Source organism: Rathayibacter sp. AY1F9 (assembly GCF_002932155.1).
GTDB lineage: Bacteria > Actinomycetota > Actinomycetes > Actinomycetales > Microbacteriaceae > Rathayibacter.
In genome coordinates this window covers 1-52260 of sequence record NZ_PSVA01000026.1, presented here as the reverse complement: position 1 = coordinate 52260, position 52260 = coordinate 1, and the positions used below count along the sequence as shown (strand labels likewise).

Here is a 52260-nt window from a genome sequence, read left to right as displayed (position 1 = left end):
AGCCTCGAGAACGTTCTCCGCGCGTCATCGCCCCCGACGACGACAGACGCTGCGAGCGTCCTGCGCCGCGACTTGACCAGAAGCCATAGAAGGGTCCCCGGCATCCCCGTTCCGGGGGGCGCGAGCTGCACTCGCGCAGCGGTGACGGAGCACCGCCGAGGGGAAGCCGCTACGCGGCCTGTTTTTCTGTTTTCTTCACCTCTCCGCGGTTTCAACCTATCTCGCTCCGACGCCTCCGTGCCGACCTTTCCGGACGCGGGCGCAAGCGCCCTTATTTCGCCCGGAAAGCCCGTCACTACGGCGTCTCCACTCAATTGGTTTCATCCCGCCGGAGAGGCAACGAAAAACGATCAGGAAGACGACAAAAGCCCCGTAGTTTCACTAGAACCACGGGACCCGTCGCCTCAATGATCGCACATTGATCAAGGAGAAACCATCGTGAACACCACTGCAACCGGGACCATCGAGCACATCGACCCGACCGCCCTCGTGATCGAGCAGAACGTCCGCACCAGCGCACCGCTGACGAAGGAGTTCATCGACTCCATCCGTCAGAGCGGCATCCTGTCGCCGGTGCTCGGACGCCGCGACGAGCACGGAAACGTGATCGTCCGCGCGGGGCAGCGCCGGACCCTCGCGAGCCGTGAAATCGGCCTCGCGACGATCCCGGTCTACGTCGTGGAGGGCGACGACAAGACCGCCGAGCGGATCGTGCAGCAGATCATCGAAAACGACCAGCGCGTCGAACTCACCACCGCCGACCGCACAGCCGCATGGGCGCAGCTGTCGTTCGAGGGTCTGTCGGCCGCGAGCATCGCCAAGCGCACCGGCACCAAGGCCGCGACCGTGAAAGCGGGCCTGGCGGTCGAGGAGTCCGCGGTCGCGCGGACCGCGCTGCACGAGCACGAGCTGACTCTGGACCAGGCTGCGGTCATCCTCGACTTCGAGGACGACGAGGAGGTGCGCGCCGACCTCATCGCCGTCGCCACCACCAACCCGAGCCAGTTCGCCCACACCGCGGAGCGCTACCGCAAGGCGCGCGCCCGCCGCGTCGCCGTCCTCGTGGAGGAATCCAACCAGGAGGCCGTGGGATTCGTCATCCTCACCCGCGAGCAGGTCGACGGCGAGGGCAGCCCGTGGGTCAGCATCGACCCGCTGCGCACCGAAGACGGCAAGCGCGTCACCGCCGAGCACATCGCGACCATCGAGCCGCGCGGCGTCCTCGTGAGCACCATCTACGACGGCAACACCCACGTCTCCTACGCGATCCAGGACCCCACGGCCCACGGATTCAGCTACGCCTACAACGCGCCCGCCGAGCCCGAGACGGACGAGGAGAAGGCGGCGAAGTCCGCCGAGCGCCGCATCCTCCTCGCGAACAACCGCGCCTGGATCGCCGCGGAGACGGTGCGCCGCGAGTGGATCGCGACGCTCCTGTCCCGCAAGACCCTCCCGAAGGACGCGGAGCGCGTCATCGCCCTGGGGCTGACTGCGCACCGCTCCTCGGTGTCTGGCGGGATGAGCAACGGCAACGCTCTCGCGCACACCCTCCTCGGTGTCACCCAGCCCTCCGGCTACCACGCCGACGCGCTGGCCCCGCTGATCGAGGCGAACCCCGCGAAGGCCCGACTGGTCGCGCTGGCCATCGTCCTCGCAGGGCAGGAGGCGAACACGAGCAAGGAGTCGTGGCGCCGCGGCGACGCCCGCGCCGCCGCTCACTTCCGCCAGCTCGCCGCCTGGGGATACGCGCTCTCCCCGGTCGAGCAGGTCGTCACCGGCGACACCACCGCCGCCGACGCCGCGGCTCTGAGCTAGCCCGCTCCGCGGGGACCGGCATCCGCCGGTCCCCGCCCCTCCTCCCTCGACTCTGCAGAAAGGCCCACCATGACCACCACCACGACCCCCGCCCCCGACGTCGACGTGTGGGGACACACCGCCGAGCTGCGCGCCGCGCAAGACGCCGTGAACGCTGCCGCCCAGACGGGCGAGATCCGCGCCCTGCACGCCGCGGTGCGCGTGCTCTTCACCGCTGCCGCCCGGCACGCCTGGCCGACCGCCAAGGCTCTCGTGTTCAAGCGCGAGAGCGTCGGCACGTTCTCCGGATACTGGGCGCTCTACCGCGTCACCGACGCGGGGCACCGGGTCCTCCGCGAGTGGGAGGACGAGCCCGACGAGATGAGCGACGAGAGCGACGAGGAGCGCGTCGCGCTCGACCTCATCACGAACAGCCACGAGACGCAGGACTACGCCGACACCTTCGGCCCGCTCCGCGAGGGCGTGGCGGTCGGATACCACCTCTACATGCTCTGAGCGCGCGTGCGGGCCGACCCGAAACGGGCCGGCCCGCACGAGGGGGAGAGCCCCCTCGACCCCCCCCGGTCACGCGGATGGAACGGCCACCCGCGCTCGAGCGGCGATCAGCGGCGAGGGCGCGGCCGGTGCCGCTTGCCCGCTCGGATGTTGCGGTTCTCGATCACACCAACGACGGCCAAGCCGATCGCTACGGCGACGAGGAGGAACCAGCCCAGGACGTTGAACCACTCGCCCGAGAACGCGGCGAACGTCTGCTCGCCGGCGATGCTCGCGAACATCAGCGACAGCCCGAACCAGACCATCCCGTTACTGATCAGCGCAGCTCGAGCCAGGGGAGTGCGAGGAGTGGTCATGGCGTCACTGTCGCATTCGCGACTGGGACTGCCCCCAGCTCTCAGAGCGGCCTACTCTGACGAGGCAGCGTCGAGCGGGGTCTTCATCCCCTAGCTCCGCTGTCGCGGACCCCGCCATTCGCCCCGATTGGCCGAGGGACCGCGCGCGGCCTTCGGTGCGCGGGCGGCTCACAGCCCCGCCGGCGGCCGCACCTGCCGGCGATGCGCCCGCTGCAACGCAGGAAGTTGACGCATCGCCATGTGCACGAGGATCCCGCGCGTCACAGTGTCCGTGCCCAGCCGCTCGAACGCCGCCCGGGTGATCGGCTGGTTCCGGCAGAAGGTGTCGTGGAACCAGGCCCGGGGGAGGTAGCCCTCCGTGTAGAGGTCATGGAAGTAGACGCCGACTGCTTCTTTCAGCAGCAGATCCGACCACCGCTGCGCGGTGGCCGGAGGCAGCCGGAAGAACCTCACCGCCGACACCAGCCGCGTCGTCCACGCCCACACGACCGTCACCGCGGCCGCGAGGAACAGCAACGCCAAGAGCCACTGCCACCCATCGGCGGCAGTCACCACGGCCGCCGCCGCGAGCACGCCGGTCAGTCCGATGCTCACCAGCGCGATGGGGATCGCGGCCAGCAGTGACCGGCGCTCCGCTGCGCGCAGCGCCGTCGCCACATCGCCGCCCCTGCCGAGCTCGCCCGCCAACGTCGGGCATCGCGTCGTCTCCGTGAATGAATCCGGCACCGCAGTTCCCCGCAGATACCGCTCATCGAGAGCGCGATGCAACGCGGCATCACGCACCTCGTTGTCATCCGCGCCGGTCAGAAACCCCGCCGGGATCGCGTACTGATGCGCCACGAACGCCAACAGCTCCGGCGACGGCTCCACATACTCGTCACCGTCGCCAAGGACGTCGGCGGCGGGGGAGTAGCGCACCATCTTCCCGGCCTTCGCGAACACCGGCCGCGCGACTGCCGAGCGCACCCGCTCCCGGTCGCCGCCATCGTCGTGTGCGGTGATCAGAGCGGCCATCCGCGCCCAGGGGCTGCGCAGCAGAGCCGCCGTCGACAACGATGCAACCACCGGCACCCCTCCCGATGCGCTCGTCAGACCATCAACGGTAGTCCCGATCTAGTGGGCGTCGTCGTACGCCTTCTGCACGTCCGCGGGGATACGGCCGCGCGAGGAGACCTCGTGCCCGTTCTCCGCCGCCCACTCCCGAACCGCCTTCAACCGCTCCGGGGCGGCCTTCGCTCGAGCGGGCGACGCCGAACCGGCGTTGCCGTCCCGGCGCACCCGCCGGCCCGCGTCGACGTACTTCTCGAACACGGCGCGCAGCGCGTCGGCGTTCTCTGCCGACAGATCGATCTCATAGTTCGCACCGTCGATCGAGAAGTTGACGGTTCCACCGTCGCCCTCGATCGGAGTGCCGTCGAGATCATCGATGAGAGTCAGCTTCTGTGCCATCAGGGGGCTCCTACTGCTTAGTAAAGATGAATATGTCTAATGTGCTCTTACGGCTCGGTCATGTTCTGCCGCATCATAATGGACGTTTCAGTAGCTGCTATTCCAGCAAGCCGTCGACGTGCCAACGAATAGTGTAGGCGACGTATGGCTCGAGAATGTGAATTGTATTTCCGACATCCTCGGGCATATATTCAAAGACGGGCTGCGGTGTCCCGCTCGCAGGGTCATTGCCTGGTAGATCTTGGAAGATTTCGCCGACTTCGGCGTCCTCATTGTCCGCCTCTTTCAGCGCGGCCTCTAGGGGTTTTGTCGCCAGCGCGCTCATTTGTGCCAGTTTGCCGCCGACCTTTACGTCTCCTGACTTCTGGTCCCTGAGCATGCTGTCGATTTGTAGATTCAGCTCGGTGGGAGAAAGGTCGAGAGGGGGACCGAGCTCCTTGAGGGCAGCGATTATGACCTGGTAGCCATCATATTCACGCCCATCCACAAGAGTGTGAGTTTTTCTCTTCTGCCCGCGCACAAGTGGTCCGCCAATGAATCTCTGAACCCACTTTATTGCGCCTTCATCTCGGACTTCGCGGTAGAAGTCCTCCCAGTCGGCTGGCTCGTTCACAAGGGTGGGTTCGTCGCACTCCTCGATTACATCGTTGACGGTCTCGACCAGCTCAAGACACAGTTGCTGCATGATCTGAGGACTGCCGTAGCTATTGGCGGCCAACTTCTCCCCGAGACCAAGGTGGTCTTCGAGCCGGAGCTTAGGAAAGCCAATGCTGGCGATTTCTGCCAAGTCCGTAGATGCCCACGGCGTGACCTCGACCACTGCCGTTCTGCCTCCCATATCCGAGACAAGGTCGGTGCTTTCTGCGCGACGGTGGGGCAGTGTGATGAAGATGATGCAGGCGCCGGCGAAAGCAACCGGCTTAAGCGCTTGCACGAGTGACTTCCGAACCCCCCGGGGGATGAAGTGGAAGTCGTCAACCACCACGGTGACGCGACCACCCTTTGCGTAGATGGTTTTAACCGCCTCAAGAGCGGCTTGCTCGGGGTTGATTGTTGTGTTGGACGAAGAGCCAATATCGGTGGTGTGCTCACCCCCAACGTCCGCTCCAGCTTCGCCAACTCCGAAAAGACTTAGTTTGCTGAAGAATCCCCATTTGCTTTTATCTCCTGTCACCTTTGACTGCGAAGTTTCGCTAGGGATCCCAAAATATGTGGCGAAGCGGGTCCAAAAGTCTTCGACCTTCTGGATAGCATGCCCTTGAATTACAAATGCATTCGGAGCTTCTTTTTGAGCAAGTACAGTCTTGCCCATTTTGGTAGGACCGACAACCGACACAAGCATTCCGCCGCGCCGGATATGTTTGCGGAGCCTGGCGGCAGCGCCATCGTCCGCGCGGTCGACGTAGGTCAGAGTGGTGTTCTTCCCGGGGGTGAACACGTCGCTAGATCGAATCTTCGTCACGAGGCCACCTTAGTGTCTACGGCCGTGGCTTGGTCAACTATCTGATCGACTTGGCTTCGGTCACGGCGTCGTCTTCGGCAAGATCCGGATACGATCACCCACTTCAAGCCTCGCGCTAAACCTCACCTCCGTCAGTATTGATTCAACTGCAATGTCTCCCCGTGCCCATAATGTGAGGATCTGCATCGCCTTCGCCACGGCGTCGCTCTTGCCGGCGCTCGGCGCGGCCTGCGTCAAGGTGAACATCGCTTGCAGCACGTCGAGGATCGGTTGATCTTCCTTTGAAAGACGAAGTGTAAGTTCATTGATTGCCGCACCATACTTTGCCACCTCGGCGCCGTCACGAGCGGCTACGACCACGTGATCGTGCCGCTGCGCCCGACGATGAAGCCGCGCTACCCGCTGACCCCGATCGACGTCTACGCCGCATGGACCCGGAAGGACGGGCTGCCGCTGGACCCGTGGCTGCGCACGCACATGCGGATGGGCGCGACGGTCCTCGGCGTCGCCCCTCGGTCGCAGGTGATGACCGGCACCGTCGCCCAGTGGGAGGAGTGGACCGGGATGGCCCTGCCGACATCGGGGGAGTACGTCATCCCCGGCGACCTCTCGACGCTGCGCGTCGACCGCGACGCGGACGAAGGGATCTACGTGGAGCCGAACATCTGGGTGCAGCACCGCTGAGCCGGCGGGTGCTGCTCTCGGCCGCGCCATGCGCGCAGCCGAGAGCAGGGCGGCACCGGAGCCCCTTGCCCGGTATGGCCGCTCGCGGTGTCAACGAAGTCCCCACTTCTCGACCGCACCGCACCATTAGACACGACGTGCCAACGGTGGCGATGCCCAGCGCACCCGGTCGAGCAGTTTCTACTTGCGGTCACGTCGCGCCTCGCGGCGCATGAGGACTACGAACCCCACGATCACGAACAAGACGACGAAGCCGACCGCCACGAACGGCAGGTAGTTCAGGAAGAGCAGCAGCAGCCCCGCCCACAGGTCGAAAGTCATCCCGGTCAGGTCGGGACCGCGGCCGGCGGGAGCGGGTCGAGCAGGTGGGGTCCGTTGTTGCGGACGCTGTTCACATCGCGGGACACCTCGTAGTGCTCGAGGTCGTGCGCGACCGCGAGCGACTCCCACTCGAGCAGCTGCATCAGAGCGTCGACGTCGAGGTGCCCGCCGAGCCAGTCGTCGTACCCGTCCGGCGTGATGCACGCCGGCATCCGGTCGTGGACCTCACCCGGCGCCACATGCGAGTCGCGAGTGATGATCGCCGTCGACAGCCGCCACTTCTCCGGATCGTCCTCCGCCTTCGACGGGTCCGGCCACGCCGACACGATGCCCGCCATAGCGAGGGCCGCGTCGGGCTCGTAGATGAAGTGCGGCTGCTTCCCCGTCTCCGTGACCGTCCACTCGTAGTAGCCGGCGGCTGGGATCAGCACCCGCGACGTCGCGAACGCCTTCCGGAACATGGGCGAGCTCGCGACCGTCTCGATCCGCGCGTTGATCGGCTGCGGCCGCTGCTTCTTGAAGTCCTTCGCCCACACCGGCACGAACCCCCAATGCACGGTCGGCGCCGACCGCTCCCCGTCGCGCTCACGCACGACCGTCACCGGCGACGTCGGCGCCACGTTGTAGTTCGGCCGCAGGCCGGCGAAGTCGCCGGTGAAGAGGTCCGGGAGCAGGCCCTCGGTGTTGTCCTTGACGACGAATCGACCGCACATGCGCTCAGCCTACGGACGGGACCGACCGCGCCCACCGATCCATTGAAGGATGCCGATCGTGACGACCGAGACCACGGCCACGAGGAGGAGGAAGGGAAGGGCGCCCAGCAGCAGGAACAGCACGAAGCTGTCTCCACCCTCGAACCCATCCACGAGTGCAGCCGGGGCTCAGGAGGAGTTAGGAAGCCGGCGTGAGCGGCCCGGTCGTGAAGTCACTGCGACCGTCCCCGCCGCAGACCTGGAAATCGGAGGGCGTGTCGATTCCCGGGCCGGCGCCGTCCGAGGTGACGAGCACCCGGACAGTCGTCGCGGTAGTCGGCGTGCAGTCGTATGCGCCGACCGCCGAGAGCTGGCCCTCCGCCTTCGCCGACTCACCCGGGGCGAGAGCCCCCGGGAACGCTTCCGCACCCGACGTGCCGGCGCTGGTGAGCTGTGTGCCATCGGCGCCGAGCATCAGAACGCCCGGCCACCCGAAGTACGAGCACGCCTGATCCGAGGCGTTCGTGAGCACGATCGCAAACCCTTCCTGGCCCGCCCCGGAGAGCTCGGGCCGGTCCTCCACCGTGGCCGTGAGCTGCGTGTCCTGGCATGGGTCCTCTGGCCACACCGGACCGGCCGCTTCCCCCTGCGCAGTCGCGGTCGGCGTGGGAGTAGTCGAGGCGGTCGACGTCGGAGTGGCGGTCGCGCTCGACGCCGGTGCGGCATCCGATGTCGACGCCGGAGCCCCCGTCGTCGAACCGGCGCAACCGACGAGCGCAAACACGGGAAGGGAGAGCAGCAAAGCGAGGGTGGAGCGGCCGGTCCGAGTCGCCATCATCCGGCGAATCTACCCTCGACAGCTCGATCCGAGTGAGCCGATCTATGAGCCGTCGACGGCGTTTTCCTCTCCCGCCCGGCTCGGGTGTCCGGTCGGGGATCGTTTACCGGTTCTCGCGGTGCCCCGTTTCGTGGTGCTGCTCTCGGCCGCGACCGAGCCGCGGCCGAGAGCAGTGCGACACCGGCGCCCCCGCGCCGATCTGTCGCTCGGCCGAACGAAGTCCCCACTTCTTGGCCGCGTCGCCACAGTCGAACCACGAACGCCGACGGTTGCGGCTTCCGGACTGCCCCTGCGGCAGGTCTGTAGCGGCGAGCAGGGACCCGGCGACGCAGCGTTCCTGCTTCGCTCACTTGTTGGCGACCTGCCAGGTGCCGTCCACTCCGGCTCCCTGACTTTCCTCGAGACCGACCTAGGAGCGGGCAGGGGTGGAGCCTTAGCAGCCGCCGACAAAGCCGCTTGCGATCAGCGGAACGACGACGGTGGCGGTGACGCTGGCCGCGACGAGGACGGCGACTCGTGGCAGCGTCCTGGTGATGCGTCCAGCGATCGTCGCGGCGATGAGCATGATGCTCAGTTCTGCGATGGGAAGAAACCCCAGGTTCGAAAGGGTCAGTGCGGGCTCGGGTCCTCTCCGGGTGTCCCACGGGTCCCAGAGGAGAGAGGAGAGCCAGGTCCCGGCCCAGCCGGGTATCACTGCGATGAGTGCCATGGGGCCGGCGGTTCGATGGTGACCGTCCAGCGTCTCGTCACGGCCCGCGCAAAGGACGAACAGAGCGAGAAGTATCGAGGCGACGCCGGCGACTGCCAGCAGAGCGCGAACGTCTGACGCCCCAAGGTACCCGGGACAGTCGTTCCCGCCGACCACGGCTGCCACCGAGAGCGGAGACGCAAGCCCCGCCACAAGGATCGCGATGAACCGTGCGACGCTTCCCAATCCGAGACGGCGCCAGGTTCGCGCGCCAGACCGCTTCGTCCTCGATCGCACGTGCTCCTCCTGATGCTGCACAGGCCGGAGCTCACTCATGCAGCGAAGTCTCGCAGGAGAGGATCACAGTTGCTCCTAGTCCATGGGCTGTCTCACATGGGGATCGATCTGCGGGACGCTTTCAGCGGACCGCTCGGAGGGGCTTGGCGTCGTCGTCGCTTGCTGGTGATGCCGCCAGGGTCGACCGCAGGTCTTCTCGTGCTCGTTGGTAGCGGGTGCGTGCGGTGGACGCGGGGACGCCGAGGAGGTGTCCCGCTTCGGTGATGGAGAAGCCGTCCCAGTGGATGAGGCGGACGAGTTCGGCCTGTTCTGGCGCGAGCCTGGCGATCGCGTCGCGCACGTCGACTCCTTCGTCGGCGGGGCGTCCTTCGGTGGAAGCGGTCGTGAGGACGCCGCGGAGCCGGCTGGAGAGGTCGGCTCGCCTGTTCTCAGTGCGGGTGCTGTTCGAGAGGACGTTCCGGGCGATGCCGAACAGCCACATCCTCGACTCCTCCGCGGTGCGGGGGAGGGCACCGACGCGGCGCCATGCGGTGAGCATGACGTCCGCGAGCGCGTCGGCGGCGTCCTCGAGAGGGAGGCGGCGTTGTAGGTACTTGAGCAGGTCGGGCGAGGCGACGCGCAGGGCCTCGGTGAGTTGCTCCGCCTCATCGATCTTCCTGCGGGTCACCAGGTCGCTCCGGGGCAGTGGGCTTCGCCGGCGATGCTGATGTTCGCGGCGTCGACGTCGACGTTCTGCGCAGTGAGTTCGGCGTCGAGGGCGTTGCTGATGATGCGTCCAACCGCGGTCGAGTACTCCCGGTCGGCGTTGTAGAACTCGGTGCCGTAGCCGGCCGACGTGCGGGATCCGTCAGCGTTGATGAAGGATTGGTCCTCGGTGCGCAGTTGCGCGACGGTCTCCTCGAGCGCACCGTCGCTGAGGAGAGCGTCGATGTCGGTCGTCTGGTAGAAGTTCTCGACTACGGCGACGGCCGCCGGATCGGTCCCTTGAACGTCTCCCATGCGCTCCTCGCATTGGACACCGCTGGGCAGCGAATAGGTGATCGAGGCGTCCGGCGTCTCCGCCCACGGCGACCACGCGCCCGTCGCCGCGGCGGCCGCTGTCGCCATGCCACCGAGTAGTACCAGCGAAGCGACTCCGGCGACCGCAGGACGGGCCCAGCGGTGGCGGCTGACGCGGGCCTCTGCCGCCGCGAGCTGTTGCAGCTCGGCCAGCTCGGCGGCGACGTCGTCCGTCACTGTCGATGTGCGGGGGCTGGACTCATTCAGCAGGACGTCCAGGGGGTCTCGGTCAGGGGCGGCAGTCATGACGGGCTCCTTCGAAAGCGGGTTCATCCTGTACATGTCCACCCGACCCGCAAACGTCTGCCGCAGCACGAAATCGGCTCGCCGCCCTCGTCAGGGCGCCGGCGACCACGCCGGACGTCAGGTCGCGAGGGACGCGGCGAGCTCGGCGGGCGCTCCGGCGGAGCGGGGCTGCCACGACTCGAAGACGCCGTAGGCGATGATCCGCTCCGCGGTCGACAGCAGCGGATTGCAGCTCGTCATCGTGATGAGGCGGTCGGTCGGAGCGACGTCGCTCGTCCAGGGGACCGGATCGATGACCTGCACTTCGGAGGGCTGCACGTATTCGAGGTTCCGGAACCGGTAGGTGTACCAGCCGTCGGCGGTCTCGATGTAGATCGCATCACCCAGTTGCAGCTCATCGATGAGGTGCATTCCTCCGCCGGCGGCGGAGCGGTGCGCGGCGATCGCGAAGTTCCCCACTTCGCCGGGCATCTGCGTTCCCGGGTAGTGGCCGATACTGCCCACGTCGAGCACGTTCTCCGCGTCGACGCCCTCAGCGATCGTGCGCACCCACCCCTCGCCGTACCGGGGGATATAGAGGTTGCCGAACGTGGTGTCTAGAGCTGCGACTGGCGCGATCACTGGGTCGCCGGGGGCGGCCGGCTCAGCACTCGGCTCGGACGGCGCCTCAGCGGACGGGGCGTCATCACCCCAGCTCTGGCGCAGCTCGGCCGCTTGATCTTCCTGCCGGCCCGCGATCACGGCGTCGTTCCACCACAGCTGCCAGGCGAGGAACAGCAGAACGAGGACCCCTGCGGTCATCAGCAGCTCGCCGAGGACGCCGAAGAAGGACAGGCGGCGACGAGCCGAACGGCGTCGGCGCCGCGACACGTCCACGGATGACGAAGCGGTCATGCGCAGGAGTCTAGGTGTGCCGCTCTCACCGGCATCGCTACGGGAGACGTCTCGTGCGGGAATCGTTCGACGGTCCGACGTTTTGGGCCACTGCTCGTTCTCGCGCGCCGTCGCCGTCCCTTCCGCTGCCTGCCCTGACCCACTGGCAAGCGCGTCACCGCAAGCGAATCGCGTCGCAGTGTTCAGCCCGGAGTGCACCGGGCCGAACGATCAGATAGCGACGGACGGTGTAGTAGCTGCTCCATCCGGCGTGTTTGTGCGAATACTCGGGTTCCGGGTGCGTGACGGGTAGACGAGGGCTAGACCGGCAGCTGCAATCCAGCACGCCGTCCAGAGGCCGTGTCCGGGAGTGCCGTCGGCGCTGCCCCATTCGACCCAGAAGAATCCGGGGTCTGCCACAGGGCAGGCGAGAACAACTGCTGCAACCGTCGCTACCCCTGCGGGAACCCAGGGAACGAGGCGTGCGACCACCAGAGCTACAACGACGAGAGCGAGGGCACCCCAGAGATACAGAAGGGGCATGAGGTCGTACGACGACATGGCCTCAGCGCAGGACGGGTTCATTTCATTCCATCTAGCGCCCGTGCATGGCTGCCAGTAGGACGACGTCGCCCAGGTCACCCACAGCGCGACGCCCATGAGCGTAGCTGCGCACGCCAACCGGACTAGAGCCTTAGTGTGCTGGCGTCGCCCCATGCTGAAAATGCTAGTCCGCCGACCGTCCCGGTGGACGATCGTTCATCGGTGCACGCAGACGCGACACCGAGCGCCTGTCGTTCCTCACGGTCGCCTGCACAGCTCGTCGCTGCGTCCCAAACCTCGTGCAGATGACCGTGAACGTTCAGGTCTTCGAGTTCGTCTGCACAACCGACGTGAGCGCGCCGGAATCGTCAGCCGCAGTAGTGATGCTCGAGTACTTCACCCCTCGAAGAAGTAGTGCAGCACTCACCCCGCCGACTACAGCCGCCACGACACCGAGACCGACAGCGATCCCCGCCGTCATCGGATCACCCACGACGGCAGCTACGCCGGCCGCAACAACCCACGGAACGCTCGACCCTACGGCCGGCCCAATAGGGCTGATCAGCGGGGACGACTCGGTGGCTCGTCCCGACCGCAGAGTGATCAGAATCGCCACGAATCCTCCGGCGACGGCAGCCAGGGCACTGACCCCACCGATAATGGCGCCCACCATAATCAAGTAGGCGAAGGCGCCCCACCCGCCCTGTTCGCGGAAGTCGGAGTTACCCGTAAGGACCAATCCCAGACCGAGCAGCGCACCCAGCACCACGCCGACGGGTACAGCACAGAGAGCGGCCCTCCGATGAAGATGGACGATCTGCCGCATGTAGCCACGTTAGCCGGAGAGTCTCCCGGTCAGCGCAATGGCCGTCCCGTAAGAGGATCGTTCACCGATGCGGATCTGACCCGAGTGGTCCAGCGCGCTCCTGCCGTTCACCCGTTGGTCCGATAGTGATGTTGTGCAGACGCTGTCGCTCAAGGCTTCCGCAGCGATCGCGGGCGCAATCACTCTCCTCGCCCTCGTCGCGGGCGTCTTCCTCGACGGATTCTCGTTCGCGTGCAACGAGTCCCTTCCGCCTCAGTGCACGGGGTTTGACGTCGCGTGGCCGGCTCTGTGCTCTGTCGCCCTCGCGACCCTTGTTCTCCTGGTCGTAGCGATGCGCGCCAGCAGGCGCTCTCACGCTCGATGGAGGTGGCTGTTGCTCGCCTTGGGCGTGGTCGGCGCCGTCACCAGCTGGGTTCTCGCTCTGCGTACCGCCATGATCATCGGTTGAGCAGCCCACGGCACGGTCGAACGACCGCTTGTTCCGTATGGAGATCGTTCATCGGGGCGAGGGGGCGGTGGCCTTCGCTTCGACCGTGTGGATCTAGCTCAGGTTCACCTTCGAGTTCTATGTTGAGCCCATGAAGCGACTCGCGACGTCAGGCCAGTTGGTTGGATGGACAATCGCCTTGCTCGGGGCTGCTGGTGCCGCCGCGTTCCTGGTGCACTGGAGCTCGTGCCTCGGTGGCCTGAACGAGGGTTGCTACAGCGCCACACAGTCAGACTTCACGTGGATCGCCACAACGATCGTCTGGGCCGTCGCCTTCCCGCTCGTGATATTCGGCGCCTTCGTACTCTCGCCAGGACGACCCGTCACGCTGATTGGTGTTGGGCTCCTCATGGTCATCAACCCCCTCACCGACCCTGGAGCGTTCTTTCTCCCGTGGGATGTCGCGGACACCTTGCCCTTTACCGGCGTCGCCACGTCGCTAGCTGCTGTGACTGCAGGTGTCCTCCTGGCCGGATCTTCCTACCGAGCCCGTCGGCCCGATCACAGCCGAGTCGGGAAGCCAGCGCCCGCTGACGTCGCCTACTGACCTTCGATCGGACTTGGGTCGTCCCGTTAGGGGATCGTTCACCGGTCGCGTATCCAGCTACGGGCAGCGGTAGGTCTTCGCGAAGTCGGTTGCCGTGAACTGCCTTCCCTCGGTCATAGAGGTCAGTGACGGGCAGATGCCGTTGTTGTGCGCCGCCGCTACGAAGGGGGTTGCTGCTTGTGGGACGCAGCCGTAGTCCTGGTCGGGCTGGTCGAGGATGCGCAGCTGACCTGTCTCCCCGGCGGCGAGGTGAAGATCGGACCAGGAGCAGGACCAGGTGAGTGAGGCTCCGGTGTCGTTGGTGATGCTGACGTAGTGGGAAGGGCCATGCACTCCGAACAGCAGATCACCTACCCACAGAACCGCGGCCGCCACGACGGCTAGAGCTCCCAGCGCGATCGACAGTCTCACCGACCGTCGTTGGCGGGGTGGTGTCTGCCGGTCCGGCGAGAGTCTGCTCGGGTCCCAACTGTCCAGGCGTTCAACCACGGCGTATCCACCCCTCGGCGCGACGTGAAGCGGCCTCGACCGCCGCCGAGCTCGTTCCCTTGAGTTCTCCCACGGGAGAACAGTAGGCGTGACGCGGCTCTCACCACGAGGAGCTACCGACTCGCGACCGAGAGTGTCCTGTAAGGGGATCGATCCGCGGGACGCTTTCAGCGGACTGCTCGGAGGGGCTACTGCTCGTCTTTCCGGGCTGCTCGGCCGACGAAGTGCACGGACCGTCGAGCGTCGACGAGTTCGCGCTTCTCGAAGTGGCGAACGACGAAGGCTCCTGCGACGAACGAGTAGCCGATGCCCTCCGCGATTCGTGTGAGGACCGGGATGGTGCTGATGATCTGTTCGACGGTGGGTGATCCGTTGGCTTGGTAGGGGGCGATCCAGAACGGCACGATCGTGCCGAAGACGATGCCCAGGAGAATCCCGGCGACACCGATCCAGAACATGGAAGTGGACGAAAGTGCTCTGAGCATGGGATCCCCGGAATGTTCGGTGGGCGAGTCGAGAGGCGCCGCTGTCGGACGCGCCGTCCTCGCTCACGGCTGATCGGTCTGGTTACAGGCGCAGGTTGAGCGCGGCGAGGACGGTGACGAGGCCGGCCGCGACGACGACGACCGTCAGTGCAACGCGCCCCGCCGTACGGCGGAGAAGGCCGGTCATCGTGGCGGCGTCCGCCACGCGAGTCGCGATCACGAGGTCAGGAACGCCGGCCGGCGGTTGCGGTGGCGTCGTGGAGTCGTCTTCGCTGGCCGGGACGCTCACGGTCTGCTGAGCCGGCTCGATCCGATCGGGCAGCTTCTTGAAGCGGCCATCATTCGATTCGCCCACAGCGACCTCCCCAGCGGTCGCCGCATCGCGACCCTCCTTCGTGACTGTAGCCGTGCAACTCCATTGCGTCAGCGTGAGCGCGTAGCGGCCTGGAGCTGGAGACTGCTGCGGCGCACGTCTCCTCTCCACTCCTCGAGCGTCCACTGATCGGGTCCCGTAGAGGAACCTGCTGCTTCCCGAGCGCGCTGCTCGCTGCCATAGATTCCAACGACGTCGGTGGCGTCTGCCCAGAGGGCTGTCCTGAGGAGGAGGTAGTGCTCACCGTCACTGCTGTTCTTCACGCCTCGGATCCTCGTCGGTTCCGACGTCGTTCGGTCACCGTGGCGCGAGGTATCACAGTGCTGGCGCGCGTCCCGTATCGGGATCGACCACCGGACGCCCTGCTCCTTCGTCGAGAGACGGAGGATGACCGGTTGATCGTTGACGTTTTGCACCGCGGCTAGTGCGCCACGGCGGTCCAGTTCGTACGCTCAGCACATGACTGTTCCGGGGAACGCGCGGAGTCGACGTCGGCAGCTCCTGATGTGGGTTCTGGCTTCGCTGGTGGTGTTTGCGCTGGTGACTCTTGTTGTCGCCTTCGTGGCAACCCAGCTCAACGCTGCTGCTTTCGCCAGACGCCCGGAGATCGAGAACTGGGCTGACCCGAGCAGGGGAACATACACGCTCGGGCTCGGATGGGGCTTGGTCGCCGCCGCAGTCACCGTCGCGGTCGGCGTCACCGTCGATCGTCTGCGGTTGCGCAACGCAAGGTAGAACGGCGTCCCATATGGGGATCGTCAACCGGTCACCCACGAGTTGCGTGCGCCGCCGCGGCGTAGCGAGGGCGGGCCGTCAAGTTAGACCTGTCCGGTGGTGATTCCGCTGAGGGGGCGTGAAACGGGCAGGGGAGGCCGAGCGCCGGGCTGGCTTGTCTATTCCAGGTTGGGTGGTTGCGGGGCTGTGTCGTTGAGGCGGCGGTAGTAGGCGACGTCGAGCGCGCTCAGGTGGGTGAGGAGGCGTCCGGCGCGGTCGTGCATGGTCATGGAGCCGTCGTGGAGGCTGGCGATGGCGCCGACGCGGTGCAGCATCAGCACTGTGTCGAGGCGTTCGGCGTAGTGCAGTTCCAGGAAGTACACCAGCGGCGGATTGCCGGCCCGTCCTGGTGTGAAAAGGGCGGTGGGTTGTTGTCGGGTGACGCCGGTGTCGCGGTTGAGTTCGCGGAAGATGTACCGGTCGCGCAGCCACGGCCCGCCGAGGATCGCCGCAACGATGACGACCGCGCCGAGGATGACGAACGGGTTGAGGAGGACGGCGAGGTCGTTGCCGGTCATCATCTAGGCACGTCCCGGGTGCGTTCGCGTTGCTCGGCCGCCTCGGTGTCCGCAGCGAGCTGAGCGACCTCCGCCTCGATGTAGGCGGCACGCATTGTGGCGGCATAGTCGAGTTGCAGGACCCGCAGGAGGCGATGCAGCTGAACCGTACCGGCCGAGGTCTTGCCGGCCAGGATGCGCCGCACGGCGCGCGGTCGCAGCCGTGCGAACACGGCAACCTTCTGCGCGCTCCAGCCCTGCGTCTGCATGGCTGCGGTCAGTACCGCACCGAGCGCAGCGTCAAAGTGCTTGGGTGCCAACCCGATGAAGTCCACTCAGCCAGGCTAGCCATGCGATTCGTAGGCGGGACGTGGGTTCAGAGGACGGGTGGTGGTGGCGACCCGTCCGGTGGGGAGCCAGGCGGCGGGTCGTCTAACGAAGCCGTTGGAGCCGCTAGTCAGGTTCGCTCGTTCGTCGTTTCGTCGTCGCCTGTTCGGTCTGGCGAGTTGGGGGTGCGGAGGGGCCAGGCGGGCCACCAGCCGCTGTCGAGTTGGCGCAGGGTCGTGGTGGCGTGTTCGAGGTCGTCGGTGGTGAGGTCTGTGTCGGGGGCGCCGCTGCTACCGGTGTAGCCGCTGCCGTCAACGGCGTGGAGCTGGGTGTGCAGCCAGCGGCGACTTCCGAGGGGGTACGTCTCGCGGAAGCCACCCGCGGCGATGGACAGGACGGCCTCTTCGAGGCGGTCGGCGGCGGTTTCTGCTGATTCGTCGCAGGCATCGCAGGAGCAGTTCGGCAGGGTGGCGCGGAAAAAGACGCCTGCTTCCACTTGGACTGATTCGTCGGTTGCGGTGACGGTGATCGGGGCTCCGGCACGAGGCTGCAACCGGATCTGATGCGTCCCGTCGTGGTCGAGGTGGCGGACGTCAACGGAGTACCAGCGGTGGAGGTAGTCGGCCAGGGCGTCGACGTCACGGCGCAGGGGCGCGAAGCGTTCTGGGTGGGAGACGCGGGAGTACGCATCGTCAGGTGGGTGGTGGTCGGGCCAGCGCTGCCCGTATTCAATGACGTGGCCGTTGTCGTCGCGGAACTCGATGGGAGGGAAGGCGGCGCGCTGGAACGGAACCGGTGGAACCGTGAACGGCGGTGGAGCGACATCGTGAGCGAGCGCAGTGATTTCGCGGTCGTCGAGGTCTTCTTGATCCCAGGTGGACAGCATCTCGAGGAACGGCTCCCGCTGCTCGGGACGCTGCACCATGGTTCGCACGAGGGTCGCGACCGGAATGGAGCGGACGTTCGTCCCGACTTCCGGCTCGTTGGTCACTCGCCAGGTCGCTGCGGGATGCACCACCGCGATCACGTTCCCGACGAACCGGGCTGCGGCGTCGGCAACCTCTGGCGTCGTCAAGACGGTCGGATGCTTGGCCAGGAAGAGCCACACTCCCGACACGTCACCAGCAAGGCTCTCTGGGTCCACGCCATGGCGTTGCAGGAACTGAACGAAGGGATCGAAGCCGGCGACAAACCGCACCGGAGCCGGAAGCTCTGTTGCGGGCCGGAATGTCGCGATCGCGGACGAACCCAATTCCGGCATCGACCCGATCTCGCCGGGGAATACCTGTGTTGTCATCCGCTTCCTCCCGCGCCACGAGCGACTCTGACAGTGCTCACCATGTCAGCGCACCGTCACTCTTCAGGCGCTTGCAGCGCCGATGTCGAGGCGCGGAGGTAGGCGTACACCGTCTCTCGGCTGATGCCATATTTCTTTGCCAGCGTCGTCTTCGGCACGCCGGCACCAGCCCGCTCGCGCAGCTCCGCGACCTGCGCGGGGGTAAGCGAGCGCGCGCGGCCTCGGTAGACGCCGCGCTGCTTGGCGAGGGCGATGCCCTCGCGTTGGCGCTCCCGGATGAGTTCGCGTTCGAATTCCGCGAACGCGCCCATCATGTTCAACAGTAGGTTCGCCATCGCGCTGTCCTCGCCGGTGAAGGTGAGCTGCTCCTTCACGAACTCGACCCGGACCCGCTTGTCTGTCAGGCGCCGCACCAGCCGGCGGAGGTCTTCAAGGTTCCGCGCGAGCCGGTCCATCGAATGCACAAGCACCGTGTCCCCGTCGCGGACGAACCTAATCATCTCTTCGAGCTGCGGACGGTTCACGTCCTTGCCGGACGCCTTGTCCTCGAACACCCGATCCAGCGTCACGCCATCGAGCTGACGCACGGTGCTCTGATCCAGTGTGCTCACCCGCACGTACCCGACTCGCTGACCCGACACGTCGCCCTCCGACCCCTACTTTGTCCAGTTGAAGTCTAAGAGCCGCGAGGGTAAGTGTCAGACAAGCCTCAAAGCGACCCTATTCGGACGCGCCTCAACCATGACGTCTGACGTCCGGTTGGGGTGTACCTCAGGTTGGCGGGCAGGGTGGCGGCGCCGCCGGGACTGGGCATCGCCACCCATGCGGGATACGACTACTAGCTCCGTCGCTGGTTGAAGGTGAGCGGCACGAGCACCAGGCCTCGCGGCAGGACTGCTACGAACGGTCCCAAGTCGCGTCGACGTCGCGGCCACGATCTTGCACGATGTCGTTGATAGCGAACCCCAAAACGAGCCACCCCTGCGAGCTGTCGTCGGTCAGGTCGCCCGAGTACTTCCGCAGGAGGTCAGCGACGTTCGCCCACGAGGAGAGGTAGTCGGCCACGTCCTCCTCAGCAGTGGCGAGCGACGCGATGAGGGACGGATCGGCGCCCACCCTCTCGGCGGTGTCCCGCAGCAGCGAGAAGAGTCGGCGCTCCTCCATCGCACCGAGCACTTCGTCTGGAGTCACTGCCGCGGCAGGGTTGGCTGCTAGTTGCAGGGTGAGAAGGTTGAGGAGCGAGTACTGGCCAAGAGTCGTCATGGGTTGACCGTAGCGAGCCCGAGCAGCGACACGCCGTGATCTGTGAGCTGCCCATCAGCCCCGCGAGGAGCTGGCCGTACGTGCCGCGGAGCTGCGCTCTCGGGGCTGAGCACGCACCGAGTGTTCAGGCGTGACGTCACTGTCCGCCGGTCGGCGGTGTATCGAGTGGCTGCGCGGTCGCGGGAGTCGGGGGATAGGTTGTCGGGTCGTTCGCTGCGGCCGTAATGGCCGCCCATTTCTTCGGCAGTGAAGAGGTTGGGATACCGAAGCCGGGCATGTCCCAGAGTTTGCGTGTGCGGTCGGTGGGGCCGGTGTTGGGCCAGAATCGTAGACGCCATATGTCTCCTGGTGTGGTGGAGCCTGGCCAGCCGTAGTTGACGAAGCCGCGTCCGCTGATTTCGACCCAGTAGCTTCCTTTCGCCAGCTCGAAAGTTGTACCGGTCATCGTGGGACTGTCGAGTCGCACGGTTGGTGCGGTGAGGGTGATCGTTTCGACGGATATCTGTTCCCAGTCGTCGGTGTCGGACTGGGGTCGAGTGGCCCACCGCTCGATGGCGATCGCCGTCTGGAAGTTGTTCTGGTGCGGGGATGTGACGAGCACGGTTTGGCCGTCGCCGGCCGAGGGCGGTGTGGTCAGTGCATCTTCCAGGAGCGCGAGTTCGTCGGAGTCAGGCATGCCACTGGTGATGGTGAATTGTCCGTAGTCCATCGCGAGGGTGACGGTGGATGTTGACAGCGGTTGCGCGGCGCTCATGCGACAGAGACTACTTCCGCATACGGCGGCCGTCATGCGTCGGCATGCCGACCGAGGCCGGCTCCCCGCTGCGCCGTTCGCCGGGGTGCTAGTGGTGCCCCAGGGTGAGGCCTTCCCTCCGATAAGCAGAGCGTCGGCCGGAGGGAGGAGGGTGTCAGGAGTGCCCCTCTGGGGCATCCCCGAAGGGGACGCGGAGCGCTCTTGACGCCCTCGTCACGAAGGCCAGAGTGGAGCGGTCGGAGGGACGGCCGGACGTGACGTGCGTTGTCACGCTGCGGCGCTCGAACCGTCGTGCTCGTCCTCGTCATCGGTGGACGTTTCGTAGCGACTGTCACTGCTGTAGTACCACTTGCGGTAGTCACGGCGTCGCCCGGCGAGGTAGAAGTAGACGGGCGCTGCGATCACGAACACGGCTACTGCAAAGAGCGTCAGGATTCTGACGGCGTATGGGTGTGGCGGAAAGATCGTGAAGGTAGAGAAGACGGTCCACGCGAGGACTGTGAGGATGACGGCGGCGCTGCTGAGGGCGAGGAGTCGAACGGGCGTCCAGGCCAGATCATCGATGCGGTGTTGCTTGCGGTAGGTGGCGTCGATCTGTCGTCGTTGTTCATCTCGGAGAACCGGTCCGAAGTCATCGGTGTAGGCGCGCATGTTACGCACGTCGGCCCACACTCTTTCGCGTCGCTCGGGGTCGTAGGAGGAGGCGACTATTGCGTCGATAAGCCAGGCGGGTCGACGGTCGCCGCGATACCCGGCGCTGCTGTTCGCTGCGCGGTCGGCGGTGTCCGGGTGGAGGTCGAGCTGCGGATCGTGCATGCGGTCGACGAACACCGCGTCTTGACGTCGACGGTTTGCAGTTCCGGTGAAGGGGATGCCCTCGCGGAAGCGAGGTGGGTAGTAGAGGTTCAGCTCCTCTAGGAGGACCAGCGCTTCGGGCGCGATCCTCTCCCGAAAGGATGCGGCGTGGCGGGGCAGGGTCACTCCTGCGGCTCGTGGTGGGAGTCCCCGGAGGATCCCGTGTTCGGCTGCTCTGTCTGGGGAGATTCCTGGCGCGGTGTCGTCGCTCGCGGTCGGGACTTGCGGACGCGAGCGGGGCCGGGTGCGCGGGCTCCTGTGGCGCGGAGGTCTTTGTCGCTCCATCCCGAAGCGAGGGCGGCGTCCCATGCTTTCGAGTGAGCGTCGCGTGCGTCTCGGGCGGCGGCATCAGCGGTATCGACGTCGTTGATCGCGGCGACGAGAGTCCGCACGGCAGCTACACGATCCTCGACGGATCTCTCGAGGAGGGCTCGGGCTGATGTGGCGGCGGATTCGGGATCGATCGTCTTCTCAGGCATACCGTCAGATTAACGGGCGCCGCCGTCGTCTGCCAGTCCTCGATCCTGCTTCGCGGATCGGGACCCGGCCTACCGCTTCGCGGTCCGGTTCGTGAAGTTTCAGAGTCAGCAAGCAATAGACATGGGTGCCCCATGTCGCACGCGTCCCTTCCGCTGCGTGGAGGACCGGGGCATACTGGTCGTATGGTCCCCGCCGGTTGGCGGGTTCGCTGCGCTGGGCCTTGAAGGGATGGTGGTTCTCGTGTCCGAGTCGGAGGAGAAGCGGCCGATCTTCGGGCGTAAGCGCCGTCCGAACGTGCCGGAGGGCCGGCGGGAGAAGCGATACGTGGTGAAGGTCACGGCCGAGGAGGATGCACAGTTGCGTGCCCGGGCGGAGGTCCGAGATGTGACGGTGGCGCGGCTGTTGTTCGAGTCCGCGATGGACGCGAAGGTGGTAACTGCGAAGGAGCGGAAAGAGGCTGTCGCGATGCTGTTCAAGTTGCAGCGCGAGATGGCCAACGCGTCGAACAACGTCAACCAGATTGCCCGGTTCGCGAACGCGGAGGGCCGCTACGTTGCGGAGGCCGTGGAGGTCACGGCGGAGTACCGGCGGGTGGCGGGTCTGGTGTCCGAGGCGCTGTCGGTGGTGAACCGCACGTGATCGCGAAGGTGACCCGTGGCGCGCAGATGAGTGGGCTGATGTCGTACCTCGCGGGACGCGGGTTTGCGAACGAGCACACGGAGCCGCACCTGGTCGCGGGGGATGCGGCGATCATGGCGCTGTACGGGTACGACGAGTTGGACCGCGCGACCGCTCTGGCGATCGCTGAGAGCATCGATGAGCCGCGCAAGCATTTCGAGGTCGACGTGCTGCGCCAGGTGTCCAAGCGTGACCCGGAGACGGGCGAGGTGGTGAAGGTTCGCGAGGAGGCGAACGTGTGGCATTGCTCCCTGTCTCTTGCGGCGGAGGAGGGTCAGCTCACCGACGAGAAGTGGGGGCAGATCGCGCAGGATTTCGTGGACCGGATGGGTTTCACGGAGGCCAGCGGGAAGGCCGCGTGCCGGTGGGTCGCGGTGCGTCACGGCGTGTCCTCGAACGGCAACGATCACATCCACCTGGCGGTGTCTCTGGTGCGTGAGGACGGAACCAAAGCGTCGACGCATAACGACTTCCACCGGGCCATGAAGGTGGTTCGTGAGCTGGAACACGAGCACAAGCTGGCGCCGATGATCGCGGCGCAGCAGCCGGAGTTGTTGCAGCGCGAAGAGCGCCGGCCGGCGCGCGAGGCGGCGCGGCGGCGCGGTGCGGTCGAGGTCGATGCGAAGCGGTTGGAGAGGGCGGTGCGGGCCGCGGCTACAGCGTCGGTGGATGAGGGTGAGTTCGTGCGCCGGATGAAGCGAGAAGGTGTGCTCATCCGTCCCCGCTTCGCCGCCGGGCGAGACGATGTGGTGACCGGTTACTCGGTGGCGCTGCGCCCCGCGAAGGGTGAGCAGCCGGTGTGGCACGGCGGCCTCCGGCTCGCCCGTGACCTGTCGCTCCCCGAGCTTCGGAAGGGCTGGCCGGACCGCCCGGAATCCGCGACCGAAGCGGTCGCAGAGTGGCGCGCGTCGAGCAAGAACCCGTGGCAGTACCGGCCGGTAAATCCGGGCCGGGAAGAGGCCGAGATGAACCCGCAGTTCTTCGACCTGTACGCACGCGATATGACGCGGCTGCACGAGTACATCAAGACGATTCCGCCGGAAGATCACGCGGCGTGGGCGCACGTCGCCCGCGAGACGGCCGGCGCCTACGCGGCATGGTCAAAGCGGTTGGAGACGACGCCCGGGCCGCTCGCGGATGCTGCGCGCACGCTCGCCCGGTCGGCGCAGTTGCGGCCGTCCGAGAGCCGGCCGCGTCCGGTGGCGATGCCGTCGATGAGCAACACCACAGCGCTGATCCTCGCGCAGGTGTCCAAGGGGAGGAACGCGACCGCGGAGGCGCTGCTGTTCCGGCAGCTCGCGACGACGACGAACTCGATTCGCCGTGCCGCGCAGGCCGCCGGCGACGCGCGACGCGCAGCGGAGTTGTCCGCGGCGCTGCGTGAGCGGTTGACGAAGGTTCGTGACGCTTACACGGCGCAGGAGCACACGAACGTGTTGGCCTCGTTGTCGCCGGAGCAGCGTGCGACCGCGGAGCGCGCCGCGCTGGCCGCGGGCCGCTCCGGTGTCGGGTCGCCGGTGCCGACGACGTTGCCGCCGCGCACGAGCGGGCCGGTGGTCGTGCCGACCACGACGACAGGTCCGGGATTGTCGAACACTCCCGCGCAGCAGCGCGACGAGTTGGAGAGGTAGGGGAAGGGGCTCTCATGGCCGAGGAACACGACGAGGTAATGAACGACACCGGGCAGGCGCTCCGGGTGGCGATCGCGGTCGCCGCGCAGATGGCGGACAAGTTCGCCCGCGCCCGCGAGGAAATGGCCCGCGAAGCGCAGCGGCGCAGCGAGCAAGAGCAGCGCGGGTTGCAGCTCCGGTTCGAGGGGGAGCGGGACGTCGCCGCGAACCGGCTCGCACTGGTCGAGCGTCCCGAGTTCTGGGACCGCGCGAACGTCGACCAGATCGCGCGCATGCACGAGACGGCTCAGCAGTGGAAGGACTTCGACCCGCGCGCCGAGGCCGCGTCGGAGACGATCGCTCGAGAAGTGCAGGAGCGGTACGGCGTCGACGTGAACAGTCCCGGAGCCGCCCCGGAAGACGTTCGTGCGGCTCTGGCGCGTGCGGAGCTGAACCGGGAGCAGGCGGCGTCGGAGAACCTGTCCACGAGCGAGCGGGGCTCCGCTGCGGTGGAGTTCGTGGACGCGGTTGACGCAGTGCGCGAAGCAAACCGGCTGGATGATCGAGCAGACAACTCGCTCGCCCGCGCCGACGATGCACCCACCGTCACCGATGCTCCGACGCCTGATCAGTTCCGCATCGATCAGGCGGCGGCGTTGGAGTTGCAGGCGCGCGAGTACGACGTGACCGCCGAGCAGGGCGGCACCAGCACTCACACGCCCGACGAGCTGCGAGAGCTGGCTACCGATGCCCGCTCCCAGGCGCAGCTCTACCGCGACGAAGCCCCCACCCCGACCGCAGAGCCGGCTATGGCCGCGCCGGCCGCTAGGAGCGCCGCTGAGACGTCCGCCGCGTCCGATCAGGGACGCGCGAGCGCTGAGCGCAACCACGGCGCCGCAGCGTACGACAGCGCCGAGCACCGCACCGCAATGGCCGCTGAACTCAAAGCCCACGGCATCCCGCAAGAGGCCATCGACGTGCGCATGCGCGCGACGATCGCACAGGGCAAGCCCGTGTCCGAAGCGGTTCCCGCGACGCCCGGAGCGCACAAGGTGAACGTCCCGCAGACCACTCCGAGTCGCACGGCAAACCGCTCCCGGCAGACACCGGAGCAGAGTCTCTAGGAGCTGTACGCAGCCCGACACGTCAGAAGGAAAGGTCTTCTAATACTTCGCCGGTCTGATGAACGAAACCCGCGTGGTCCCAGCTGATGAGGTTGCTACCATTCGGGCTGATACTACTAACACCGATATGCCGCAAGGCATCTTGAAGCGCACGCCCAAATATCTTGCTATTAGCGATTGGAAACAGTTTATCTAAAATGAATGTTTATTCAGTAGATGAAAGAGATTCTTCGACGGAAATGACAGCAAGTGGTTACCGGATTATGATTGTAAATCCGGGGCGGCGCATCAGCGCCTTCAATCTCGATGGAGGATCGGCTTCAGAGGCTTTAGAGTGGGCAAAGAAAAATGCGTCAGACGGCGGATTTTCGGTTGCGGCTCGCTTTGATGAGGATGGGGGCGGCGTCACGTTGATCTGGTTGACGCCGCCCCCGGAAGTTGTTATGGAGCGGATCGGCTAAGAGCAGACTGCCGTCTGAGTCGTCGGCTTGCAAAAAACAGGAGACGATATGTCGGATCCAGTTTTCTGACCTGTGGGGGTAATGATCTCGATGGTCGATGAACCCTGATAGTGGCCCGTCAAGGTGGAGCCGGCTTTATCGGCTGCAGGCGTGTAGAAGACGTTTCCGGAGCCATTCACCTTGACGGTGCGCGGTTCGTCGTTCGATTTTACCTGCTGCCAGTTCACACCGTTGCTGGTGTCTCCGTTGTAGGAAGCGCTGTCCCACATCAGGCCACTTCTCACTCTGACTGAGGCCGTAGGGGGGTAGGAGCCGGTGCCGGTGCACTTCACGTTGGTCTTGTAGATCACATAGATTTGGCCCTTCTTGCGGGCGCCTTCGGAGATGTGCGGGTTCTGCGCGTCGACCGTGCAGGTGATGGTGAAGGACGCAGCGCGCAGTGACGTTTGCCCCGAGGATGAGGGCGTCGCTTGAGCAGGTGTCGCGGCCGGGTCGGAAAAGATCAGAGAATCACCGATCTTCGTGTCATGTAGTACTTCGGGCGAGAGCGTGCTAGTGGTGGCGCTTGTCTCGGCTTGCGCAGGCCCTGATGCGATCAGGCTTGTCGCCAGGAAGAGGGCCACTCCGAGTAGTGAAGCGGCTTTACGTCGTGCGTGCATGGAAATCCCCTAATTTCGAGTGCTCACAGTCATGAGTTCCTCGCACTGTAGGCACATCTGCATCCTGGATCAAATCCTCATTCGGGGGTCAAATCTCGACGGGATACCATGTCTCGCCGTGGCGATTTTGGTGAGTGTCCATAGGCAATTCTGCTTGTTCGAGCACGCCACATGCACCATGGCGGCGCCCTACTTCTATTGAACTGCTTTTAGTTCACTATTCTTGTAAATCCCATGTGCCGCATCCATTGGAGCTGAAGGAATAGGCGTCACTTACTACGACCACTTCCAGGCGAAGCGCTGAAGACACGAAGTTGTTGTCAATGATATTTCCGGCGCTGTCGAGGAGCTCCCAATAGCAGTTGCTAATGCTTCCCTCGCTCACATAAGTCCCTGGAAGCACAGGTTCCCCCACCCGGTACGTGCCGTCTCCGACTCGCCTTCCTTCGGCTCGCAAGCGAGCATCATCAGCCGCCGCCGAGGCTGCGTCTCTCTCGGCCTGCTCTTCGCCGGCAACAATCTGCGCGTACGGAGCAGCTCCTGGATTATTGGGGCAAAGTTTCACTGCAATAAGCCGATTAGCGTACTCGCTTTTGCTCAAAGCGGCCGGATCAGTCGATCCGAGTGTCGAAGAGGTGCAGTATTTGTAGTAATCCTTTAAAAGCTTGTCGTATGCCGCATTATCGAAGTCATATGTGAAGATGCTCTTTTGTGCCTCGGACGGCGCTACGCCGCTCACGCGAATAGTCTCACAGTATGAAAACTCTGTCCCAGCGGCCCAAACCTCCTCAAGCGAATTGAAGATCGTCGACGCACCCGAGCACTTGAACTGATAGATAAAGCCGCCGACCATCGACTCGGTCAGCACATGCGTCGGCGTCGGCGTTGGTGTTGGTGTCGGAGTCAGAGTCGCAGACCGAGTAGGACTCGCGGTCGCGGAAGCAGAGCTTGCAATGGGATCCTCGGCGGTAGCGCAGCCAGACAAGAACAGCGCCACTGCCACTCCTACCGCTGAGGCCAGTACTCGGAAATGACGGGCTGCTTCCATGCCTCGGAGCCTAGCGCCGAGCGCGACCAGCAGGAGAAGACGACGCGTAGGGCGCACCCTCACTCCGGTTCAAGTTGTCCAGCTCGTCGGTTGTGCGGAGAGAACAGCGGTAAGCCGGTGGCGGTAGGCGGCGAAGCAGCGTCCACAGCCCCGATAGGCGGCTGCACATACGAGAGGGAGGGCAGCGCATCATGCGCTGCCCTCCCTCTCATTTTGCCCCGGGTCAGTCGGGTTGTCGGTCCGGCGGGAACAGGTGATCCGGCGGCCGGCTGTACGGCAGTGCTTCGCCAGGCTCGTTCTCGTCCGTGGACCCGGCGAACGGCCCATCGTGAGACAGCAGCACGGCCATGTGCGGGCCAGCGTGGTTCAGCCACCAGGCGCTCAACGGCAGACCGGGTTCCCGGCGTGCGTCCTCCCAACTCAGCCACAACGTCTCCAACCGCTGCACGGCCTCGTCACTGTTCCACCACTCGGCTTTCCACCGTCCGGTAGCGGGACCTTTCGCGGACACGCGGCGGCGGTAGGAGAACCGCCAGTACTTCCGCAGCCACTCATCCACCGATCCGTACACCCGCTCCGCCCCCGGCTCCTCTGCCGGTGCCGACACGTCGCTCGTCGTCGGCACCGGAGCGGCGACGGTCGGCGCCGGTTCAGTGGGTGCCGGGTCCGGTTCGGTGGTCGAGGGCGTCTCGCCTCCGGCGAACGGGTCTTCCTCATCGAACGGGTCAGGCAGGGGCATCAGCGCGGTCCTTCGCCGTGTCCGCGTCCTTCGTCCGCAGAAGGTCCCGCAGCGCTGCGCCCTCCGCGGCCGGAGCGCCCGCCGCCGCCGCGGTTGCCGGAGCGACGTTCTCGCTGTCGGCCGCGGCCGACGTGTCCTCGCCCGCGGCCGTGACCGTCGAGTCCTCGACCACGGCGGTTGCGGTGTCCTCCACGGTGGGCTCGGTTGCCGTGGGGCCGGCCGCCGCAGCCGGGGCGGTTTCCTCGACCACGGCAGGCTGCTTGGAGGGGTCGTGCGCGGCGATAGAGGCCTTGATCGCGGCAACTTGCTTCTTCGGTCCCCTGAACCACGGGATCGTGCGCAGCATCGCCGCGCGCGCGCCGGAAGAGAGCATGACCGCGTAGCCGCGAGGCAGGTTCGCCAGCTCGTCCACTTCCAGGATTGGCTCACGCTTCAACGACGTCGACGTGGACCGCACGCCCTTGTTGAAGCTCTCCGTGGACGCCTCCCGGTCATAGGTGCCGACCAGCTCAGAGAGGTTCTTCAAGAAGTCGTTCTCCCGGACACCGCCGGCATAGATGAACACGTTCGACGCGCTGCGCAGCTTCTCCATGCCTTCCTTCCCGAACACGGCCACGCCCTGCGAGTAGGACTGGAACACCGACATGATCGGAATGCCCCGGGACCCGAAGTGCGAGTACAGGTCGGGCAGGTCCGGCCACCGGCACACGTTCGCGGCCTCGTCCAGGATCGCGACCAACGGAGTCTGCATCCGCCCGCCCGCGGACACGTCCGCGAGGTCCGTCGCCGCTTCCAGCGTCGCCGCGGTGAGCGCGGTGACCAGGGGGCCGGCGGTGCCAGCTCCTTCCTTGGAGAGGCTGTAGAGGGTGTTCCGGCCACGCACGAAATCGGCGGCCTTGAATTCCGGTCGCGTCTCATTTTCTCGAGGATTGATCCAGTCGGACACGAACGTGTTCTGCAAGCTCGACGCCATCTCCTGCGCGGTGACGAAGTAGCCGCTGCGCGGCTTGGGGTCCGACTGCAACAGGCCCAGCAGCCCGTCCGCCTGCAACGGGTAGCCGCCCTTGCGGAGAATGCGCACCGTCTCCTCGTTGGTGGGCTCCGTGGTCCACGTGTACACGTCCCGGATTGGCCGGCCCGAGACGGCCGCGGCGAGCAGGAAGCTCGCCAGCAGCAGCTTCCCGTTGGCCTCGAAGTGCGCGTTGTCGCCACCGGACGAGCCGGCCTTGCGGCTGCCGGCCGCGAAGTAGCCGGCGAGCTTCGCCGCCCGAGTGTCATCCGTCACGTAGGTGAGCGGATTCCACCACCAGGTCGGTTCCTCCCGCGCGACGCGCTGAGGATCGAACACCCACACCTGACCGAACGCGGCCCGCACGTCGCGAGTCGCATCGAGCACGTCGCGCTTGTTCGAGGTGGTCACCATCGCGCCAGGAGCTGCCATCACCGCGGGGATGACGAAGCTGGTCGACTTCCCCACGCGAGGACCCGCGATGAGGGTGGTCATGTCCTCGAACGACGCGAACACCTGCTTCCTGTTCGCCGGAGCGATCGTCCCCAATGGGATGCCGGGGCTGTTCTTCACGCCCAACCGTCGAGATTTCGCGGTCGCCTCCTTCACCCGCAGGTGCTCCAGGTCGCCCTCCGTGGCCATGTGACTAGCGGCACGGTTGGCGACAGCTCGCGCCCGGCGCTCCTTCCGGCCCGACAGGCGTGCCCACAGGAACAGCGTCCCGAACAGGGCCACCACGGCGCCCACCACTGCGCAGATCAGTATTGCGGTGGGCGGCCACACCACCGTTCCGTCAAACAGGCCCACGATGACGCCCAGCGGCTCCAACGTCCCGATATCGGGATTCACGCCGTCCTTCTCGGACCCGTACCGGACGGCAACGAAGAGAGCGATCGCTCCCACGAACACCACCGCCACCGGGTATGTCCACCACGGGGTGCCGGATCGCCCCGGCTCGCGCTTGCGATTGTTCGACGGGCTCATGGCGTGACTCCTTCGGTCGGTGCTGTAGTGAGAGGGGCGCGAGCGGGGATCGCGTGCTCCACGGCCGCGGTGAACGCGAACGAGGCGGCGGTGGCCACGAGGACCGCGACGGCCAGGAGCCCGGCGATCGCGCCGACCTGACCGAGCGGCCCCCGCAGGAGAGCGGCGATGGTGCGGGGCATGGTCACGACGTCACCAGCTCCGCCAGCGGAACGGGCGCAGGCAGAAACCGGCGCGGCTCGCAGCATTCATAGATCGGCCCGTCATAGCGGGGCGTCGTGTCGGCGGGTGCCGCCTGCCAGCTAGTACCCCAGGTGAGGACGGCCTGGCCGTTGTCGGCGTACTCGCACGGAAGGTCCGTCATGTGGTCCCTGTGCGGGCGCATCGTCGTCATCGAGCAGCCCCAGAGGTAACCGTCGTAGACGACCGTTGAGGGACAGGTCATCCGGTGATCACCATCCAGGCGGCGAAAGCCATCCAGCCTGACGCGGCGGCCAGCAGCAGCGCGGATGCCCCGTGCAGCAGATGCTCCCTCGTGACCTCTTCGCGGAGGTTGATCACGTCAAGGATCACATTCCCGGCCGAGCCCACGAACATGCATGTCCCCCCGATCGCCGCGGGGATCGCGAAAGACTCAGTGAGGATGTTCACGGCAGAATCTCCACGACCACCGGATCGGTCGCCAGAGGCTCGTTCGCCCGTCCCGCGCGGGAGGTGGTGTGCCAGAGCTTGTTGGTGTCGTTGACGTCCAGCTCGGCGGCGGTGAGCTGCACCCGGATCGGGATGCCGGGCCGGCCGCCCACCTTGATCAGGAACCGGCCCCGGCCGGGAGGCTCCGACTCGTGTCCGGATACCGGGTCCCACGCGGGCGGGTCCTGCCAGGACGTGAGCATGTTCTGTTCCGCGTTCGACAGAGGGACGGCGGAGGTCAGGAGCGGCATCTCCGCACCGGGCAGGCCTCCGCAGATGACCATGCCGGAGCGCTCCACGAACCCGCGGGCTTTCATCTGGTCCTCCTGCGAGGCCAGGGCGAGGAGGTCGCTCATGGTGTGGCTGATCATCGCCAGGCCGACACCGCGGGCACGGTTGAGGCGGGTGAGCGCGTCGACGCGATCGACCATGCCGCGGCCTGCGCGCAGCGCCCGCCACAGCTCGTCCAGGATGACGAAGTAGTGCCGGCGCGGCTCCAACCCCGCCTCTGCGAGAGCGGACGCGACGTTGACGGTTCCGAACCCGGCGGACCAGCACGCCAGGAGGATGCTGGCCTGCAGATCGCCCTCAGAGTCATCGATCGAGGACACGTCGTAGACCACGGGCCGGTCCCGCCGCATCGGGGTAGTGGTCTGGCGGGAGAAGATCTCCCCCAGCCGGCCACCGGTCGTCAGACCGATCAGCGAGGCTTCGAGATTCTCCGTGATCGCCTTGTACCGGTTGAGGTCGTTGCGGTCGAGCGCGACCTGACGAATCTCCTCCGGCGCCGCCTGGATCACGGCCAGGAGGTCCGCGAGGACGGGGATGCCCTCGTGCGTCTCGTCCAGGTACTTCAGCGCCCGGTCGATGATCGTTTCTTCGCGGTCCGAGGGCGGCTCGGAGCGGAGGATCGTCAGTAGCGCTGCGATCATCGTGTGCCGGCGGCCGTGCGCGTCCGCGAGCACCTGAGATGCGAGGCGCTGCGACTTCACCGCGTGCTTGCGCTCCTCCTTCGAGTCCTCCCCGCGGGCGTCGAGCTCCGCCGCGCGCGCGAGCGCCCGGTCAGCGTCCTCGCGGAGACGCTGCGCCGCCGTCGTCGCCTCTCCCGGATCGAGGATGTTCAGATACCCCCGGCCGCGGCCGAGGGTAATGACCTGCCCATCCATCGCGCGAATCAGGTCCACGTAGTCAGGCTTCAAATCCCCCAGGACCAGCGGCAGAGTCCCGTAGCCGGCGAGGCCGGTCGCCATGCGGCGGGTCAGCGAAGATTTCCCCAGGCCCGGCTTGCCGAGGACGAACATCGAGGGGTTGGAGATGAGCTGCGCCCGCTGAAACCACGAAATCGGGTCACACAGCACCGACGCGCCGGTGGCGAGGTTCTTCCCGAGCGGGACGCCGATCATGGGTGTTCCGGTGCCGACCGAGAACGGGTACAGCCCGCACACCTGCACGGTGGTCGCGCGGAACTCATCGGCGGGCTGGACCGACACGGCCTGCCCTCCCCCGCGGCCGAGCCATCCCGTCGACGTCGGCCGCAGCGGGCGCTTAGGCGTCGGCTCCTTCTCGATCTTCTGCTTCCCGCCCTGGTGCGGAATCGCCCGCTTCTTCCGCGACCGCTTCGAGGGCTTCTCGCGCGCCAGCGGTGACGCGGCCGCACGTGCGGCCGCGGCCTCTTCCTGCACCCGTCGCGCGCGGCGAGACCCGGCGCGGCTGTCCGTCGACGCCGCCGCGGCCTGCGCCGTCGACGGGGCACCGACCGCGCCCGTGGGCACGGCCGTGTCGATCGCGTCGACGTCCACAGCCTCCGCGTCCTGGTCGACGTCAACGGCGCCGGTGGGCAGCTCGTCCCCGTCGACAGCAGCGGGGACGTCGACGGGGTCGGGCTCGTCGCGGTGGCGGGAGAAGAGCTTGGTGGTGATGCTCACTGGGAACCTCCGGCAGTGATCGAGGCGGGAAAAAGGGGCTTAACCGGGGACGGCACCGGACACTCGTCCAGTGCCGTCCCGGATGCGGTGGCGATCGTCACAGGGCTTCCCGGACCTCGTTCGGGATGCGCAGATGCCGCGGCAGAACGAGCCCCAGCGGCAGCGCCGCGGCGAACGCGGAGTCCTGCGACCCGAACGCCGGCCGCATCCGCAGCCGGGCGGCCGAGGTCAGCGAGTCGACTGCCGCGCGAGCCTCCGGCTCCTGTGTGCGCTGCATGGTCGTGGCCGTGACGATGAGGCCGAAGTTCATCAGTCCGGCTCCGGCGGCTTCTTCCGCGGCCGTGGCCTGCGCAGAGCGCGTCGAGAGGGTGGAGCGCGCCGTGGGCTTGGTGGACGCGGAGGAGTTGAACTGCGCCGCGTTGAGGTCCGCTTCCACCAGCGCCGCGGCGCGGGCGGGGTCGATGGGGCGGTAGAGCAGTGTGACGCGCTTGCGAGCAATATCCCGGTGCGGTGCCAGCAGACGAGCGAGGATGCCCGCCTGAACCACGCCACGCGGGGGCGCCGTCATCGTCCACGACGTCGACACCGCACCGTCGTGCCGGTACGAGTCCCAGTGCGCCTCTGCGGCGGCAGGGCCGACATCCGTCCACGACAGATCGGCCGTCTCCCCTTCCGCGCGCGCCTGATCGATCAGCACGGCCGCGTCGGGATCGTAGGCGGTGCGAATGACCTCGCAGATTTCCTGCGCGCCGAGCGGGCGGGCTGCGCCGGCCCCGGTGGCGGCGAGGGAAGACGTCAAACCGGGGATGCGGGCGGAGAGGTCGGAGGCGACTTCCTGTGCGTTGCGGCGCTTCCCATTAATCCGAGCATTCGCGGTAAAGGTGAGCGCGATGTACGCGCGGATCGTTGCGGAGCCCACCGGGTAGGTCTCCACGACCTCCGAGAGCATCGCTCGAGCAAATAGCGGGGCGTCCGGGTCCATCGACCCCTCGACCTCACCGCGCAGGCGCGTACCCGTGTCGGGCGCCGTCTCGACCGTGACCGACGCGGCCTCGATGCCCGGTTCGTCTCCGAGGTTCGCGAGCCAGATGCCGTACTCCGCGACCTGGTTGTTGATCTGCTCCTGATCCACCAGCGCGGCGCCGTCCGGCTCGGTCGCGAGCACGATCGTGAAGTGGCGCGTGGCGGGCGTGCTGATCAGCGCGAACCGGCGGCCGTGGGAGTCCTCGTGCTCCGTGAGCTGCGACGCCGCCGCGAGCCCGGGGAGCTGGAACGTTCCCCACTTCGCGCGGCCGATGGGTCCGGAGCGGTAGATGTTCGCTCCCTTGCTCTTGGTGCGCCACCAGTTCACGCGGACCACCGTCCTTCCCAGGGCTGACTGCCCGTGCTTGTCCTTGACCGAGACGCTCAGGAGGATGCCGCCGAAGATCCCGGCGACGACTAGAGCCGGCCCCAGGCCGGAGAACATGGACGCGATGATCGAGGACACGATGCCCACGAACATCACGAGGGTGGCGAGCTGCCCCAGCCCGCCGAGACCGGCGGTCTGCGGCTTTCGCCAGTTGCCGTAGGTGCGGGCCTTCACCGGATCGGTGGCAGTTGCGTTGCTCATGGGTTAGCTCCCGTTCTCGTTGCTACCGGTCGCCTCTTCGGTGCCCGCCTTGACCGCCTGCGCGGCATGCTTCGCGCCCTCCGCCGCCTTCGTCGCGACGGCAATCCCGGCGCCGATCGGACCGGCGGCAGCCGCCGCCCCGCCCGCTGCTGCGCCTGCCCCGGCGCCGCTCGACGCTCCGGCTCCTGCACCACTGGTCGCGGCACTTCCCGCACCCGCACCCGCGCCGCTACCCGCCGTTGCCGCCGACCCGGAAGGGTCAGCGCCCGGGGATGACGCGGGAGAGCCCGGTGACGATGTGCTGCCGGTCGGTCCGTCCGTAGACGAGCTGTTGCCGCCACCGCCACCGCCTCCCCCGCCGCCGTTGTTGCTGGCACGGATCGCGCCCGTCGCGACGTCACCCGCGGCCGAAAGGGCCGCAGCTCCCAGCAGCAGGCCCGCGGCACCGCCCCCGCCGACCGACGCAACGGCCGGCACGAGGAAGCGCATCAGCGCGGGCAGGGCCACGAGCGCGATCAGCATCAGGGCCAGGCCCGTCACGATCTGGAAGAGCCCCGTGCCGTCTGACTTGAACAGGTCGGTGCCGGTCATCCGGAAGGCGATCGCGTACACGATCGCCGCGGCGGGCTTGTAGAGGATGAAGGCGAGGGTCCAGGCCATCGCCTTCTTGAACCACTGCCGACCGATCTCGGTGTTCGTGAACGAGGCGGCGAGCGGGAAGATCCCGGCCAGGACGACGAGCATCGCGCCACGGAACACCATCAGCGCGATCTGCACGTAGGTCATGAACACCGCGAGCATCCCCAGCAAGAACAGGCCGATCAGACCGATTCCGGAGGTCGCGGTGAGTGCGATCATCGCGAAGACGTTGGTGCCGAAGCAGTTGCTCTCGCCCTGCTGCGACACGTCGCAGTCGGTCGAGTTGTTGAGAATCCAGATCGAGAACTCATCCCCCGCTTGCGTCGCCAGGCGGATGACGACCAGGCCCGCGCCGGCCACAGCGATCAGCGTGATGACGGACCCAGCCAGCTCGCGCAGCGGCAGAGCGCGCTGCGTCCACACCATGCGGCCCGCCGCGACGAGGATCGCGAGGATCGCGAGGCCCCCGGTGTACCACTGCAACTGCCCCTGCACCCAGCCGACGACCGAGGAGGACTCGTTCAGGTGCATCGCCAGCGGCAGGAACCCGGTCACGAGCGCCGACGCCGAGGACAGCAGCAGTACGGCCAGGAGGATGACGCCGATGCGGCCCATGTGAGCTTCGCCGTCGCCGTGCCGGCGACGGCTCGCCATCATCACGCCAGCGACGATCAGGGACATGACGGCCAGGCCCGCGGAGACCCACGTCACGTAGCCGAGGATCGTCTCGAACGCCTCCGGTAGCGGCGGTGTGCCGCCGCCGTTGACGCCGCCGCCCTGGTCCACGACCGTGACCGGGGAGGGCACGTTCATCCAGACGGTGCCGAGCGAGGCGATGGCCTTGCCGTAGCCCTCCAGTATGTTGTTGACGAACTGCTGCAGGGCGTCGTTCGACGCCTTCGAGACGACGTTGCCGATAGCTGCGCCGGTCCAGCAGAAGACGTCCGCGGGGCTGCAAGGCTCGCCAGTAGGTGCGGGGGTCACGAGACGCCACTCCACGTCACATAACCGCCCAGGCTTTGCAGGGCGACAGGGCGAAAGGTGGGATCGCCTTCATCGGTGAGGACGATCTTCCAGTCGCCTTCTACCCACTTCAACGCGTAGGCGAAGCTGAGGAGAGAGCCGTTGCTTACCTGGAAAGCAGTGTCGACTGTCGCATCTGTACCCGAATAGGACAGCAGCTTGAACCCGGCGATCTGCGCGCTCAAACCCGTGTTGCTCTGGGTTGTGTCTTTGGCCAATGCTGCGTCTCGCCCGGCACCTGGCACCGTGAGCTGTGCGGTCACCAACGAGGACAGGCGGGCGTCAGTTCCCATTGCCCAGACGTTGGCAATCGCGAACAGGGCTCCCTCAGGCGTGTGGGCGTAACAGGAGCGCACCCCATCGGTGCCGGTAATTCCGGGACCGACGACCGCTGACTCAGGAGCGGCCATCGTGCCGACGATGGTCCACTCAGTTGTCGGGGCGGCGGTAAGCGTTCCGGTCTCCTCGTAGCCGGGGAGCCCACAAACGCTTTCGGCCTCCGCCGAGAGGGTGGAGCTGGGGTTGGGGGTGGAGACGCCGGGGTCGGCGGTAGTGGTTCCGCCTCCCCCGGCGTCCAGGGACGTCACGCCGAGCACGATGCCTGAGAGGGCGAGTACTCCGACGACGGTTGCTCCGATGATGAAGCCCTTCGTGGTGAACGGGTTGCGCGGTTCGGAGTCGTTCATGACGTCCCTTGCCTTCCTGTTGGTGGTGTCGTGGTGGTTTCCCGGGACGCTACGCGCCCATCAGGAAGCCGACGACGGTGAAGGCGGCGGAGATGATGATCACGCCGATGAGCAGGCGGCCGAGCCAGCCGCCGATTTCGCCGCCTTCGCCGCGGCGGGCGGAGACGGTCATGGTGACGCCGAGGATGATCAGGCCGACGACGGCGACGCCGAGGCCGACCCACTTGGCCCAGCCCATGACCGTGGTGAAGGCCTCGAACCCGGGCGGCATGCCGCCGGGACCCGGGTCCGGCACGACCGCGCCGAGCGCGCCCGCGGTGGTGAGGATGTCGGTGGTTGCTGCGAGCAGGGCAGACATGGTGTGCTCCGTTTTCTGTGTTGGGTGGTGCGGGGTGATCGGCGCCGCGGGTGCGACGTCGAAAGGGTCCGGTTATCCGGTGGTGAGCGGGCCGTCGGCGTAGGCGACGTCGAAGTGCAGGTGGTTCGGGGTGTCACCGAACTGGGTGATGTGCTGATACGTGGTCGAGCGGCACTGGATCTGGCCGGCTCGAGAGCCCTGGGGCACCTGAGGGTCGAGGACGTCGAGGAGCTGGAGGGCGTTGGGGTCGCAGCCGGTTGTGGCGGTGCCGGCGAAGCTGTAAAAATCCACGGCGTTCCCGCCGCCGTTCATCCAGTGGGAGGAACCGGTGCCTGCGCCGAGCAGGCTCCCGGTGCACTGGCGGTTGAGGTCGGAGACGCCGATCTTCCCGAACGTGTTCAGGGCGATCGTGATGATCTGGAGAATGCGGACATCGATCGCGCAGTTCTCCTTGGGGGTGCCCGCAGCCATGTCGCGGATCTGCTGCGCGTAGCGGTCCTCGAGAAGGGTCAGGTTGCCAGCGTCCATGGCCACGACGAGGTTCGCTGCGAGAGCCTGCGCATCGCCGGACACGGCGACGCATCCACCGACCGGCGCCGGTGAGGCGGGCGCGGTGCCGATCGGCGTCGACGGGGCACTCACCGGTGCCACCGTCGTCGTCGCGGTCGTGCTGCTGCCGAGGCCGATGAGGTAGGTCATGATCGCCACGGCGTCGGCGCGGTACTTCGTGTAGTGGTTCGGGTCGGCGTTGCGCTGCACCCTGTTGATCGCGATGGACGGCTCCATCGCCTGCCAGCCCTCGACAGCCACGAGGCGGTCGTAGAAGAAGCCCGCCGAGGTCGTCGGGTCCATGCGCTGCTCGACGGTGCCCCAGCTCGACTGCTGCTGGAACAGGCCGATCGAGTCAGCGACCGAACCGTCCGGGTTGATCGCTCCGTCCCCGTAGTTGATGTTCACCAGAGAGGACTCCCCGATCGCCGTCTGCACGCCGAGCGTCTGCCCATCGGCGCCGAGGCCCTTCGCGGCGCCCGCGTTGACGATCAGCGCAGCGTTCACGAGCTGGTCGTGCCCGTAGGCCCCGACCTTCGCGTCCGCGGGGATCGCGGACACGTTCACCGGTCCGCCGCCAGGCAGGCATGCTGCGGCCGCATCCTCAGCGGCGCCGAAGAACAGCAGCCACAACAGCAGTGCAATCGCGAGAAGCGGTGCCAGGACCGCCGCGAGAACCCCCATTCCCCCCTTCGCCACCGGGCTACTCCGACGCCAAGGGGGTGATCTGCTCGACAGCCCACGGACCGGTCTCGACGGTGCGGTGGACGTACACGGAGTACTCCCCCGCATCCGTGGGAACCCGGATCCGCATCGTGAAGGCGCCGTCCCCGTCCCGGACCGACGCGGCACCAATGACGGTCGTGCAGGGCACGTTGGCAGGGTCGACCGTTTCGTAGGCGACCGCCGCTTGCTGGCTGAGGAACGGGTACAGCTCAGCGATCCACGTGTCGTAATCCAGGGAGGGCCGGCAGAACGCCGTGACAGCGGCCGTGGCGGTCGCAAGAGTGTCGGCCTCGACACTCGGAGCCGGAGCCGGCTCGGCGTCGACCGGCGCCGCCTCGGTCGCTGATGCGGCCGGCGCCGGCGAACCCTCGGCGGCATCAGAACTGGTCGAGACGGCCGGCGTCTGAGCTTGCGAGTTCTCAGCAGTCGGAGGGGCAGCGGGTGGTGAGCAGGCCGAGAGGAGTCCTGCGATCGAAACGGACACCCCAAGCAGCCATGCGCGTGCGCACCGCTCGCTTACGGTCCGCTGGTGAACTGCACTCAAGTTGTGCCCCCTGCGAGATGAGCAGGAGCGACAGCCACCCCCACACCTCGAAGATATCACTTTTTGGGGTCATGATTGCATGAGTTGACATCCGGAACTCAGCCGGTGCAGTCTTACTTGCGCATCGATACCCGAAGATGTCTCGGCGGGGACCCCATACGCCATGATGTTGTGATGACCTCCGAGCCCGGCACCCCCGATGTGCCTGCCTTGCCACCGGAGGTTCTGTTGACTCAAGCCGTTCTGGCGAAGAAAAACGGCGAAGTCATCCGCGCATTGTGGGGCGAAACCGGAATGTACTTCGGAGATTTAAAACGTTCCGTCGATATGACCGACGCATCGCTCTCGCGCTGTCTCTCAACGCTCGAAAGTGCCGGTATCGTCCGCGTGAGTACTCATCTTCCACCCGGTGGACGTCGCGGGGTATCGGTCATGTACTCGATAGACACCGAGCGATTCGATGAAGTACTCGACGGCTTCACATCGTGGATCAAAAGCAGTCACACGCCCTAGCACATTTATTCCGCTTCAAGCTCCGCAAGGATGCGTTCCATTGCCGCCTCTGCTTCGGGTGAAATCTCCCCGATAGAGCGCATTTCTCTTCGGACTCGATTTCTCCGAAGGTCGAGGACGGCCGGCATAGCCTCTTGAAGCTGCGGCGGCACATTTTCTTCGGCCCGATAGAAAAAGGTGGAGGGGACGTCAAACAGATCGCCCAGCGCCTCGAACACGCTAATGTCCTTTGCGAGGACGTGAGAGCCGGACAGCATGTAGTGCCATTTGGTGCGAGAGAGGTCGACCCCCGCGGCCTTGACGTGTTCCTCCACCACGGCCCAGGACGGCTGACGCCCGTGCATGGTTTCGTACCGGTCGGTTGCGAGTCGCAGACGCTGCGCCAGCTCCTCCTTCGAGACGGTGATCCCACCGGGGCTCGTTGGGGTGCCCGCTCCTGACTCGGAATCAGTCATGAGGTACTCCCTGTCGTTCGTGCACGTAGGCGCGGGCTTCTTCTAACACTCTGTACTGGTCGCCAGAGAGATTCGCATGAAGTAATAGGGCGTCCTCGCACTCGGAGAGGTAGCCATACAGCTCGCTGTAATCATCATCATCACGGCCACCGTTCCGGCGTCGCGCCGCCGGAATTTGCGTCATGAGGTCCGTCCAGATCGGCCTCAGTCTGACCAGATGGTATCGCTCGCGCTGGTGCTGCTGACGAGCCCGCCACCGGTCAGTAATCGGTGCGTAGCTGAAGCCGGCCGCGAGGAAAGCCCCGCCCGCCAGCGACAGGGCCAGATCCATCCCTTTGGAGATGTGGACCGAATCTACCCAGCCCCTAGCAACGAGCAGAGTCACTAGCAGCACTCCGAAACAACCGATGGCGATCAAGTAGATAGGCAGCCGTCGATGAAAACCGAAGTGAACACGGATGTTCCTACGGCAGGCAACAAGCCCCATACTTGCTGTCGTGATGAGAGAAAGCCAAAGCACCGATTTGAACGCGAGCGCCGACGTTTCGCGGTCATAGTAGATAAGCTCGACATCGGTAATAGGCCAGCTGCTGGCCATAAAGACCGCCACCTGTAGGCACGCGCCCGTCAGACCAAGCAAGTAGACGGTGAACCGCAAGCGCGTCCGGATTTTTGTTGAAGTGGCGGAACGAATAATTATGTCATCGAAGATGATGGTTGCGACGAGTCCAGCCATGTGCATTAGCAGAACGGCCCGGTTGTGGCCGCCTACAGCCTGATCGATGACTGTGTAGAGAAGCGTGTTCTTTAGGGCAAGGAGTATCGCAAAGCCCACGCACCCTATCGTCAACAAAGGATATTTGAAGGCATTTCGTGTCGCAATTAGGGCGATGACTGGAAGAGCGCTTGCTGCAACGATGACCCACTCGAGAATCATCACCATAGCGTTCCGCCGAAACCTATGTTGCGTTGCATCGACTGGTCCAGCGCGTCAGCCGCTTGAATTTTCGCGAGGGCGTCTGCGATGGCCTCCGCTAGATCCTCCCGATCGACTCCAATCGTTACCCCCTGTTGATCGAGGAAGAACCACATCAGCACGTGTCCGTATTCATGTTGCAGGTTGTGCTTGCGGTGTAGACGCGTCGTGTCGTGGGGAATGTACATGACGTTCTTATTGCTACTTGTCCGCTGCCAGTAGCTCACCACTCCCCCGTGCAGGAGAGCGGGAGGCGTGTCACGAAACACGATGTCTCTTCCGCAAAGGTCCTCCATGTAGGCGAGCAGGCTCTCCGCGGTCAGGGGTCGCGGAAGCTTCGCAGCGAGCATCACCCTCGACACGAGGGCGCGTACCGGTTTTGACCACACGGACACATTATGGTTCATTGAACACGTACAACACTGGTCGTTAGCGGCCAGACGGGGGGTGGTTTCATGCACGCGTCGCACGCCGCACGGCTCCGTGCGCTCGCGGCTGCGCCGCGGGAGGCATGGGCCGACACCTACCGTCAGCTCGTGATGTTCGATCTGCCTCGCGACGCGCAGATCGGTCTGATGCTCAGTTACTACCGGTCCTTCGCTGTCCCGTCGATCGCTCGGACGCTTCACCGTTCAGGTGCTATCAAGTCGGAACCCAGAAAACGCTCAGTAGACACTGCGCTCATTCTCTACGAACTCATCGACGGAGAACTTCAGTCAGATCGCGCGCTCGAAATGATCGACCTACTTGTCTCGGCTCATCGCCACGTGAAAGCGCCCAGCGAAGATTTCCTCTATGTTCTCTTCAGTCTTGCAATAGTACCGATGCGGTGGATGGAGAAGCATGGGTGGCGTGAGCTGACGTCGGCGGAGCAAGTTGCAACAATCGACTTCTACGCGAATCTTGGCCGCGCAATGGGGCTCAGTAATGTTCCAGAGGACGTAGATGCCGCAAACTCCTTCTATCGCTCCTATGAGGAGGATCGGATTGCCTGGTCGCGTGAGGGGCAAGAGTTGACCGACTGGACAGTCGGAGTCATCCGCTCAACTATGCCGACGCCTGTCCGCCCCTTCGCGCGGCTGATCCTCAGCACATGGATTGGCGATAAGCGTGTGAGTCAGGCGCTGGGACTTCCTCGAACCAACGCCTTTGTCTCGGCGCTTTCCGCTGCTGCAATGAGCGTGCGGAATCGCCTCACGGCGCGCGCCCCTCGTCCCGCAAGTCCGCGATTTGTTCAAGGCGTAACGGGGTCGGCCCAGTACCCGCACGGATATTCGTTGACAGATTTGGGGGCGCATCGATGATGAGCACTAAAGCCTTTGGCCCCGGGAACGGCACTGATGCGCTTGGAGCTATTCAGACGCTTGTCGAGCCGGACATGACCCGTGTGCTGAGCTTCCTCGCGGACACGGCGGCATCGCCGGAGCTGCTGGCGCGCGCTACTCGCCTGCGGCCGTCCGCGGTGCGCCTCAAAGTCGAAGCGCTCGACCGGTTGGGGCTCCTGATCCATCTGGGCGAAGATCTCCGCGTCGACCCCAACTCGATCGCGTCGTTCGTGGTCGCCGCGCGACGCTCGCTCGACCTGTGACGGCGACACACCGGGCAGCGCGTCTCGCGATCGCTAGCGACAGCGGTATGTTTTCAGGCATGGCTACTCCCAGGCGACCTCGCGGCTCGCTCAATGACGCCGTAGCGACCGGCTGGAAGGTCGAGCGCGCGGCGAAGGACCGTTTCGATCAGCTCGCGCGTCACGCCAATGTGTCGTCGGCTGTGTTCTTCGAACGCCTGGTAGAGAGCATCGAGGTCGATTCTCGAGGGCTGCCGGTGTGGTGGACCTCCGAGACCGAGCCGAACGAGGAGTTGCCGATCACCACGACTTAACGCATTAGGCCCGCCGCTCACGCGACGGGCCTAGAAGCTCTCGCTTCACACCCTCGCTTACCAGGGCTAACAGGTGTGAAGCAGTTCCAGAAGTACCGGTTTCTCAGGCCGGGCCTTCGTCATCCCCACCCGAGGGAGGAGAAGTGACCTCATCGTAAGCCACATTGCTGTGTCTGCGCACGCCCAAAACGCCGAAGTTGACCTCTTCTCGGCGCCGTGGACGCTGACGCGCCGGCTGAGCCCCCGTGCCGCGGTGCGCACGATGCGCCCGGACGCCTACGGGCGCCTGGACGAGAACGCCTATCCGGCCGCGTTCCCCGTCTCCCCCGTCGCGCCGGCCGCGCCGTGGGCGATCTACCTCACCGATGACGCTGGAGCGTTCCGGCTGCTGTGCTTCGACTTCGACGGCAAAGACTCCCACGGCGTCGACGCCGAGCTCATGGAGCAGGCCGCGGACGACTGCGACGCGCTTTCCGCTGTCCTCGACGCCCACCAGGTCGCTCACATCGTCTGTCAGTCCTCCGGCACCGGAGGCCGCCACCTGTGGGTCGCTCTCGCGGAAGCCGCCCCAGCCGAGCAGGTGGCCCGATTGGCGATCGCCGCTCGAGCAAACTTCCGCACCCTCGATCACGGGATGCTCCGCAACCCGCGCACCGGCGCCGCCCGTCCGCCGCTCTCCCCGCACCGCGACGGCAGCTTCTCGACCGTCCTCCGAGGCCGCGCGGAGGAGCTGCTGGATACGAACGTCACCGCGGCCGCCATCGATGCCGTCACGGTCGCGCTGGAAGAGTCCCGGCCGCCGCTGCGCGTCGACGCCACTCCCCCAGTACCCACCGCCACCGCACACCAAACGCACCGGACGCTCAGCGCTGCCGGCGCCGCGCACATGGCCACGCCCGGCGGCGGCGCGAATCCCTCGTGGACCGCGTTCATGTGCCTGCTCTCCGCTGCGCACGCCGGCTGGTCTGACACCGACGTCGAGCACGCCGCCCGGACCGCTCCCGGGATGGAGCACTACCGGACCAAGAACACCGGGCGCGGCCACCGCCGGCCCCGCGCCCGCGACGAGGCTGCGGAGCGCCTGGCGCGGCAGTGGGAGAGGGCCCGCCAGTACGCGGCGCTGCACGCCGTTCTCCCGCCCGAGCGCGAACCGGGCGACCTAGCGGAGCTGGACAGCCTCGTCGGCGCCGTCAGCGCCCTCCTCGACCGGTTCCGGGTGAGCCCGGGCCGGTGGGGCAGGACCGAGCGGGCGACGTCGGAGAAGACGATCCTCACCGCCCTGGCCTACCTCACCTTGCACACCGGCAAGCGCACCGTGGCCGCGTCCATCCGCGACCTGGCCCTCCTGGCCGGCCTGGGCCGCACCACCGCGGCAAGCGCCCTGCGGACGCTGCGCGAGGACGGCTACGTGCAGCTCGTCGTCCGCGCGGACGGATCCAACGCCAGCGAATGGCGACTGTCCGAGCACTTTTCCACAGGCTCCCTGCAAAGTCCGGTCACAACCACTAATAACCCCCGCCCCCCCGGGCCGCTTTTCACCGAACGAGCCATGCTGCTCACCACGCTCGAGGCGGACCTCACGGACACTCGGCACGACCTCTTCACTCGCGCCGGCCTCGGACACCTGGCAGGCAAGGCGTACGCGCTCTTGCGCCGAGAAGGGACCCTCGCTCTCGACGCCGCAGCCACCCTGCTGGGAGTGACCACCCGCACCGCCGCCACCGCCCTCTCCCGCCTGCGCACACACCGGCTCATCGTCAAGCACACCAACGGCTGGACCCAGGCCAAGCGTGACCGCCGAACCGCCGCCGCTCGTGCGATCGGGGTCGACGGAGCGTTGACGGATCGAGCGCACCGCTACGACGTCGAGCGCGAAGTGTGGGCCTGGTGGCAAGCCGAGCTCGCGCACCGCTCCTCCTCCCCCAGGCAACGCCCGCGACGCCGACACGTGTCGAGCCGTCCCCTGTTCGAGGACAGCACCGCTGGCGAGCGCGTCTGGCCGCTCTACCCCCGCGACGCCGCCGGCCGCGGCGATCACCGCGAGGCGCTGCACTGGGGACGCACCGGCATGCTCGCCCCCGGCTCGCTCTGGTGGTCCTCGACCGCCGCATGACGTCGACCGCACGCGTTCGAACATATGTTCTACTGGCGGCGTGGGAACGAACCGACGCTACGAGCGCCACGTCGGCGCACAGATCGATCGACGCATCGAAGAGACAGCCGGCCGCGGCCACCCCATCGGCCTGACCGACGACGAGCTAGACAAGACCCGGCAGCGGCCCACCTGGGCCGCCACTCCCCTGCCCGTCTGGGCTTGGGTCCGCTACCCCGGCACCCCCGTTCGCGTTGAGGGCTTCGCTATCGCCTGGACCGCCCGAGCCGTCATGGTCGAGTGGCAGGACCGCGACGCCAGCCGCCGACTGTGGGTCTGGGCGTCCGCCGTCGAGCGACGGCCCCAGTAACCGCGCATCCCCCAAGTCAGCACGTCAGCATGTTTACATGTCAGCATGCAGACTGGTAGTCTTGTCATCATGATTACAGCGGTAGTGAACCTGAAAGGCGGGTCGGGCAAGACCTCGACCGTCATCCATCTCGCAGCAGCGCTTCGCGAGACCGGGGAGAGCGTGCTCATTGTCGACGGCGACCCGCAGGGCAGCGCGCTCGACTGGGCCAACACCCTCGGTTGGGACGCGACCGGGCTGCCTCGCAACACGATCCACAAGCAGCCCTGGTTGAGCAGCAGCCACCAGAACGTGCTCATCGACACTCCCCCGGGCGACCTGGGTATCACGACGTCAGCAGCTCGAGCCGCTGACCTGATCCTGATCCCGATCCAACCCACCAGCGGCGACTTCTCCCAGTACGCGGAGACGGTCAACCTCATCGAGCAGGTTCAAGCCCTCACGGACGCGCCGGCCTTCACCCTCCTCACCCGAGTGGTCAAGCGCACGGTCGCCGCTGGGCAGATCCGCGACGCGCTCGAACCGTTCGGCGTCCCCGTCCTGACGAGCGAGATCCCGCAGGCGCAGGCTCTCGCGATGGCGTACGGCCTGCCGATCACCGATCCTGGCCAGTACCGAAACGTGCTCGCGGAGTTGAAGGGAATCGTCAAGTGAGCGAGAACCGCTTTGCGGCCGCGGGCCGCGCAGCTCGACCGAAGAGAGCCCAGGCGGGCGAAGGCACCTTCGTGCCGCCGACCCAGCTCGCCGTGTTCTCCGTCCGACTCCCCCAGGACTCGATCCGAGCGGTGAAGATCCTGGCGGCCGAGCAGGGCGTCCCCGTACAGGTGCTCGCTGCGGAAGCCTTTCAACTCCTCCTCGCCCAGTACGAGGGACACAAAGCTGATGACAAGTAAGCATGTAATCAAGTCAACTTCCCTACATGCCTACCGGGCCGTCCGGCCCTCCCAGGCCGTCACTCGCCATCCGCGGTGACCCCGTGATTGGGAGCAGCCGGCAGACGCGGGATCGGATGACCCACGAGCTACTGCGCGTCGGCGCCGCTATCTTCCGGGGGACCTGCGCGGTGGCGGCGGCGCTGTTCGAACCCACGGCTCGGCAACTGTGGTGACGGACGTTCGAGTCCCCACAGCACGTGCTGACTTGTAGGCATGTTTACAAGTCAGCATGTCGCGGTCGACGGTGGGGGAGGGTCGGCGTTGCCGCCCCATGAGGGGTAACCCCTCACGCTCCCCGGTATCCCGTTCCGGGGCGCGAGCTGCACTCGCGCAGCAGCGACGGAGCGCCGCCCAGAGGTTCGGCCGGCTGTGCCGGCCGCTGATGTTCGCCCGTTGGGCTCACGTTTCTTTGCCGTGAAGCCTTCGGCGGCTCCCTCCGCTTCGCTGCGGTCGTAGCTACCTACGGGCTCCGTTCAAGTGGCTGCGCCACCGACTCCTCCGAGACTTTCGGCACGCGGTCGCTGCGCTCCCTTATTTCGCGCCGAAACTCTCTCCCCCCTCGCCCTGCGGATTGCACTGCGCCCTCCGGTTGCTAAGGCGGAAAACCGCCTTCCTTACCGTTATTTCCGTGGATCCGGGGCAGTTGTAGGCTCCGGAACGCGCCAGGGGTCCTGGGTATGGCTGACCGCCTTCAGCCGCCTGATGGCATGCCGTGATTAGCCGCCCGGGACCCCGCAACGGCAGGACCGCTCATTGAGAAACGCGACCAGATCGCCCCGTAAGGACATGCCGGCACGGTCGTTCACGGCGCACCGCACCCCTCAACGGAAGGACCCTGCATGCCACAACTCTGGGCCGGTATCGACGCCGGCAAGACCGAACACCACTGCGTCGTCATCGACGGCAACGGAACCAAGCTGCTCTCGCAGCGCTTCAAGAACCGAGAAACGGCGATCCTGACCCTGATGGGCGACGTCGCCTCCTTGCCGGGTGGCACCGACGTCGCGTGGGCGACGGACCTCAACCACGGCGGAACGGGGCTGCTGCAGACGCTGCTCAGCTCCCACGCGCAGCCGCTGTTCTACATCTCGGGCCGGGTCGTTCATCACGCCTCGGGCGCCTACCGAGGCGAGGCAAAGACGGACGCGAAGGACGCGGTCATCATCGCCGACCAGGCCCGGACCCGACGAGACGTGACGCTGATGCGGCAGGCCGACGACGTCACCGCGGAGCTGCGCCTGCTCTCAGCCCGGCGCGAGGACCTGGTGCACGACCGCACCCGCGCCGTAAATCGGCTACGCGCCATCCTGGTCCACTACTTCCCGTCACTCGAGGGAGCGTTCAACTACGCGACGACCAGGGGACCTCTGGTGCTGCTCACCCGGTACGCGACGCCGTCCGCGATCAGGCAGACGGGGGAGAGCCGTCTGGCGTCGTGGTTGAAGGGGCAGGGCTGTTGGAAGTCCGCGGCCGTCGCTAAGACGGCGGTGGAAGCCGCGCGCGAGCAGACCTCGGTCGTCGCGGGGGAGGATGCCGCGGCCCGGCTGGTGAGCCGGTCCGCCCGCGATCTGCTCCGCATCCGCGACGAACTCGCCGAGCTCGAGGCCGAGATCGACGCCGTTCTACAGGACAGCAGTTCTGCGGATCTGCTCGTGTCGCTCCCCGGATTCGGGCGCAGGCTCGCCGCGGACTTCCTCGCCGCAACCGGTACTGACCTCGCCGCATTCGAGACGCCCGACCGGCTGGCCAGCTTCGCGGGCCTCGCTCCCGTGCCGCGCGACTCCGGGAAGATCTCCGGCAACCACCACCGGCCACGGCGCTACGACCGGCGGCTGTTGAACGCCTGCTTCCAAGCGGCGTTCATCGCGTCGAGGAACTGCCCGGTCTCTCGCTCGTTCTACGAGCGAAAACGTGGCGAGGGCAAGTCGCACAAGCAGGCACTGATCGCACTCGCCCGACGCCGCATCAACGTCATCTGGGCAATTTTCCGCGACCAGACCAGCTATCACCCCACAGGCGCAGAGCCCGCCGCGTTCGCGTCAGGGACGATCGCAGATGGGTCGGCGGCTCGTGGTCTCGGTGCTGGCGGGAATCCGTGGGAGGGCATCGGCAACCGTCACTCGTGGTGAACCACCTCGCTGCGGGGTAATCCTGGTCAGGGATTCTGCGCGCGATCGACGCGCGCGACAATCGCGCGCAGTGCTTCGACTTCGATGCTGAGGGCGGCGGTGCCCTGAGGAGTGAGAGCGACCCAGTTCTTGGCTCGGCGGCCGTCGTAGCCCCGTCGTGTGGTGATGTGACCGGCCCTGAGTAGGACTTCGAGGTGTCGTCCAAGGTTGCCGTCGGTGAGGTCGAGGGTGGTGCGCAGGAACCGGAAGTCGGCTTCGCCGGCCTCGTGAAGGATGGTCAAAATCGCAAGACGCGTTCGTTGGTGGACGGCATCGTCCAAGGACGCGAACTCGTCGTCGGTCGACTCCTCAGCGCCTGGTGCCACGGGCACGTCCCGTCTCCTGCCGGAAAGTGTTGATACCCAGAACGACGAGGGTGATGCCGGCGATCGTGAGAACGACGCCATCGATTGACAGAGGCGTGGAACCGTAGGAAGCACCCAGGATCAACCCGCTCTCGGGGGCAGCGTCCTGCAAGAAGCTGTTGAAGAGGAAGGGGGAAACTACTGCCACCCCGAGGCCAGCAAGCCACTGGCTGCGATTTTCGAGTCGCCAACCGATCGCGAACAGGAGCACCCCGACAAGAAACGCCGGACCGACGAACTCAACAAGAAAGGCCGGACCGGCGAACATCGTGGGCAAAAACGTCAAGATCGAGATTGCGGCGATGACGGCCGCGATCGGCCCCATGCGCTCGCGCCCCATTCCCACACCTGCGTGAGCAGCAGTAGCCCTCAGCACGATCCAGAGAGCGATGCTCGTGAAGGCAGGAATCAGGAAGCCGACGGTGAACAGCGTCGAACCGGCCAGGGGCAGCAGTCCGGCTGTTACCACTCCGACGCCGGAGACGATCAGCGGAAGTGATGACACGTGCCGCGCGTCTCGGACCCGTTCTTCTAAGGGCGTGCGAGTCAGCGACATGATGCTCCGATCACTCTGTGGTGTAGAGCAACTGTACTCTGCCTTGCAGAGCGGTCGCTAGGACGTCCAGCGTCGGGACCGTTTCGAGCGGCCGCAATTCCGCGCATCAGATCGCGAACAAGCGGACGCCGACCTCAGGCCGGCGCGGTGTCGTGCGCTGCGCGAATTTTTGCCTGGAAGCCTTCGGCAGCGTACGGGCCTCCGGCGTCCACGCAAGCCGCTGCGCGGCCGGCTCCTCCGAGCTTCTCGGCACGCGGTCGCTGCGCTCCCTCCCATCGCGCCGACAACCTCTCCTCCTCCGCCCTCCGGGTTGCGCTCCCACCTCCGACCCTGCTCGGCACTACGTGCCTTCCAGGCAAAAAAACGCTGGGAGAGAAGGAAGAACGATCCGGCCAGACCACCCCCGCTGGCTTGACAAATCTGATTGAGAATCACGGCAAAAAAACGAGGGGGAGGGGCAGGGCAGGACCACCGCCCGGGACCCGACGACGAGAGGACTTCACCATGACCGACACCGCCACCACCGAACCGCAGACACCGACCCTCCCGGAGGCGGTGGCCGAGTTCGTGTCCGTGTTCTCCCACGGGGACACCGCCGACGATCTGGCCGTCCGGATGAGCTGCTGCGAGGTCGACGCGTTGGCCGGACTCCTGCGAGCATTCGGACGAGACGAGGCCGCCGACCTGTGGATCGCGGAGCACGCGACCGACGACGACGAGGGCGACGCGCACACCCCGGAAGGAGCGAAGCGATGACCGAGCAGCCGAAGGCCGACGCCGTGACGATCTATCTCGCGGCTGCGGCCGCCTACGACGAGGCGGTGACCGCGTTCCTCACCGCGGGCGCTACCTACACCGCGGCCCTCGCGAATTTCCGCGTGGCGATGACCGTCTCGCCCACTCTCTCCTGCGAGAAGGTCAACGTGATCGCGCAGATGCTCGACAAGGCCGGTGACCGCGACGCGGCCGGGTGGTGGATCCACGCGCACTGCGCCGAGGAGAAGCGCGAGGAGTTCGAAGCGCACATGGAGTTCTATCTGGAGGATTCCTCATGGCTCTGACCGTCTACTCGAAGCCCTCGTGCGTGCAGTGCACCGCGACCTACCGAGCCCTCGACGCGAAGGGCATCGAGTACACGACTGTCGACGTCACGACGAACCCCGCAGCGCTCGCCTACGTCACGGAGGAGCTGGGCTACTCCGCCGCCCCGGTGGTCGTCGCGAGCGACGAGGACCACTGGTCGGGCTTCCGCCCGGACCTCATCGAGAAGCACGCAGCGTGACCGGCCCGAACGTCGAGAGCGACGAGTACCGGGCAGGGTATCTCGCCGGGCGCGCGGACCGGCAGGGCGAGGTCGACTGGGCGGAGAACGAGGCCGATCGGTACTACCGCCTCGCCTACGGCGACGAGCGGCGTCTCCCGGCCTACGCCGTGACGCGCGCCGAGCTCGAACAGCGCAGGGCGCTGTCCGAGCCGCCCGTCGAGGTCACCCGACGCGACGCTCTCACGTCCTGGGGTATCGAGACCGAAGCACCAGAGCAGAACACCCCAAGCGCATCCCCGTCGACGTCGACGGGACGACCCGCGAACCGAACGAGCAGGAGACGACAGATGAGCACCAGGACCATCACCGGCAACCTCGCCGCCGACCCCGAGGCCGTGCAGGCGGGCCGCGTGCAGATCGTGAAGCTGCGCGTCATCGAGAACACCGGCGAATACCGCGCGGGGGAGTGGACCCCGCACGACGCCCCGACCACGCACTACGTGGAAGCGAAGTTCGAACTCGGCGAGCACGTGCTCGCCTCCCTCCACAAGGGAGACGCCGTGATCGTCGTCGGCTACGAGCGCACCGTCGCCTGGGGAGAAGGCGAAAACCGCCGCACCGGCCGCGTCCTCGAAGCCGACGCCATCGGCCCCAACCTCACCCGCGCGACCGCCGTCGTCACCACAACCACCCAGCGCGCACCCCGCCGCAGCGCCGCGGAGTAGAGCGCCCGCTCAGTTCTCGACGCGGAGCACGTAAAGGATGACGTGATCCTCCGGGATCCCTGCGCGCACTTCCGCGATCGCCGCGGCGCTCGTCGCCGCGTTGCTGCGCACCACCGTTGATGCCGATTCCGCGCGCGTCCGGTGTGCCAGCTCCCACATGCCTCCATCGTCCCATCCGGCGCCGACAGCGGCTCTCAGCTCCCAGTGGGGGAGGGCCGGCGGTGCCGTCCCGTGAGGGGCCGGCCCCTCACCCTCCCCGGTGTTCCGCTCGAGGCGCGGGGTGCGCTTCGCGCACATCGCCTGCGGCGACCGGGAGCCGCTGCGCGGCGCTGCTTCGAGGTTTTTTGTTCCTCTCCGCGGTGCAAACCTATTTCGCTCCGTCGTCTCCGTGCCACCTGTTCCGGGCGCGGTCGCAAGCTCCCTTATTTCGCCCGGAATAGGCGTCACTCCGCCGCCTCCACTCAAACGGTTCTTCCCGCCGGAGAGGCACAAAAAAACGATCAGACAAGACGAAAGCCCCGTAGTTGATCTAGAACCACGGGACCCGTCGCGTCGATCCTCGCACAGGGAGAATCGCCATGACCAGCACGACCACCGCCCGCAAGACCGCCGCCAAGAAGCGCGCACCGCGGACCACGCCGGAGGAGCGCCGCGAGCAGGCCGCCGCGCTGCACGAGAGCATCACCGAGCAGGTCGAGGCGCTGCGCGACTCCGACCAGTGGCGACGGTTCCTCTCTTTCGCGTCCTCGTTCCACCGCTACAGCCTGGGCAACCTCCTGCTGATCCTCGCTCAGCGCCCGGACGCCTCCGCCGTCGCGGGATTCCGTGCCTGGCAGGCCAAGGGCCGCCAGGTGCGCAAGGGCGAGAAGGCGATCAAGATCTTCGGCTTCGCTCAGCGCAAGATCGCCGCCGACGAGGCACCCGAGGAAGGCACCACGACCAGCACCGACGAGAAGGGGCAGAAGACCCAGACGTACTACCCGCTCGTGTCCGTGTTCGCGATCGAGCAGACCGACCTCATGGAGGGCGCCGAGGATCCCCGTGACATCGCGCAGTTGCTCACCGGGGAGCACGATCACGGCGTCATCGCGCCGCTGACGGCCGCTCTCGAGGCCGAGGGCTGGACGGTCGAGCGCCGCCCACTGCCGCAGGGAACGAACGGCTACGCCGCCCCCGAGGAGCGCACGGTCGTCGTGGATTCCAGCCTGTCGCCGGAGCAGGCCGCAAAGACCTTGATCCACGAGGCCGCGCACGTGCTGATGGGTCACGTCGATGACCTGGAGGAGTACGCGCAGCACCGAGGTCTGATGGAGACGGAAGCCGAGTCCGTCGCGTTCGTCGTCGCCGGGCTCGTCGGATTCGACACCAGCGCCTACAGCGTCGGCTACGTCGCGACGTGGAGCGACTGCAAGGCCGACACGATCCGCGAGACGGCCGCGCGGGTGCTCACCACCGCGCACCGCATCGCCGCGATCCTCGACGCCGACGACGACGAGAGCGACGACGGCGAGAGCTGAGAGGCGGCGGGCCGGCCTCCGGGCCGGCCCGTGAGGGGCGACCCCCTCACACTCTCTAATGATCTCGGCTGGCCTGGTGCCGGCTGTCAGGCTGGTTCTGGCTTGCT

At 66.4% G+C, this 52260-nt stretch carries 69 protein-coding genes; 25 read left to right on the top strand and 44 right to left on the bottom strand.

Annotation, left to right across the window (positions count from 1 at the left end; all coding sequences use genetic code 11):
* Positions 1 to 438 precede the first annotated feature (438 nt).
* Both C5C37_RS14625 and C5C37_RS14620 read left to right on the top strand, forming a co-directional pair.
* On the top strand, positions 439 to 1815 hold the full coding sequence (locus C5C37_RS14625; protein ID WP_104339163.1) for a ParB/RepB/Spo0J family partition protein: 1377 nt from the start codon (positions 439 to 441) through the stop codon (positions 1813 to 1815).
* Positions 1816 to 1884: 69 nt separating this feature from the next.
* Complete coding sequence (locus C5C37_RS14620; protein WP_104339162.1) at positions 1885 to 2310, top strand: hypothetical protein; 426 nt, start codon at positions 1885 to 1887, stop codon at positions 2308 to 2310.
* 107 nt (positions 2311 to 2417) lie between these two features.
* Here the strand turns inward: C5C37_RS14620 and C5C37_RS14615 are convergent, their stop codons facing one another.
* From C5C37_RS14615 to C5C37_RS14595, 5 genes are all read right to left on the bottom strand, one after another.
* The gene (locus C5C37_RS14615) at positions 2418 to 2666 is read right to left on the bottom strand and encodes a hypothetical protein (protein ID WP_146082275.1); all 249 of its coding nucleotides are present in this window, start codon (positions 2664 to 2666) and stop codon (positions 2418 to 2420) included.
* Between the two features lie 168 nt (positions 2667 to 2834).
* Positions 2835 to 3680, bottom strand: a complete 846-nt coding sequence (locus C5C37_RS14610) for a hypothetical protein (RefSeq protein WP_146085245.1) — start codon at positions 3678 to 3680, stop codon at positions 2835 to 2837.
* 99 nt (positions 3681 to 3779) lie between these two features.
* Entirely contained in the window at positions 3780 to 4115 is a 336-nt protein-coding gene (locus C5C37_RS14605) for an Lsr2 family protein (RefSeq protein WP_104339161.1), read from the bottom strand.
* 97 nt (positions 4116 to 4212) lie between these two features.
* The gene (locus C5C37_RS17240) at positions 4213 to 5577 is read right to left on the bottom strand and encodes a hypothetical protein (RefSeq protein WP_146082273.1); all 1365 of its coding nucleotides are present in this window, start codon (positions 5575 to 5577) and stop codon (positions 4213 to 4215) included.
* A gap of 60 nt (positions 5578 to 5637) precedes the next feature.
* Positions 5638 to 5937 carry a hypothetical protein gene (locus tag C5C37_RS14595; protein ID WP_146085244.1) on the bottom strand — a complete coding sequence of 100 codons (300 nt, stop codon included), beginning with the start codon at positions 5935 to 5937 and terminating at the stop codon, positions 5638 to 5640.
* A 6-nt stretch (positions 5938 to 5943) separates the two neighbouring features.
* Here C5C37_RS14595 and C5C37_RS14590 point away from each other — a divergent pair, with 6 nt between their 5' ends.
* Positions 5944 to 6261 carry a hypothetical protein gene (locus C5C37_RS14590; RefSeq protein WP_146085243.1) on the top strand — a complete coding sequence of 106 codons (318 nt, stop codon included), beginning with the start codon at positions 5944 to 5946 and terminating at the stop codon, positions 6259 to 6261.
* Between the two features lie 180 nt (positions 6262 to 6441).
* On the opposite strand, the gene C5C37_RS17640 is transcribed toward C5C37_RS14590, so the two are convergent.
* The 9 genes from C5C37_RS17640 to C5C37_RS14555 all read right to left on the bottom strand — a co-directional run bounded on the left by C5C37_RS17640 (position 6442) and on the right by C5C37_RS14555 (position 12644).
* Entirely contained in the window at positions 6442 to 6582 is a 141-nt protein-coding gene (locus C5C37_RS17640) for a hypothetical protein (protein ID WP_181074970.1), read from the bottom strand.
* Between the two features lie 5 nt (positions 6583 to 6587).
* Entirely contained in the window at positions 6588 to 7295 is a 708-nt protein-coding gene (locus C5C37_RS14585) for an SOS response-associated peptidase (protein WP_104339159.1), read from the bottom strand.
* Positions 7296 to 7304: 9 nt separating this feature from the next.
* A complete protein-coding gene (locus tag C5C37_RS17635; RefSeq protein ID WP_181127433.1) occupies positions 7305 to 7448 on the bottom strand; it encodes a hypothetical protein in 144 nt (47 codons plus the stop codon).
* A 25-nt stretch (positions 7449 to 7473) separates the two neighbouring features.
* The gene (locus C5C37_RS14580; protein WP_104339158.1) at positions 7474 to 8112 is read right to left on the bottom strand and encodes a DUF4232 domain-containing protein; all 639 of its coding nucleotides are present in this window, start codon (positions 8110 to 8112) and stop codon (positions 7474 to 7476) included.
* 433 nt (positions 8113 to 8545) lie between these two features.
* Positions 8546 to 8821, bottom strand: a complete 276-nt coding sequence (locus C5C37_RS17235; RefSeq protein WP_146085242.1) for a hypothetical protein — start codon at positions 8819 to 8821, stop codon at positions 8546 to 8548.
* 397 nt (positions 8822 to 9218) lie between these two features.
* Positions 9219 to 9764, bottom strand: a complete 546-nt coding sequence (locus C5C37_RS14570; protein ID WP_104339156.1) for an RNA polymerase sigma factor — start codon at positions 9762 to 9764, stop codon at positions 9219 to 9221.
* Positions 9761 to 10402: a hypothetical protein gene (locus C5C37_RS14565; RefSeq protein WP_146078851.1), complete on the bottom strand. Its 642-nt coding sequence runs from the start codon at positions 10400 to 10402 to the stop codon at positions 9761 to 9763. The genes C5C37_RS14570 and C5C37_RS14565 overlap by 4 nt, the downstream gene beginning before the upstream one ends.
* A 117-nt stretch (positions 10403 to 10519) precedes the next feature.
* The gene (locus tag C5C37_RS14560) at positions 10520 to 11296 is read right to left on the bottom strand and encodes a class E sortase (RefSeq protein ID WP_104238310.1); all 777 of its coding nucleotides are present in this window, start codon (positions 11294 to 11296) and stop codon (positions 10520 to 10522) included.
* A gap of 841 nt (positions 11297 to 12137) precedes the next feature.
* Positions 12138 to 12644 carry a hypothetical protein gene (locus C5C37_RS14555; RefSeq protein ID WP_146076974.1) on the bottom strand — a complete coding sequence of 169 codons (507 nt, stop codon included), beginning with the start codon at positions 12642 to 12644 and terminating at the stop codon, positions 12138 to 12140.
* Positions 12645 to 12777: 133 nt separating this feature from the next.
* Here C5C37_RS14555 and C5C37_RS14550 point away from each other — a divergent pair, with 133 nt between their 5' ends.
* Together C5C37_RS14550 and C5C37_RS14545 are read left to right on the top strand one after the other, a co-directional pair.
* Entirely contained in the window at positions 12778 to 13092 is a 315-nt protein-coding gene (locus C5C37_RS14550; RefSeq protein ID WP_104260277.1) for a hypothetical protein, read from the top strand.
* A 130-nt stretch (positions 13093 to 13222) separates the two neighbouring features.
* Positions 13223 to 13678 carry a hypothetical protein gene (locus tag C5C37_RS14545; RefSeq protein ID WP_104224249.1) on the top strand — a complete coding sequence of 152 codons (456 nt, stop codon included), beginning with the start codon at positions 13223 to 13225 and terminating at the stop codon, positions 13676 to 13678.
* A gap of 57 nt (positions 13679 to 13735) precedes the next feature.
* Here the strand turns inward: C5C37_RS14545 and C5C37_RS14540 are convergent, their stop codons facing one another.
* The 3 genes from C5C37_RS14540 to C5C37_RS14530 form a co-directional block, all read right to left on the bottom strand.
* Entirely contained in the window at positions 13736 to 14011 is a 276-nt protein-coding gene (locus C5C37_RS14540; RefSeq protein ID WP_146085241.1) for a hypothetical protein, read from the bottom strand.
* A 344-nt stretch (positions 14012 to 14355) separates the two neighbouring features.
* A complete protein-coding gene (locus C5C37_RS14535) occupies positions 14356 to 14625 on the bottom strand; it encodes a hypothetical protein (RefSeq protein WP_104224259.1) in 270 nt (89 codons plus the stop codon).
* A 109-nt stretch (positions 14626 to 14734) separates the two neighbouring features.
* Positions 14735 to 15007: a hypothetical protein gene (locus C5C37_RS14530; protein ID WP_104227086.1), complete on the bottom strand. Its 273-nt coding sequence runs from the start codon at positions 15005 to 15007 to the stop codon at positions 14735 to 14737.
* 477 nt (positions 15008 to 15484) lie between these two features.
* Here C5C37_RS14530 and C5C37_RS14525 point away from each other — a divergent pair, with 477 nt between their 5' ends.
* Complete coding sequence (locus tag C5C37_RS14525; RefSeq protein WP_146078850.1) at positions 15485 to 15760, top strand: hypothetical protein; 276 nt, start codon at positions 15485 to 15487, stop codon at positions 15758 to 15760.
* A 158-nt stretch (positions 15761 to 15918) separates the two neighbouring features.
* On the opposite strand, the gene C5C37_RS14520 is transcribed toward C5C37_RS14525, so the two are convergent.
* The 7 genes from C5C37_RS14520 to C5C37_RS14490 all read right to left on the bottom strand — a co-directional run bounded on the left by C5C37_RS14520 (position 15919) and on the right by C5C37_RS14490 (position 20918).
* Entirely contained in the window at positions 15919 to 16320 is a 402-nt protein-coding gene (locus C5C37_RS14520) for a hypothetical protein (protein WP_146085240.1), read from the bottom strand.
* Positions 16317 to 16631 carry a hypothetical protein gene (locus C5C37_RS14515; RefSeq protein ID WP_104339153.1) on the bottom strand — a complete coding sequence of 105 codons (315 nt, stop codon included), beginning with the start codon at positions 16629 to 16631 and terminating at the stop codon, positions 16317 to 16319. Before C5C37_RS14515 ends, C5C37_RS14520 begins: the two co-directional genes overlap by 4 nt.
* 122 nt (positions 16632 to 16753) lie before the next feature.
* Positions 16754 to 17920, bottom strand: a complete 1167-nt coding sequence (locus tag C5C37_RS14510; protein WP_104339152.1) for a DUF6226 family protein — start codon at positions 17918 to 17920, stop codon at positions 16754 to 16756.
* Positions 17921 to 17976: 56 nt separating this feature from the next.
* Positions 17977 to 18561, bottom strand: a complete 585-nt coding sequence (locus C5C37_RS14505) for a recombinase family protein (RefSeq protein ID WP_104339151.1) — start codon at positions 18559 to 18561, stop codon at positions 17977 to 17979.
* Between the two features lie 256 nt (positions 18562 to 18817).
* Complete coding sequence (locus C5C37_RS14500) at positions 18818 to 19183, bottom strand: hypothetical protein (protein WP_146083202.1); 366 nt, start codon at positions 19181 to 19183, stop codon at positions 18818 to 18820.
* Positions 19184 to 19319: 136 nt separating this feature from the next.
* On the bottom strand, positions 19320 to 19937 hold the full coding sequence (locus C5C37_RS14495; RefSeq protein WP_181074614.1) for a hypothetical protein: 618 nt from the start codon (positions 19935 to 19937) through the stop codon (positions 19320 to 19322).
* 267 nt (positions 19938 to 20204) lie between these two features.
* A complete protein-coding gene (locus C5C37_RS14490) occupies positions 20205 to 20918 on the bottom strand; it encodes a hypothetical protein (protein ID WP_104256233.1) in 714 nt (237 codons plus the stop codon).
* Between the two features lie 191 nt (positions 20919 to 21109).
* On the opposite strand from C5C37_RS14490, the gene C5C37_RS17950 reads away from it, so the two are divergent.
* The 5 genes from C5C37_RS17950 (at position 21110) to C5C37_RS14470 (ending at position 25145) form a co-directional block, all read left to right on the top strand.
* Positions 21110 to 21232 carry a hypothetical protein gene (locus tag C5C37_RS17950; protein WP_258063701.1) on the top strand — a complete coding sequence of 41 codons (123 nt, stop codon included), beginning with the start codon at positions 21110 to 21112 and terminating at the stop codon, positions 21230 to 21232.
* Between the two features lie 268 nt (positions 21233 to 21500).
* Complete coding sequence (gene mobC / locus C5C37_RS14485) at positions 21501 to 21911, top strand: plasmid mobilization relaxosome protein MobC (protein ID WP_104256232.1); 411 nt, start codon at positions 21501 to 21503, stop codon at positions 21909 to 21911.
* Positions 21908 to 23581: a relaxase/mobilization nuclease domain-containing protein gene (locus C5C37_RS14480; RefSeq protein WP_104339150.1), complete on the top strand. Its 1674-nt coding sequence runs from the start codon at positions 21908 to 21910 to the stop codon at positions 23579 to 23581. The genes mobC and C5C37_RS14480 overlap by 4 nt, the downstream gene beginning before the upstream one ends.
* A 14-nt stretch (positions 23582 to 23595) precedes the next feature.
* Entirely contained in the window at positions 23596 to 24684 is a 1089-nt protein-coding gene (locus C5C37_RS14475) for a hypothetical protein (protein WP_104339149.1), read from the top strand.
* 197 nt (positions 24685 to 24881) lie between these two features.
* On the top strand, positions 24882 to 25145 hold the full coding sequence (locus C5C37_RS14470; protein ID WP_104256229.1) for a hypothetical protein: 264 nt from the start codon (positions 24882 to 24884) through the stop codon (positions 25143 to 25145).
* On the opposite strand, the gene C5C37_RS17230 is transcribed toward C5C37_RS14470, so the two are convergent.
* From C5C37_RS17230 to C5C37_RS14410, 14 genes are all read right to left on the bottom strand, one after another.
* Positions 25142 to 25768 carry a hypothetical protein gene (locus tag C5C37_RS17230; protein ID WP_146083200.1) on the bottom strand — a complete coding sequence of 209 codons (627 nt, stop codon included), beginning with the start codon at positions 25766 to 25768 and terminating at the stop codon, positions 25142 to 25144. The genes C5C37_RS14470 and C5C37_RS17230 overlap by 4 nt on opposite strands.
* A 253-nt stretch (positions 25769 to 26021) precedes the next feature.
* Entirely contained in the window at positions 26022 to 26801 is a 780-nt protein-coding gene (locus C5C37_RS17225) for a hypothetical protein (protein ID WP_146083199.1), read from the bottom strand.
* Positions 26802 to 27075: 274 nt separating this feature from the next.
* Positions 27076 to 27591, bottom strand: a complete 516-nt coding sequence (locus tag C5C37_RS14465; RefSeq protein ID WP_104256228.1) for a DUF4913 domain-containing protein — start codon at positions 27589 to 27591, stop codon at positions 27076 to 27078.
* Positions 27578 to 29584 (bottom strand): type IV secretory system conjugative DNA transfer family protein, encoded by a 2007-nt coding sequence (locus C5C37_RS14460; protein WP_181074616.1) that lies wholly within the window; start codon positions 29582 to 29584, stop codon positions 27578 to 27580. Before C5C37_RS14460 ends, C5C37_RS14465 begins: the two co-directional genes overlap by 14 nt.
* On the bottom strand, positions 29581 to 29766 hold the full coding sequence (locus tag C5C37_RS14455; protein WP_104256227.1) for a hypothetical protein: 186 nt from the start codon (positions 29764 to 29766) through the stop codon (positions 29581 to 29583). Before C5C37_RS14455 ends, C5C37_RS14460 begins: the two co-directional genes overlap by 4 nt.
* Positions 29767 to 29768: 2 nt before the next feature.
* Complete coding sequence (locus C5C37_RS14450) at positions 29769 to 30029, bottom strand: hypothetical protein (RefSeq protein ID WP_104256226.1); 261 nt, start codon at positions 30027 to 30029, stop codon at positions 29769 to 29771.
* Positions 30026 to 30235, bottom strand: coding sequence for a hypothetical protein (locus C5C37_RS14445; RefSeq protein ID WP_104256225.1), 210 nt, complete (start codon positions 30233 to 30235; stop codon positions 30026 to 30028). Before C5C37_RS14445 ends, C5C37_RS14450 begins: the two co-directional genes overlap by 4 nt.
* A complete protein-coding gene (locus C5C37_RS14440) occupies positions 30232 to 31914 on the bottom strand; it encodes an ATP/GTP-binding protein (protein ID WP_374953325.1) in 1683 nt (560 codons plus the stop codon). The genes C5C37_RS14445 and C5C37_RS14440 overlap by 4 nt, the downstream gene beginning before the upstream one ends.
* A gap of 382 nt (positions 31915 to 32296) precedes the next feature.
* Positions 32297 to 33811 carry an SCO6880 family protein gene (locus C5C37_RS14435; RefSeq protein WP_181074617.1) on the bottom strand — a complete coding sequence of 505 codons (1515 nt, stop codon included), beginning with the start codon at positions 33809 to 33811 and terminating at the stop codon, positions 32297 to 32299.
* Between the two features lie 3 nt (positions 33812 to 33814).
* Entirely contained in the window at positions 33815 to 35434 is a 1620-nt protein-coding gene (locus tag C5C37_RS14430) for a hypothetical protein (RefSeq protein ID WP_104256224.1), read from the bottom strand.
* Entirely contained in the window at positions 35431 to 36159 is a 729-nt protein-coding gene (locus C5C37_RS14425; protein ID WP_104256223.1) for a hypothetical protein, read from the bottom strand. The genes C5C37_RS14430 and C5C37_RS14425 overlap by 4 nt, the downstream gene beginning before the upstream one ends.
* A gap of 49 nt (positions 36160 to 36208) precedes the next feature.
* Positions 36209 to 36517 (bottom strand): hypothetical protein, encoded by a 309-nt coding sequence (locus tag C5C37_RS14420; RefSeq protein ID WP_104256222.1) that lies wholly within the window; start codon positions 36515 to 36517, stop codon positions 36209 to 36211.
* 72 nt (positions 36518 to 36589) lie between these two features.
* The gene (locus tag C5C37_RS14415; protein WP_146083198.1) at positions 36590 to 37750 is read right to left on the bottom strand and encodes a hypothetical protein; all 1161 of its coding nucleotides are present in this window, start codon (positions 37748 to 37750) and stop codon (positions 36590 to 36592) included.
* A 19-nt stretch (positions 37751 to 37769) separates the two neighbouring features.
* Complete coding sequence (locus C5C37_RS14410; RefSeq protein WP_104256220.1) at positions 37770 to 38276, bottom strand: hypothetical protein; 507 nt, start codon at positions 38274 to 38276, stop codon at positions 37770 to 37772.
* A gap of 234 nt (positions 38277 to 38510) precedes the next feature.
* On the opposite strand from C5C37_RS14410, the gene C5C37_RS17215 reads away from it, so the two are divergent.
* Positions 38511 to 38849, top strand: coding sequence for a helix-turn-helix transcriptional regulator (locus tag C5C37_RS17215; RefSeq protein ID WP_146083197.1), 339 nt, complete (start codon positions 38511 to 38513; stop codon positions 38847 to 38849).
* Between the two features lie 5 nt (positions 38850 to 38854).
* Here C5C37_RS17215 and C5C37_RS14405 read toward each other — a convergent pair whose 3' ends face one another.
* Genes C5C37_RS14405 through C5C37_RS17210 form a run of 3 tightly spaced genes read right to left on the bottom strand, consistent with a single transcriptional unit; the run spans position 38855 to position 40468 of the window.
* Positions 38855 to 39304: a hypothetical protein gene (locus tag C5C37_RS14405; protein WP_104256219.1), complete on the bottom strand. Its 450-nt coding sequence runs from the start codon at positions 39302 to 39304 to the stop codon at positions 38855 to 38857.
* Entirely contained in the window at positions 39297 to 40247 is a 951-nt protein-coding gene (locus C5C37_RS14400; RefSeq protein ID WP_146085239.1) for a hypothetical protein, read from the bottom strand. Before C5C37_RS14400 ends, C5C37_RS14405 begins: the two co-directional genes overlap by 8 nt.
* The gene (locus C5C37_RS17210; protein WP_146083195.1) at positions 40241 to 40468 is read right to left on the bottom strand and encodes a hypothetical protein; all 228 of its coding nucleotides are present in this window, start codon (positions 40466 to 40468) and stop codon (positions 40241 to 40243) included. Before C5C37_RS17210 ends, C5C37_RS14400 begins: the two co-directional genes overlap by 7 nt.
* A 348-nt stretch (positions 40469 to 40816) precedes the next feature.
* Here C5C37_RS17210 and C5C37_RS17205 point away from each other — a divergent pair, with 348 nt between their 5' ends.
* The 8 genes from C5C37_RS17205 to C5C37_RS14365 all read left to right on the top strand — a co-directional run bounded on the left by C5C37_RS17205 (position 40817) and on the right by C5C37_RS14365 (position 47687).
* The gene (locus tag C5C37_RS17205; protein WP_146085238.1) at positions 40817 to 41584 is read left to right on the top strand and encodes an oxygenase MpaB family protein; all 768 of its coding nucleotides are present in this window, start codon (positions 40817 to 40819) and stop codon (positions 41582 to 41584) included.
* Positions 41585 to 41658: 74 nt separating this feature from the next.
* Entirely contained in the window at positions 41659 to 41868 is a 210-nt protein-coding gene (locus tag C5C37_RS14390) for a hypothetical protein (RefSeq protein ID WP_146085237.1), read from the top strand.
* Between the two features lie 59 nt (positions 41869 to 41927).
* Entirely contained in the window at positions 41928 to 42161 is a 234-nt protein-coding gene (locus tag C5C37_RS17200) for a hypothetical protein (protein ID WP_146076972.1), read from the top strand.
* Between the two features lie 169 nt (positions 42162 to 42330).
* Complete coding sequence (locus C5C37_RS14385) at positions 42331 to 44274, top strand: hypothetical protein (protein WP_104256215.1); 1944 nt, start codon at positions 42331 to 42333, stop codon at positions 44272 to 44274.
* A 40-nt stretch (positions 44275 to 44314) separates the two neighbouring features.
* Positions 44315 to 44623: a hypothetical protein gene (locus C5C37_RS14380; protein WP_104256214.1), complete on the top strand. Its 309-nt coding sequence runs from the start codon at positions 44315 to 44317 to the stop codon at positions 44621 to 44623.
* Between the two features lie 45 nt (positions 44624 to 44668).
* Complete coding sequence (locus tag C5C37_RS14375) at positions 44669 to 45277, top strand: AAA family ATPase (RefSeq protein ID WP_104256213.1); 609 nt, start codon at positions 44669 to 44671, stop codon at positions 45275 to 45277.
* Positions 45274 to 45516, top strand: coding sequence for a ribbon-helix-helix domain-containing protein (locus tag C5C37_RS14370; RefSeq protein WP_104256212.1), 243 nt, complete (start codon positions 45274 to 45276; stop codon positions 45514 to 45516). The genes C5C37_RS14375 and C5C37_RS14370 overlap by 4 nt, the downstream gene beginning before the upstream one ends.
* 881 nt (positions 45517 to 46397) lie before the next feature.
* A complete protein-coding gene (locus C5C37_RS14365) occupies positions 46398 to 47687 on the top strand; it encodes an IS110 family transposase (RefSeq protein WP_258074146.1) in 1290 nt (429 codons plus the stop codon).
* Between the two features lie 26 nt (positions 47688 to 47713).
* Here the strand turns inward: C5C37_RS14365 and C5C37_RS14360 are convergent, their stop codons facing one another.
* Positions 47714 to 48058: a transcriptional regulator gene (locus C5C37_RS14360; RefSeq protein WP_258059507.1), complete on the bottom strand. Its 345-nt coding sequence runs from the start codon at positions 48056 to 48058 to the stop codon at positions 47714 to 47716.
* Positions 48036 to 48647, bottom strand: a complete 612-nt coding sequence (locus C5C37_RS17195; RefSeq protein WP_146084343.1) for a hypothetical protein — start codon at positions 48645 to 48647, stop codon at positions 48036 to 48038. The genes C5C37_RS14360 and C5C37_RS17195 overlap by 23 nt, the downstream gene beginning before the upstream one ends.
* A 504-nt stretch (positions 48648 to 49151) precedes the next feature.
* Here C5C37_RS17195 and C5C37_RS14355 point away from each other — a divergent pair.
* The 4 genes from C5C37_RS14355 to C5C37_RS14340 are packed head-to-tail and all read left to right on the top strand — an operon-like array spanning position 49152 to position 50636.
* Positions 49152 to 49403: a hypothetical protein gene (locus C5C37_RS14355; RefSeq protein WP_104224211.1), complete on the top strand. Its 252-nt coding sequence runs from the start codon at positions 49152 to 49154 to the stop codon at positions 49401 to 49403.
* On the top strand, positions 49400 to 49708 hold the full coding sequence (locus C5C37_RS14350; RefSeq protein WP_104224210.1) for a hypothetical protein: 309 nt from the start codon (positions 49400 to 49402) through the stop codon (positions 49706 to 49708). Before C5C37_RS14355 ends, C5C37_RS14350 begins: the two co-directional genes overlap by 4 nt.
* Complete coding sequence (gene nrdH / locus C5C37_RS14345) at positions 49699 to 49929, top strand: glutaredoxin-like protein NrdH (protein WP_104224209.1); 231 nt, start codon at positions 49699 to 49701, stop codon at positions 49927 to 49929. The genes C5C37_RS14350 and nrdH overlap by 10 nt, the downstream gene beginning before the upstream one ends.
* Positions 49926 to 50636: a single-stranded DNA-binding protein gene (locus C5C37_RS14340; protein WP_104339148.1), complete on the top strand. Its 711-nt coding sequence runs from the start codon at positions 49926 to 49928 to the stop codon at positions 50634 to 50636. Before nrdH ends, C5C37_RS14340 begins: the two co-directional genes overlap by 4 nt.
* Positions 50637 to 50645: 9 nt before the next feature.
* On the opposite strand, the gene C5C37_RS17630 is transcribed toward C5C37_RS14340, so the two are convergent.
* Positions 50646 to 50795: a hypothetical protein gene (locus tag C5C37_RS17630; RefSeq protein ID WP_181127432.1), complete on the bottom strand. Its 150-nt coding sequence runs from the start codon at positions 50793 to 50795 to the stop codon at positions 50646 to 50648.
* 419 nt (positions 50796 to 51214) lie between these two features.
* Between C5C37_RS17630 and C5C37_RS14335 the strand changes: the two genes are divergently transcribed.
* Positions 51215 to 52153, top strand: coding sequence for an ArdC-like ssDNA-binding domain-containing protein (locus C5C37_RS14335; protein WP_104339147.1), 939 nt, complete (start codon positions 51215 to 51217; stop codon positions 52151 to 52153).
* Positions 52154 to 52260 lie beyond the last annotated feature (107 nt).

Bases quoted from the DNA above. Each gene is read 5' to 3' on its own strand.
- C5C37_RS14605 (WP_104339161.1), bottom strand. From the start codon at position 4,115: ATGGCACAGAAGCTGACTCTCATCGATGATCTCGACGGCACTCCGATC.
- C5C37_RS14390 (WP_146085237.1), top strand. From the start codon at position 41,659: ATGACCCGTGTGCTGAGCTTCCTCGCGGACACGGCGGCATCGCCGGAG.
- C5C37_RS14580 (WP_104339158.1), bottom strand. From the start codon at position 8,112: ATGATGGCGACTCGGACCGGCCGCTCCACCCTCGCTTTGCTGCTCTCC.
- C5C37_RS14555 (WP_146076974.1), bottom strand. From the start codon at position 12,644: ATGCGGCAGATCGTCCATCTTCATCGGAGGGCCGCTCTCTGTGCTGTA.
- C5C37_RS14435 (WP_181074617.1), bottom strand. From the start codon at position 33,811: ATGAGCAACGCAACTGCCACCGATCCGGTGAAGGCCCGCACCTACGGC.
- C5C37_RS14400 (WP_146085239.1), bottom strand. From the start codon at position 40,247: ATGGTGATGATTCTCGAGTGGGTCATCGTTGCAGCAAGCGCTCTTCCA.
- C5C37_RS17640 (WP_181074970.1), bottom strand. From the start codon at position 6,582: ATGACTTTCGACCTGTGGGCGGGGCTGCTGCTGCTCTTCCTGAACTAC.
- C5C37_RS14500 (WP_146083202.1), bottom strand. From the start codon at position 19,183: ATGACGACTCTTGGCCAGTACTCGCTCCTCAACCTTCTCACCCTGCAA.
- C5C37_RS14615 (WP_146082275.1), bottom strand. From the start codon at position 2,666: ATGACCACTCCTCGCACTCCCCTGGCTCGAGCTGCGCTGATCAGTAAC.
- C5C37_RS14620 (WP_104339162.1), top strand. From the start codon at position 1,885: ATGACCACCACCACGACCCCCGCCCCCGACGTCGACGTGTGGGGACAC.
- C5C37_RS14405 (WP_104256219.1), bottom strand. From the start codon at position 39,304: ATGACTGATTCCGAGTCAGGAGCGGGCACCCCAACGAGCCCCGGTGGG.
- C5C37_RS14465 (WP_104256228.1), bottom strand. From the start codon at position 27,591: ATGCCCCTGCCTGACCCGTTCGATGAGGAAGACCCGTTCGCCGGAGGC.
- C5C37_RS14420 (WP_104256222.1), bottom strand. From the start codon at position 36,517: ATGTCTGCCCTGCTCGCAGCAACCACCGACATCCTCACCACCGCGGGC.
- C5C37_RS14610 (WP_146085245.1), bottom strand. From the start codon at position 3,680: ATGGCCGCTCTGATCACCGCACACGACGATGGCGGCGACCGGGAGCGG.
- C5C37_RS17210 (WP_146083195.1), bottom strand. From the start codon at position 40,468: ATGTACATTCCCCACGACACGACGCGTCTACACCGCAAGCACAACCTG.
- C5C37_RS14520 (WP_146085240.1), bottom strand. From the start codon at position 16,320: ATGATGACCGGCAACGACCTCGCCGTCCTCCTCAACCCGTTCGTCATC.
- C5C37_RS14455 (WP_104256227.1), bottom strand. From the start codon at position 29,766: ATGCCCCGCACCATCGCCGCTCTCCTGCGGGGGCCGCTCGGTCAGGTC.
- C5C37_RS14525 (WP_146078850.1), top strand. From the start codon at position 15,485: ATGACTGTTCCGGGGAACGCGCGGAGTCGACGTCGGCAGCTCCTGATG.
- C5C37_RS17630 (WP_181127432.1), bottom strand. From the start codon at position 50,795: ATGTGGGAGCTGGCACACCGGACGCGCGCGGAATCGGCATCAACGGTG.
- C5C37_RS14475 (WP_104339149.1), top strand. From the start codon at position 23,596: ATGGCCGAGGAACACGACGAGGTAATGAACGACACCGGGCAGGCGCTC.
- C5C37_RS14560 (WP_104238310.1), bottom strand. From the start codon at position 11,296: ATGACCGCTTCGTCATCCGTGGACGTGTCGCGGCGCCGACGCCGTTCG.
- C5C37_RS17215 (WP_146083197.1), top strand. From the start codon at position 38,511: ATGACCTCCGAGCCCGGCACCCCCGATGTGCCTGCCTTGCCACCGGAG.
- nrdH (WP_104224209.1), top strand. From the start codon at position 49,699: ATGGCTCTGACCGTCTACTCGAAGCCCTCGTGCGTGCAGTGCACCGCG.
- C5C37_RS14415 (WP_146083198.1), bottom strand. From the start codon at position 37,750: ATGGGGGTTCTCGCGGCGGTCCTGGCACCGCTTCTCGCGATTGCACTG.
- C5C37_RS14545 (WP_104224249.1), top strand. From the start codon at position 13,223: ATGAAGCGACTCGCGACGTCAGGCCAGTTGGTTGGATGGACAATCGCC.
- C5C37_RS14585 (WP_104339159.1), bottom strand. From the start codon at position 7,295: ATGTGCGGTCGATTCGTCGTCAAGGACAACACCGAGGGCCTGCTCCCG.
- C5C37_RS14355 (WP_104224211.1), top strand. From the start codon at position 49,152: ATGACCGACACCGCCACCACCGAACCGCAGACACCGACCCTCCCGGAG.
- C5C37_RS14350 (WP_104224210.1), top strand. From the start codon at position 49,400: ATGACCGAGCAGCCGAAGGCCGACGCCGTGACGATCTATCTCGCGGCT.
- C5C37_RS14535 (WP_104224259.1), bottom strand. From the start codon at position 14,625: ATGTTCTGGATCGGTGTCGCCGGGATTCTCCTGGGCATCGTCTTCGGC.
- C5C37_RS14335 (WP_104339147.1), top strand. From the start codon at position 51,215: ATGACCAGCACGACCACCGCCCGCAAGACCGCCGCCAAGAAGCGCGCA.
- C5C37_RS17200 (WP_146076972.1), top strand. From the start codon at position 41,928: ATGGCTACTCCCAGGCGACCTCGCGGCTCGCTCAATGACGCCGTAGCG.
- C5C37_RS14565 (WP_146078851.1), bottom strand. From the start codon at position 10,402: ATGACTGCCGCCCCTGACCGAGACCCCCTGGACGTCCTGCTGAATGAG.
- C5C37_RS14470 (WP_104256229.1), top strand. From the start codon at position 24,882: ATGAATGTTTATTCAGTAGATGAAAGAGATTCTTCGACGGAAATGACA.
- C5C37_RS14495 (WP_181074614.1), bottom strand. From the start codon at position 19,937: ATGAGCGCCGCGCAACCGCTGTCAACATCCACCGTCACCCTCGCGATG.
- C5C37_RS14365 (WP_258074146.1), top strand. From the start codon at position 46,398: ATGCCACAACTCTGGGCCGGTATCGACGCCGGCAAGACCGAACACCAC.
- C5C37_RS14450 (WP_104256226.1), bottom strand. From the start codon at position 30,029: ATGACCTGTCCCTCAACGGTCGTCTACGACGGTTACCTCTGGGGCTGC.
- C5C37_RS17235 (WP_146085242.1), bottom strand. From the start codon at position 8,821: ATGGCACTCATCGCAGTGATACCCGGCTGGGCCGGGACCTGGCTCTCC.
- mobC (WP_104256232.1), top strand. From the start codon at position 21,501: ATGGTGGTTCTCGTGTCCGAGTCGGAGGAGAAGCGGCCGATCTTCGGG.
- C5C37_RS14375 (WP_104256213.1), top strand. From the start codon at position 44,669: ATGCAGACTGGTAGTCTTGTCATCATGATTACAGCGGTAGTGAACCTG.
- C5C37_RS14425 (WP_104256223.1), bottom strand. From the start codon at position 36,159: ATGAACGACTCCGAACCGCGCAACCCGTTCACCACGAAGGGCTTCATC.
- C5C37_RS17195 (WP_146084343.1), bottom strand. From the start codon at position 48,647: ATGTCGCTGACTCGCACGCCCTTAGAAGAACGGGTCCGAGACGCGCGG.
- C5C37_RS14460 (WP_181074616.1), bottom strand. From the start codon at position 29,584: ATGAGCCCGTCGAACAATCGCAAGCGCGAGCCGGGGCGATCCGGCACC.
- C5C37_RS14510 (WP_104339152.1), bottom strand. From the start codon at position 17,920: ATGACAACACAGGTATTCCCCGGCGAGATCGGGTCGATGCCGGAATTG.